The sequence below is a fragment of the Ruegeria sp. CF8 genome (assembly GCF_056537285.1).
Map to the genome: position 1 here is coordinate 510,037 of NZ_JBQFRG010000001.1, position 54,364 is coordinate 564,400.

Genomic DNA, 54,364 nt, shown 5'->3' on the forward strand with positions numbered 1-54,364 from the left:
TTAACGACGCCTTCAGGCAGGCCCGGACCAACGGCCAGCTTGTCCATGTACACGTCCGGTGCATGCAGCATGGAACCGCGTGGACCCATGGCGATCACGGTCAGCGCGTTGGGCATGTCCTTGGCGGTCAGCGTTGTGCCTTCCAGCGGGTCCAATGCGATGTCCACACCGGGGCCGTTTCCGGTGCCGACTTCTTCACCGATATACAGCATCGGCGCTTCGTCGCGTTCACCTTCACCGATCACAACAACACCGGCAATGTCCAACAGGTTCAGCTGTTCCCGCATGGCGTTTACGGCTGCCTGATCGGCGGCTTTCTCATCGCCGCGCCCCACCAGCGAGGCCGAGGCCAGTGCAGCCTGTTCCGCCACCCTTGCCAGCCCCAGAGACAGCAGGCGGTCGTTGAAATCGGTCTTGGCAGCACTCATTGTTCAGTATCCCTTGGTCAGTAAAGCCGTTTCTTCCGGCATAACTTGCGTTTCATGCAGGCCGCAAGATCAAACCTCTTCAATTCGCAACGCAACAGGCTCACCGGCGACCACATCCGTATTGCGGAAACCGTCCAGCGCGACGTTCAGAGCGGCGCGTGTGGTTTTGTGGGTGACGATCAGCACAGGTGCCGTGCTTTCGGCATGGGCATACTGGCGCATCCGGTCGATCGAAACACCAGCGTCGCCCAGAATGGCGGCCACCTTGGCCAGAGCACCCGGTTTGTCCATCAGGCCCAGCCGCAAATAGTATGGCGCAGGCAGACCCGTCACCGCCGGTTTGGCGGCCTCAAGAGATGTGGCAGGGCGGCCGAAGGTCGGGATCTGAAGACCGCGTGCCAGATCGCACACATCCCCCATCACGGCACTGGCTGTCGGGCCCTCACCCGCGCCAGGACCGCGCAAAACAACCTGTTCGACCGAGTCGCCTTCGATCACCACCATATTGGTGCCGCCCTCCAACTGACCTAACGGTGAATCGCTGGGTACGAGGCAAGGTTGCATACGTTGCTCAAGCCCGCGTGCGGTGCGCTGCGCCACGCCCAGCAGTTTGATGCGAAAGCCCATATCTTCGGCCTGATCGATATCGTCCAGGCTGATCTGCTGAATACCTTCAATCTCGATTCCGTCGAAATTCGGCTTGGTGCCAAAGGCGATCGAGGCTAGCAACGCCAGTTTATGCGCCGCGTCGATGCCGCCCACGTCCAGATTGGGGTCGGCTTCCAAATAGCCCAGTTCGGCGCACTCATCGAATAGGGCATTATACCCCTGACGCTGAGATTGCATTCGGGTCAGGATGTAGTTGCAGGTCCCGTTCATCACACCCATCACCCGGGTGATCTCGTTTCCGGCCAGACCCTCGGTGAGGGATTTGATCACCGGGATACCGCCGGCAACTGCGGCTTCAAACCGGATGACACGACCCGCAGCCTCAGCCTTTTCTGCCAACTCCTGACCGTGGATGGCCAGCAATGCTTTGTTGGCAGTGACAACATCCTTGCCACTGGCCAAAGCAGCCTCGACCGAGGCCTTGGCTGGGCCGTTTTCACCGCCCATCAACTCGACGTAAACGTCGATATCGTCGCGTTTCGCCAGCCCGACCGGATCGGTTTCCCAGGCATAGTTCGACAGGTTTACACCGCGATCTTTTTTGGGGTCCCGTGCTGATACGGCCACGATCTCAATCGGGCGGCCCGTGCGGGCTGCTAGCAAGTCTGCGTGACGGCGGACAATCTTTACGACACCGATGCCGACTGTTCCCAAGCCCGCAATTCCAAGCCGCAGTGCCTGTGTCATGTCGTATGTCCCTTTCCGCCGGATTCTAACTGTGTTCGGATGCTTGTCCGATCAGCGCTGCCTTAGCGGGTTCGGGCCAAGGGTGCAATCCGTCACCGGGTGATTGTGGGGGGAATGCCGTGCTTTAGTTGGTTTGCGCGTTTTGCAGAGCTTCTGCCTTTTGTGCCAAAGCCTGGCTGCGTTGCGTCAGGTCTTCTTCGACCGCCGCAGCTTCGCTTACTGGATCAATGGGCGCACCAAGTGTTTCCTGTAGTGGTACAAGCCGCGGGTAAGGGGCTTTTTTAACTGATGCAGGTTCGCTTCCTTCCAACTCAGGAAAATCCGCGCACCCGGCACAAAGAAGAATAAGAGGAAGTAAAGACCGCAGTTTCATTGGGCACGCTTTTGGTTTTTCGAGCCCCTTTGTGATGCACGTTTTGGAGCCTTCGATCAAGCAGGGTTCTATCTGAACAATTGTTCAGATACTGTGAAGGCATGGCACGAACTCAAGGCTCTCACTCTGACATTACCGGCCCCCGCATTCGCAAGGCTGCGCTGAGCCTGTTTGCACGTCACGGTTATGCTGCCGTTTCAATGCGACAGATTGCAAAAGAAGTCGGCGTACAGGCCGGGGCCTTGTACAATTACACGCCAGACAAGCAGAGCCTGCTGTACCGCTTGATGCGGGAACACATGCAAGAACTGCTGTCAGCATTTGGTGATTTGCAGAGTGGCAAGGATGCGCAGGAAGCGCTGCGCCGGTTCGTAGGATTTCACATCCGGTTCCATTTACAACGCCCTGATGAGGTCTTCATTGCCTACATGGAGTTGCGAAACCTCTCGCCTGAGAACTTCGCCGAAATTGAAGACCTTCGCAGACAGTACGAAAACGCGTTGGAAAGCATCCTTCACGCCGGACAGAAGGCCGGGCAGTTTGCAATACCAGACACCAAGATTGCAACGCTTGCTGTGATTGCCATGCTGAACGGTGTGATGACATGGTATCGATCCGGCGGTCGACTGTCGTTGGATGAGGTCGAGCAAATCTATTGGAACATGGTGCACAAAGCGGTGACGGCCTGACAAGGTCAGGCCGCCGTTAAGTTAGTGCGCCGGTCGAATGAACGTCCCGTTTCTGAGTTCCCGAAAGGCTTGTTCCAGCTCGGCCCGTGTGTTCATTACAATTGGACCGTGCCACGCGACCGGCTCATCAATCGGGGCGCCAGAGATCAACAAGAACCGAACGCCTTCTTGGCCCGCCTGAACCGTGATTTCATCTCCGGTGCCAAAACGGACTAGGGTTCTGTCGCCCGACATGTCGCGAATGTTGACCTCTTGCCCCGCGACCTCTTTCTCCAACAGCACACCTGTTGGTTGCGAGGCATCTGCAAAAGCGGCCTGACCCTGAAACACATACGCAAAGGCGCGACGATAGGTGTCGATCCGAAACGTCTTTTTCACACCTGCGGGGATCGAGATGTCCAGGTATTGCGGGTCCGCTGCGATACCATCCACCGGCCCGGTCTTGCCCCAGAAGTCACCGATAATAACCCGCACGGTCGTGCCGTCGTCATCGATGACCTCGGGAATGTCCTTGCTTTGAACATCCTGATAGCGCGGAGCGGTCATTTTCTGGTCCGAGGGCAGGTTGCCCCACAGCTGGAATCCGTGCATCTGTCCCGAGGTGTTTCCGTGGGGCATTTCCTGATGCAGGATACCTGATCCCGCCGTCATCCACTGCACATCGCCAGCGCCCAATGTGCCGGTATTGCCCAATGAATCGGAATGCTCAACTGATCCGGCCAGCACATAAGTGATCGTTTCGATCCCACGATGCGGATGCCAGGGAAACCCGGCCTGATAGTCCTGCGGCCGTTCATTCCGAAAATCGTCGAACAACAGGAAAGGGTCCAACTCGGACGGGTCCTGAAACCCGAATGCACGATGCAGTTTCACACCGGCCCCTTCCATCGTTGGAACGGCTCTGCGCGTTTCTAGTGTAGGTCTGAGAGACATGAGAACCTCCGTTTTGTTTGAGCAGCATGTAAACTCTGCGCTTGTGCAGTCAATTCGCGCGGAAAAACCGAACCTGTGCGAATTTGCAGATCAACCAAACCCCTGTTGTTTCCTGCGCAAAGCAGCTATCCAGAGGATCGAAACAGGAGATTTCCATGCAGGAAGAAGTGCTGGCAACGATTGAGGCATCCTCGCCCAGACGCTGGGCCGGGGTAGGGATGCTGACGACGGTTGGGGCACTGGTAACGTATGTTGCTCTGGCGTCCCCGCCTGAGCCGGTGTGGCAAGCGTTCCTGTTAGCTGTAGGTGGGGCATCGCTGTGGCTGGCGTATCGTGTTTGGCACGCGACACAAGACCGTATCGAGTTGACCCGTTCTGAATTGCGCACGGGATCAGGTCAGATCATTGCGAAAGTCGAAGACATCGAAACTGTTGATCGCGGCGTGTTCGCATTCAAACCGTCAAACGGATTTCTGGTTCGGATGCGTCACAAATCGTCAAACAAATGGGCGCCGGGTCTGTGGTGGCGACTGGGGCGCAGGGTTGGCGTGGGCGGCATGACAGCTGCCGCCGAAGCCAAGTTCATGTCAGAGGCCTTAGTCTTCCTTCTTACAGATGACCGGGGGCTTCTCTAAGTCACATGCAACCTTGCCGGCAAAGCGGGGGCTTGTGAAGATGAAGTTTTCAAATGTAATTCCGGTTGCAAAGTCCCAACCTGGTTTGAACATCGGAATGTATTCGTTCGACGTTTCCACCAAAATAATCGTGTCCTGGTCAGGCATTGGCGGCAGGCGATCTTTGAGTTCGTCGACATTGGTGTCGTCCCAGACCCAACTGTAACCGCGCGTGGTTGACCAACGCACATCGTGTCGGTCTTCAGCTGCTTCGTACCGCAACAGCGAGATTCGTACATCCACTTCGGATCGGTTGTTGATCATCCGTCCCATCAACTCTTGAAGCGAGTCGATATAGATGTCGGTCACTTCTTGCGACTCTCTCGAAATCAGGTCGCTGACGGTATAAGCCGCCTTTTGATTGGAGGCGCTCTGCCGAAACCCTTCAAATGCGGTGAAAGAGAATGTGACCGTCCAAAGCAGAAGAGGGAAGATCATCAGGGCTTCTACTGTCAGAATGCCGCTTTCATCTTCCTTGAAGGCTTGGACGCGTTTTTTCACGTTTCGCATGACAGACATGGCTTTACCGGGGCTCCTGTACGAATGCCGTCGTCGCAGTCAGAGAGTAATGACCGGATTCGTCGGGGACTTCACGCGCAATAACCGAAGTCTTGAACACCGGATCGATGCGCAGGCACGCGCGGAGGATCATCAACTCGTTCGACCCGCCGCTGTCGAACTTGAACTCATGCAGCGGATTAACCTCTTCGGTACTATCGGTGCAGTCAGGTTTTTCAGGAAGATTAATTCCTACAAACGCATTCTGCCTGATCATTTCCAGGCGCAAGTTCGCCTCGCAGTTCTGGATGCCGGAAATATCGCAGATCCGGTTTTTGATGACGTTATGATCCCATTGTGTACCGGTGTTCAGGCGAATGTCCCGCACCACCCTGTCAACGCCTTGTTCCAAAGCGCCGTGTTGCGTGGTGATGACGTTCATTTCCGCCCCAATCCCCAAAAACGCCAGGAAGAAGGGGACGATCATAACAAATTCGATCGTCGCGTTTCCGGTTTCTGATCGCTTAAAGCAGCTAAGCTTTGACTTGGTCTTGCGGATCATTGGGTCAGCCTCAGTTTGCGAATAGAGGACGCAATCGACGCAAACGCCTTTTCCAGGTTCAGCCCGCTTACGTTGTAAACATGGCTATCCGAGCTGGCGCAGGACTTGATGGTGTTCAAGCCAGTGGTAGGGGCCTCGAAAGCGATACCGTAGATGATGACACCCTTGTCTTTGGCTGCGCCGCAAATGCTGGCTGTGCGCGTGTTTTTTGTGGACGAGCCAACCGATTTCCGAAGATTCCAATACCAGTTGTTTTCATGGTTTGACTGCCAGTAGAAGTTGTTCTTGGCGTTCCACCACAGTGAGGCCCGGTTGAACAGTTCTGGATACGAAAGACGAACGGCAGTACCGACTTCTTCATTCGATGCGTTCTCGTTCGGAGGATTCCCGAACGGGTGCTCTGCTGTAACATAGGCTCCGCCGTTTTCTTCGGTATGTTGCATCCAAACCCACCGATCCGGGTCACGACGATAGCGGATGCTATACTCACCCTTACTTCCGTCAGCGCGTTCGAACTCCGGATTGAACCAGACTGCGGTCGTCCCGCTGCGGGCAGACGAATCCAACATGTACTGCGTAGTGTTTTGCCCGTCGGTCATGACGATCACGACTTTCAGAACATCCGAGTCAAAGGATTCTGGGCGGTTGGCGAATTTTGTCGGTACCTTACCCTCATTCGCGAGATCGCCGATCACCGGTTGGAAGGTCGGATCCAACATGCCGACGCCCCATTTCATGCCCACATCAATAGACGTGTTTCCGCTCGCCGTAAGGGCGTCGATGCGATTGTGGAGATATTCAACGTTGTCGGAGACAGGTGTAATCTCACTACCACTGCGCACTGGACAAACAAAATAGGCAGGAGGTTCACCATCGGTTGTGCGACCGTTCACTGTCGCACTGGTGTAGCGCCATGGGTCGAAATGAGCAGTGCGTTGATAAAAGACTGACGGGTCAAGCGTGGCAGAACTAAACTGCCCCGATGTGAAGTTCACACAGTGGGAATAATCGTGTTCCGACGTCACATTGCTGAACTTGCCCAAAATGTCCTGCCCAGCATTTACTTGCGTCGCGTAGGGCACAATTGACATTGAAATCTTGGTCTCGCCCGATTCCTCGAGCATCAGCGTGACAAATTCCTTGGCTGCGCCTCGCAGAACTTCGATCTTCGATTTTCCCGGAGTGGCAGACGATCTTGTCATTGACCCGGACATGTCCAGAACCAGCGAAATCTCGACCGAACCGATCGACTCTTCGGCGGTACTTGCCGCGACAATCCCCAGCTCTGTCACTGTACCGAACCGCAGGAAGCGCGTCGGCACGACCGCCTCTGCCGTCGCGGATACCGTTCTAGAGCCGAATCCTTCGACAACAGTAATCGTCTTTTCAAGATGGCCCAGACCGGCCTTTTGCATGTAGTCTTCCACAACCTGTTGCGGAGGAAGCTTCTGGTCCAGATCTGCGGCAGCCAGAACGGCACGGTCCAGGGTGGATTGCACGTTGGCACGGTCACGTTCATGGGTCATGATGTCCATGGACATGCCGGTGATCGCAAGCATCAGGATCAGGATGAGTAGTGTGAAGATCGTAAAAGTGCCGTCTTCCCTTTCAGCGAACGCGCGCATTTGGGAAGCCTTGCATTTCGGCATTGAGCCGTCGTTCTTAAGCGAGTGTTTAATCATTTGATGACTCCGCACCGCACATAGAATCCGTGCGACATAAAAAGAGATTTGGTATAAATTTAATTTTCAAACATGGCGTGAATTGGGCGAAAAAGGCTTGGTTTTGGCCTTTTTACGCGCAAATCGGCTATAAAACCTGCCGTCCAGACCGATCTGTCAATGAAATGAAAACAATTCGTTAAGGATTGAGCCGGTAACCCGACTCATCCGCTGACGGTGACGCATTTGTTAAGGAAATGATGAAAAAAAGTGCAATGTTTGATTGCAGCCTGACGCAACTGGTGCGACAAAAAGTCATGACGTTACGTCTGGTACCGATACGGAGGATTGTATGACCGGCATCAAAGAACCCAGCTTTCGTGAGAGTGTTGACTTGATGTTCAATAGGGCGGCGTCCCTGATGGACCTGCCGCCGGGGCTGGAGCAAAAGATCCGGGTTTGCAACGCGACCTACACCGTTCGATTTGGTGTGCGGCTCAGGGGGGAAATCCATACATTCACCGGATATCGTTCCGTGCATTCTGAACATATGGAACCCGTCAAAGGCGGTATCCGTTATGCTCTGGCAGTGAACCAGGACGAAGTCGAAGCTCTGGCTGCGCTGATGACTTATAAATGCGCGTTGGTTGAAACGCCGTTTGGCGGGTCTAAAGGCGGGTTGTGCATCGATCCCAGAAAATACGAAGAACATGAGATGGAGCAGATCACCCGGCGCTTTGCCTATGAACTGGCCAAGCGTGACCTGATCAACCCGTCTCAGAACGTTCCGGCCCCCGATATGGGAACGGGTGAGCGTGAAATGGCATGGATGGCTGACCAATATGCGCGGATGAACACCACGGACATCAACGCGCGCGCTTGTGTCACTGGTAAGCCTCTGAACGCGGGCGGCATTGCCGGACGGGTTGAGGCGACGGGACGCGGCATCCAATACGCGCTGCGCGAGTTTTTCCGTCACCCGGAAGACGTGCAGAAAGCTGGCCTGTCTGGCAAGCTGGACGGCAAGCGCGTGGTGGTGCAGGGATTGGGTAATGTGGGGTACCACGCGGCCAAGTTCCTCAGCGAACAGGATGGCTCTATCATCGTTGGCATCATCGAATGGGACGGTGCGCTGTATAATCCCGACGGCATCGACGTTGAAGCGGTCCGGCAGTGGATCGTCAAACATGGCGGGGTCAAGGATTACCCCGATGCGACCCACTCGGCCGAAGGTGGAAGCGTGCTGGAAGCGGAATGTGACATCCTGATTCCGGCGGCCTTGGAAGGTGTCATCAACCTGTCCAATGCCGAGCGGATCAAAGCGCCCTTGATCATAGAAGCCGCAAACGGGCCGGTGACGGCAGGTGCGGATGAAATCCTGCGCAAGAAAGGCACAGTGATTATCCCGGATATGTATGCCAACGCAGGTGGTGTGACCGTTTCTTACTTCGAATGGGTCAAGAACCTCAGTCATATCCGCTTTGGCCGGATGCAGCGGCGACAGGAAGAAGCGCGGCATGAGTTGATCGTGAGCGAATTGGAAAGGCTGGACCGCTATCTGGGTGATGCCTGGACGATGTCGCCTGACTTTAAGACGCAGTACCTGAAAGGGGCTGACGAGTTGGAGTTGGTTCGGTCCGGTCTGGATGACACCATGCGCATTGCTTACCAGTCGATGCGCGAGGTCTGGCACAGCCGCGACGATGTAGAGGACCTGCGCACAGCGGCCTATATCGTGGCCATTGACCGCGTGGCGAAAAGCTACCGCGCCAAAGGGCTCTGACGTCAACAGGTGGGGCAGGCGGGCTGCCCCGCTCTCAAGTTGTTCAGCGGTGGCAGGTGGCAAAAAGGATTATGGCAGCCCGAGATCCAGGCAGGTAAGCTGCGCCGAAAGAAACGAATCCGGGAGAACCCCATGTTGCGTATCGCCATCGTCGCGGCCTTGCTTGCCACCCCTTCACTGGCTCAGGACAGCGCCGAGCAAAGCTGTAAATATCAGGCCGATGTGGTGGCCGCGATCCAGAAGGCCCGGTTGGACAGGGTAAAAGAGCGCGACGTCGCACAGGCGATTGCGGACAGTTCACCGACCTGGCCCGAGAACTATAATGCGGCGATTCCGCTGATTACCCCCTGGGTTTATGAGCAAAAGATGCGCGATGTGCGCAAGAAGGATCTGGGTGCCGCGTGGTTGGAGCTGTGTCTTCAGCAATAATCCACAGTTATGCCAATTCCTTGTGGATAAGCCCGCGCCGTCCCCTTGGCGCGGGTTTTCATTTCTGGCAGGTTTGACCCATGTCTTTGTCCCCCGGATTTCTGGATGAGTTGCGCACCCGGCTAAGCCTGTCTCAGGTCGTCGGGCGCAAAGTCATATGGGATCAGCGCAAGTCCAATCAGGGCAAGGGTGATATGTGGGCCCCATGCCCGTTTCACCACGAAAAGACGGCTTCGTTCCACGTCGATGACCAAAAGGGGTTTTATTACTGCTTCGGCTGTCATGCGAAAGGCGACGCAATCAGCTTTGTAAAAGAGACCGAGAATGTCTCATTCATCGAAGCGGTAGAGATTTTGGCGCGTGAGGCTGGGATGCCTATGCCTGCCCGTGATCCCAAAGCACAGGAAAAGCAGGACCGCCGATCGCAACTGGCTGATGTGATGGAGCAGGCGGTGCAGTTCTTCCGCCTGCAGCTCAAAACAGGGGCGGGTGCGCCTGCGCGCGATTACCTTGCTGGCCGTGGTCTGGATGCACAGGCGTTGGATCGTTGGGAGATCGGCTTTGCCCCGGACGGTTGGCAGGCGCTGTGGGATCATCTGCGCGGCAAGAATGTGGCTGAGGATCAGATCCTTGGGGCGGGGCTGGCCAAGCCGTCGAGTAAGGGTAAGAAGCCTTATGACACGTTCCGCAATCGTATCATGTTCCCCATCCGCGATCCGCGTGGACGATGTATCGCGTTTGGTGGGCGGGCTATGGACCCCAATGATAACGCCAAGTACCTGAATTCGCCCGAAACCGAGCTGTTCGATAAGGGGCGCAGCCTGTACAACCATGGCCCTGCGCGGCAGGCAGCGGGGAAAGGGCAGCCGTTGATCGTGGCCGAAGGATACATGGACGTGATCGCACTGGCCGAGGCCGGATTTGGCGCGTCGGTCGCGCCCTTGGGGACTGCGATCACCGAGCATCAGTTGCAACTGCTCTGGCGCGTTTCCAACGAACCGATCATTGCGCTGGACGGCGACACGGCAGGTCTGCGCGCTGCGATGCGGGCGGTTGATCTGGCTTTGCCGCTGCTCGAAGCGGGTAAATCTCTTCGCTTTGCGCTGATGCCTGAAGGCAAAGATCCCGACGATTTGTTGCGGGCGGAAGGGGCGGGGGCTGTGCAATCAGTGCTGGAAGGCGCCATTCCGATGGTCAAATTGCTGTGGCAGCGTGAGACAGAAGGGAAAGTCTTTGACAGCCCCGAGCGCAAAGCCGCTCTGGACAAATCGCTGCGCGACAAGATCAAACTGATCCGCGACCCTTCGATCCGGTCGCATTATGGGCAAGAGATCAAGGATTTGCGCTGGCAGCTTTTCCGCCCCCAACGCCAACCACAGAACCGACAGTGGCAGCCGCGTGGCAAATGGCAGCCCCCACAGAATGCCACGCCGGGTGCGCGGGCGTCTTTCCTGGCATCGTCCGAGACCGCTGATATCCAACTGCGCGAGGCGGCCATTCTCGCCATCGCAATTCTAAACCCACAGGTCGTTGTCCAGTTCGAGCACCAGCTTGAGGACATGGAATGCCTCAACCCCGAATACGCTGCCCTGCGGGACGCCATTCTGCGTCACGCAATTGATGACCCAGACCACCTGAAAGACCACATTGTCGATTCTTTGGGCCCCCAGCCCCTTGAAAACCTGCTGGCCCTTCGCCATGTCGCAGTGATCCCCTGTGTGTACAAACCGGGCGACGTTGAAAAGGCCGAGATGACACTGGCCGAGGAACTCGCAAAGATCAAAGCGCTCCGGGGGTTGGATGCTGAGATAGCCGAAGCGGCGGAGGAATTGTCTGATCTGGCCGATGAGGCGCTGACATATCGGCTGGCGCAAGCCGCCGAAGAGCGCAACCGTACAAGCCGCAGCCAGAACGAAGACAGGGCCGTATTCGACATTGCCGACAACGGTGCGCGAATCAACCGCGACGAGAAAGACGCGTTCGAGGCAATCATGTCCGGTATCAAATTCGAGCGGAAACGCCGGTAAAGTGGTGTTTTCATAAGGCACTGGAAAAGAAAAACGGGTAAACGGGTGGCCGAATCACTTCTACGCGCTAATGATTCGGTTCAAACGAATCACCCATCCCTGCAGGAGCATTGAATGGCCGCCAAAGACACGACCGAAGATCGCAAATCCGAAGAGCAGGAACAGGAAATCTCGCTGGACATGAGCCAGGCCCAGGTCAAGAAGATGATCGCCGAGGCCCGCGAGAAAGGTTACATCACCTACGACCAGCTCAATCAGGTTCTACCGCCAGATCAGGTCAGCTCGGAGCAAATCGAAGACGTTATGTCGATGCTGTCCGAGATGGGCATCAACATCATCGAAGATGAAGAGGCCGAAGAGGAAGAGAACAAAGGCTCGACCGAACTGACAACCACCGATAGCAACCGTGAAGTTGCATTGGCTGGGGCCGCCACAGAAAAACTGGACCGCACAGACGACCCCGTCCGCATGTATCTGCGCGAGATGGGTTCGGTTGAACTGCTGAGCCGCGAGGGCGAAATTGCTATCGCCAAGCGTATCGAAGCAGGTCGGAATACCATGATCCAAGGGCTGTGCGAAAGCCCTCTGACCTTCCAGGCGATCACCATCTGGCATGACGAACTGCTGTCCGAGGACATTCTTCTGCGCGACGTCATCGATCTTGAGGCCACATTTGGCAATCAGATGGACGAAGACGGCGATGTGGAAGAGCCTGTGGTCGACACATCCGCAGTGCAGGCAGCCAAACCGGCAAAAGATACCGGCCCCGAGCTGGACGCTGACGGCAACCCGCTGAACAATGACGATGACGACGATGATGACGATCAGGCCAACATGTCGCTGGCCGCGATGGAAGCGGCGCTGAAGGATCAGGTCCTGACCACGCTTGAACGCATCTCAACCGATTTCTCGATGTTGTCGGAAATGCAGGATAGCCGGATTTCGGCAACCCTGAACGAAGATGGCTCGTTCAGTGAAAAAGATGAAGAGACCTATCAGAAGTTGCGCGCCGAAATCGTTGAGCTGGTGAACGGTCTTCACCTGCACAACAACCGGATCGAAGCGCTGATCGACCAGCTTTATGGTATCAATCGCCGTGTCATGTCTCTGGACAGCGCGATGGTCAAACTAGCCGATCAGGCCCGCATCAACCGCCGTGAGTTCATCGAAGCTTACCGGGGTCGCGAACTGGATCCGAACTGGTTGTCCGAGATGGCTGAAAAGCCGGGCCGGGGTTGGCAGATGTTCATCGAACGCTCGACGGCCAAGGTCGAAGAACTGCGCAACGATATGGCTCAGGTCGGTCAATATGTCGGCCTCGATATCTCGGAATTCCGCCGCATCGTGCAACAAGTTCAGAAAGGTGAGAAAGAGGCGCGTCAGGCCAAGAAGGAAATGGTCGAGGCCAACCTGCGTCTGGTGATCTCGATTGCCAAAAAGTACACAAACCGTGGCCTGCAATTCCTTGATCTTATTCAGGAAGGTAACATCGGCCTGATGAAGGCGGTGGACAAGTTCGAATACCGCCGCGGTTACAAGTTCTCGACCTATGCGACTTGGTGGATTCGTCAGGCGATCACGCGGTCTATCGCGGATCAGGCCCGCACGATCCGTATTCCGGTTCACATGATCGAAACGATCAACAAGCTGGTTCGGACCGGTCGCCAGATGCTGCACGAAATTGGACGCGAACCGACGCCGGAAGAGCTGGCCGAAAAGCTGCAGATGCCGCTTGAGAAGGTGCGCAAGGTGATGAAGATCGCCAAGGAACCGATCTCGCTCGAAACTCCGATCGGTGACGAGGAAGACAGCCAACTGGGCGATTTCATCGAGGACAAGAATGCCGTACTGCCTCTGGACAGCGCCATTCAGGAAAACCTCAAGGAAACCACCACACGAGTTCTGGCCTCGCTTACCCCGCGTGAGGAGCGGGTTCTGCGGATGCGTTTCGGCATCGGTATGAACACCGACCACACTCTGGAAGAAGTTGGCCAGCAGTTCAGCGTGACCCGCGAGCGTATTCGCCAAATTGAGGCTAAGGCGCTGCGCAAATTGAAGCACCCAAGCCGGTCACGAAAGCTGCGGTCTTTCCTGGATCAGTAAATTCAAAGGCGCCTCACACGAGGCGCCTTTTCGTTTGGCCATCACATTGGCCTGTTCTCTCATCACATTGGCGGGAATTCACACGGAATGAACGCTGCCGTTTTCTATATCGGTCCTGTCCACTCATGGGACGGGGCCGGGGCGAGGCTTTAGGGCTGATGACCCCCGGCCTTACGTTCGAATGGGATGTTCGACACGGGTCTTGAAAGCGCTTGGCGGCTGCCCTGTCCAGCGTTTGAAGGCTGTCGAGAAGGCGGCCTGATCCGCATACCCCAACGAAAACGAAATTTCTGACAAAGACATCCGGTTGTTTAGAAAGGTCTGGGCCAGATCACATCTTAGGTCATCCACGATGTCGCGATAGCTGGTACCTTCCTCCTTCAGGCGTCGGCTGAAGGTTCGCAAGCTCATCCCAAGCTCGGAAGCAATGGCTTCGGCCTGCGGTATGGTGCCGGGCAGAGATTTAGTGATCATCCCTTCGGTTCGCGCGCGGATCGAATGATTTGGTTTTTCGCACTCAGCCAGTAAACGTTCGCCATACTCCAGAAGATGTTCACGCAGTTTGGGGTCATAGGTGGGAACCGGCAGCTCCAACGCTGAAAGGGGCAGCACGATCTCCATTTTCTCCGAGCCAAAGATCACCGGAAAACCAGCTATCTTTTCAAAGCTTTTGGCATGATCGCCGACCTTGTGTTGAAACCGAATTTCAATCGGTTGCAGGTTGATTTGGGTCAGATTGCGCATTCTGGCCAGTGCGGCAAAGACCAGAAATTCGGTACGTCGATGATAGCGTGCATATCCCGCATCTTTCCAATCGGCTTCCAAAGCGGCAAAGTTCCCTGCGACACGAAGACTAAGCGCGATAGCCGGGTCAATAATCCCGTGAAAACGTGAAAGATTCTCCATCACCTGTTTCAGGTCTCTGGAATACTTGCTGATATATGCCGTCACGGTCGAGGCCGAAGTAACCTCAAGCCCGGTGCGGGCTGCAAATGTAATATCTTTGGTGGCGTCACAGGCATACCGAATGAAAAGGGCTTCTTTCTGAATGCTGCATGTCTCAACCGGGGGTGCGATATCTTGCGGCTTCAGTCCGGTTTGGCCCAGAACAGCCCGAGACATGTTGCCATTACCACTGTAGCGGTCCAACGCCTGAACAAAGAAATGAAGACGGCCAACATCCACGTCCATCGCAATAACAATACCTTACGACTACAAAACCATAAGCAGCATATCATAGAATTCTGTGAGGCGATTGCGATTTTCGCAGACCCGCAATCGTCGATGGCAGAATCCCGCAAGGAATTGACCGGGCCTCACATGAACATCACCGCCTGAACGCCCAGATTTGGCGTGTTGCCGGGTTAGCACCTTTATGGGGATGAGGTCAGAGCCTTCGGAGAAATCACCACTCTCTGCTCAGCGCTCCCCGGCACGCTCTCTTTCGCAGATGTCGCATTGTTCCGAGGCTAAAGATTTGCCACCTTTCTGGAAAAGCGGTGTCACGGATACCAAAGACGTGCGAGAAAGTGGCTTAAATTTAGAAGGCTACGGCCCGAACCTGATTGTGTTCGACGGCGAATGCGTCCTGTGTTCGTGGTTCTTCAGGTTCATGCTCAGACATGACAAGTTGCATCGTTTTCAGTTCGCTACTGCCCAATCTCCGCTTGGGCAAAAGCTCTACCAACAGCTGGGTTTGCCGACACGTGACTTTGAAACCAATTTGGTAGTCGTCGATGGGGTGATCTATCAGCATCTGGATGCGTTTGCCGCCGCCATGCGTCAATTGCCGGGAATGTGGAAGATGTTGTCGGTATGCCGCTTCCTGCCCAAATCGCTGAAACTTCCCGCTTATCGCCTGATAGCACGGAACAGGTTTAATCTGTTCGGTAGATCCAGCACATGTCTGATGCCGGGAAACGACGTTAAAGCGCGATTTGCGAGCGATGGCTATTGATGTCAAATGACCCGTTTTTGCAAGCCTTGGGGCCCATCAATAACATGCCCAATGCGGTCCATTGTCTGCACAGCTCGGAAGGTCAGTATTCAGGCCTATGTGACATCGAAAGGGGCACTGGTCGTCTTGCCATGATCGCAACATACCTGGCCGGGTTTCCACCCGGTGGGAATGATGTTCCCGTTTCTGTTGCGATAAATGGGAATGACGAAACCTTTACATGGACCCGCGACTTTGGCGGCCATCGCACCACTTCGCATCTGATATACGACGCATATCGGAACTGTGTTCGAGAAAAATTCGGAGTGATTTCCGTTTGGTTGCGGCCCAGTATACGAAACGATGTGCTGTACATTGAAATTCTTCGTCTGACCGTTTTTGGCATTCCCTTACCCGCCTTTGCATTGCCGCGTTCGAGCACGCGTGAATGGCAGGACGAGCAGGGACGTTTCAGGTTCGACGTTTCGGCCAATGCACCAGGTTTGGGATTGCTGATCCGGTACCGGGGGTGGCTCACGCCGGATCACACAATGCGCGGAGCTGGCTGAATTGATCGTGAGGAGCACTATGCAATTTGAGAAGCTGGACTAACCTATCAGGGACACGCAACCAGGGAAGATTTTACGATGAAAAAGTTTTACGCATTTGCTGCGTTGGCCGCCGTTGCTTTCAGTGCTCCCGTGACGGTGGATGCAGCGCCAAACGGGTATCGCACCGAACCGATCAACGCCACAGATTTTGAAGTTATTCCACGTGGTGATCAACGCACTGAAGGCTACTGGTGCGCCGCAGCCGATTATGCACGCCGGACTTTGGGGTTGGGCTGGCAAGATCGGATTTACGTGTTGCGCGGATACGGGCCCAGTGTCACCACGGGCCGCAGGACGGCGGTTCAGTTTTCGATCAAACAACCTCAGTCTGTCGATGTGCAACCCAGCAGCTTCATTGCATTTGGATTTCAGCCCGGCAACAGCGAGTCTATACAAGGTGCGAACGCACGGTGTAACTATCGGCCATTCTTCAACGACTGACAGACGTACAGGGCCGCCCTAATGCAGACTGAATTCGTAGTACACACCCAAAGACAGGGGCTTTACGAATTCACGTCTGACGTGCGGAACTGGCTTGCTCAGGGGGAGGCGGTCGATGGAGTTCTGACGCTGTTCGTCCGCCACACCTCTTGTTCCCTGCTGATCCAGGAAAATGCTGACCCCGAAGTTCAAACGGACCTGCAAGCTTTTTTCGAGCGACTTGTGCCTCCGTCTGACCATCCGGCCATGTCATATCTGCGTCACACTTATGAAGGGCCGGACGACATGCCTGCGCATATCAAGGCAACACTTATGCCGGTTTCGCTTTCGATCCCTGTTTCAAAGGGGCGAATGGTTCTTGGAACCTGGCAGGGGATTTACTTGTTTGAACACCGCACTGCACCTCATCAAAGACGTGTCGCAGCGCATCTGGCCTGACCCTTTATTTAGCGGTTGAAAATTCCGACTACCCAAACCCTAGCGGCTGCCCTATAGTTGTGGATAAGTAAGCCGCAGCGCTTACAAAAAGAGGCCGAACATGGGACGAGGAGACGGCGGATGCGCTGCCCGTTTTGCGGAAATATCGACACTCAGGTGAAAGATTCACGTCCGGCAGAGGACCACGTGGCAATCCGTCGACGCCGGTTCTGCCCGGCTTGTGGCGGACGGTTCACAACGTACGAGCGTGTGCAACTGCGTGATTTGGTGGTCATTAAAACCAACGGAAAACGAGAGGACTTCGACCGCGACAAGCTGGAGCGTTCGATCCGCATCTCGATGCAGAAACGGCCTGTTGATCCGGAACGGATCGATCAGATGATATCGGGGATCGTGCGTCGGCTGGAAAGCATGGGCGACACCGATATCCCGTCTAACAAGATCGGTGAGATTGTCATGGAAGCTCTGGCGCGGATCGATACCGTCGCCTATGTTCGCTTTGCGAGTGTGTACAAGAATTTCCAGGCGGCCGATGATTTCGAGGAGTTTGTCCACGAACTGCGCCCGCCGCAGCCTCCGACGGACGAGTGACCGAAACTGATAAGCGATTTATGGCGCTGGCCCTGTCTTTAGGGCGGCGCGGTCAAGGGACGTGCTGGCCAAACCCGGCTGTCGGGTGTGTTGTTGTGCGTGAAGGCCGCATTGTCGGGCGTGGCTGGACACAGCCCGGGGGACGTCCTCATGCCGAAACCGAGGCGTTGGCTCAAGCCGGAGCCGCTGCGCGTGGCGCCACCGCCTACGTGACACTAGAGCCCTGTTCCCATCATGGAAAAACACCACCCTGCGCCGAGGCTTTGATCGCAGCAGGCGTATCTCGGGTCGTGGCCGCCGTTGAGGACAGCGATCCACGCGTGGCTGGGCAGGGCTTTGCAATGCTGCGTGACGCGGGAATTGAGGTTGAAACCGGCGTTCTGGCAGAACAGGCAGAACGGGATCTGGAAGGCTTTTTCTTAAAGACCGAACAGGGCAGGCCATTTGTCACCCTTAAACTGGCCAGCAGTTTTGACGGGCGGATTGCAACCTCGACCGGGCACAGTCAATGGATTACCGGGCCACGAGCGCGCCGGGTTGTGCACGCAATGCGGGCGCGTCACGATGCGGTCATGGTCGGGGCAGGAACAGCACGTGCCGATGATCCCTCGCTGACAGTGCGGGATCTGGGTATCGCACATCAGCCTGTGCGCGTGGTGGTGTCGCGCCACATGGACATATCACTGATGGGGCAGTTGGCGCGCACAGCCTCGAAAACGCCGGTCTGGCTCTGCCATGCGCATCATCCCGATGCCGAACGTGCGCGCGCTTGGGAGGGGCTTGGCGCAAAGCTCATCCCGTGCGCCTTGAAAGATCACCATATCGACGCGCTGGATCTGCTACAGCAATTGGGGCAGGCCGGTCTGACAAGTGTCTTTTGCGAAGGCGGAGCAGCACTTGCAGCTTCGCTTCTGGCCGAGGATTTGGTGGATGAACTGGTTGGCTTTACAGCCGGTCTGACAATCGGGGCCGACGGGCTCTCATCCGTCGGAACCTTAGGGGTTGAAACACTTGAAGCAGCACCGCGGTTCGAGCTTATTGAAACACAGAATGTGGGGGGCGATATCCTGCACCGTTGGCGCAAACCTCCTGTGTAGGCCTAGCGCCAAAAATGAGCATGCGTTGCGAACGCACCCTGAAGTTTTGAAAGCAATCGATTGACCGGACCCGTCGCGGCGGCGTTTCCATGCGCAAGACGCTCGACCGCGACTTCGACAGGGCAGGGTTGACCGGTGACGGGATCGAAATAGCGGGGATAGTCGATCAGCGTGGCGTGGACCAAACCCAACAGTGACGGTCTCGCCCCCCGACGGACGGGAACGACCCCAAGGTCTGTGGTCAAGCCCCACCCGGCATAGAAAGGTGCGCCAAGAGTTGTAACCTTTACCCCGCGCATCAAGGCTTCGAACCCCAAAAGCGAGGTCATTGTCCAAACCTCTTGAACTTGGGCCAGCAGTGAGGCGGGATCTGTGTGGGTTACGACAACGTCAGCGAAACCCGTTGCGTCAATCTTGCCTTCACGCAATCCGGCCTCGACGTCGGGATGTGGTTTGTAGATTAGGATGGCGTTTGGGTTAGCGTCCCGAGCAGCTTTCAGCAAATCCATATTGCTGCGCACCGCGCCTGTGCCCAACAGGATCGAAGCATCATCCTCGACCTGTCCGGGAACCATAATGCGGTGCCCTACGGGCAAGATAGGGGCGGGTTGACCCGTGTTGTACTTGCTCAATCCCTCAGCCAATAACCGTTCTATCAGGCGTTCGGCACGCAACTCCTGATCTGGGCGCAGCGTTTCGCGCAGGCTGATCAGGTCCTCCAATCGGCTCGGTTTCGTGGGGTCGTAATAGATGCCGACATCGTCCGTGACCAATGACAGTGGAGGTACAAGTTCCGCCCCCAATCCGCGTGACCTGAGGAACCCGTCTTCAACCCGCACCGCTCCTTCGGTGTTTCTTGCCTGACTGGCCCAAACCATATGTGGGCGATCTGAGTGTTCTGGCTGCGTGGATGTGAATCTCAGCTTTCCGTGCTGTCCAAAAATCTGCTGTAAGTGATTGCGTTTCCACAAACGCATGCCCGAGGCGGTCCAGCCTTTTCGATCCTGCCGCCAAGCGCGGGTTTGTACTTCAAGCGCGTCCAGCACCATCTCCAGATCGCAGATTTTGTCCCGATAGGGATCATACCAAGTGGGGTACAGCAGCATAACTGCAGCGAAGAGTTGCGCGCGGGTCAGGTTGCGCTGGCGGCGCGCCACCGGATTTTCGTCCTGCGTCAGGCCCCAGCCGGCATAGAAAGGTTGACCGAACACGCGCGGTTTATGACCGGCCAGGATGGCTTCGAACCCCAGTTGTGAAGACACGGTGTAAACGGCAACAGCACCTTCCAGCAGGGGCCACGGGCTGATCGGGGCGTTGAACAGCGAGATCCGATCTGAAAGGTCCTGATCGGTGAAATGCCCTTGGCGATGACCCGCCTGCGTTTCCGGATGTGTCTTGATCAGTATGTGTGCGCCAGGGTTTTCTTCTTGCGCGACAAACAGCATTTCGAGGAATCGAGCCCTGTCCGCACCGCTGGCTGTGACCGCAGCGTCTCCAACCGTTTGATCAACAACCAGAACATAACCGGGATCTGGTGGCGCCTCGTCCAGATCAAATGCGGAATACTTGCTGAGGTGCAGTTCCTTGATCCGTTCGATTGCTGCGCGCGCGCGGTTCAGCAGAGCGGTGTTGTCCAGTGGGTCGTTGATCAGAATCTTCTCAAGATCCGACGGGTGTGACGCATCGAAATGCAGGCCCGAGCGATCCAGAAGAAGACCCAGCGGCGGTTCGCCTTCGCGTCCGGGATGCAGTGATCTAAGCAGCGCATCTTCGACACGCAGAACCGGAACTTCGTGCTTTTCGGCGACCCTCAAGCCCCGATGAGCCGTGGGGCTGTTGCCCCAGACACCTACGCAATCTTTGCTTTGGGGGATGCCTAAACGAATATCATAGCCAGCCAGAGACAGTATTCTCTTGAGACGCTTTTGCGTCAAAAACCCGCCGTTATAGACAAACAACCGGGTGCGATTGGCCCCGGTTGCGCTGTCCGTGTCAGGTATCATACATCAGTTGCCAGTCAGAGTGGCAACATTCGCAATTGGCGTCAGGCCACCTGCAATAAGCGAGATCGATTTGCTCCACTGTGCGTAGGGCGCTTCAGTCACGTAGATCGTGTCGTCGTCGCGGACGACGAAGTCGCGCGCGATGAACAGACCGTTGGGCGCGGTCAGGTTCAGCAGGTAAATCATGCGCTGATCACCTTTCAGATCTGCGCGACCGGTCACACTGCGCGCCACGCCTTCGCTTTCCTTTCGCAGAATGAAAATCCCGGTCGGGTCTGAGGATAGCGTCAGCAGGCCGCCCACCTGGGCAAGGGCCTCAAGCGCGGACAGGTCCTGACTCTCAAAGGCCACGCGGGACTGGCCGCCGGTGGCACCGAGGGCGATGTAAGACCTGCTGTCTTCTTCCACGAGGATCCTGTCTCCGCCGCGCAACGCCACATCCAGCTTGGGGTTCCGGTACAAGTCTTCGTACCAGACGGTGCCCTTTTGACCGCCACGGATCAGGGTCACCAGTGCAATGTCAGATGCCACCGAGACGCCACCTGCCTGGGAAAGCATCCCCAGCAAAGACCGGGTCGGTCGCTCAATTGGGTAGATGCCCGGTGCCGCGACCGTACCGGTCAGCGAGACCGTGGACCCGTCGCCAGCAGCGCGTCGTACTTCGACCTGTGGGTCTGGCGTCTGTTCCTGCAGCTTGTTTGTGATCAGAATGCGCAGTTGTTCCGGCGTGTTTCCGGCAGCCCGCAAACGACCTGCATAGGGGACAAAGATGAAGCCCTCGCTATCGACCTGTACCTCGTCCAACGCCGTTGCCGCGCCAGTTTCGCTGGACAGAAGACCATCATCTACGTTTTCCCAGATGGTCAGGCTAAGGACATCGCCGGGGCGCACAGTATCAGCAGTCAAAGTCTGGGCGCTGCTAAAAGACGAGGAAAAGCCGTATTGCGGGATCGAGGATGTGGCACGCGTAACCCGGTCATCGACTTCGATAACAAATGCGTTGCCGCCGTTTTGAACAGCTCCGGCCAGAATTTCAGTTTTGTTCGGTCCGGATTTCGGAAGCTGGCACGCCGCCAGAAGGCCGATTGCGGCCACAAGGGTAGCCCCCCGCATCCAACGCATAGGAGAGATGTTCACTGCCGAATGTCCTCAGTCTTTTTATACTTGGGCGCAGATTAGCTGGTCAGGCGCTCAACTTCCAGTCACAGAGTGGCCGCGCCCATCAACGATTTTTAACTGTGGCGTCCGCGCCGCGTTCTTGTTGAGGATCGACTGATAGGGGTCACTGGCCGTCAGCATCATATCCGCGGCACGCCGCAAAACCTGCCGTCGACCACGTCGTGAATAAAATCCGCCGGGCACCTGACTGGTCTCCAGAAGGAACTGCCGGTAGCATCGGTAAACATCGCTGTCAGGGTTCTTGGGGGCCGCGAAAAAGGCAGCGATAGGTTGCTGCGACACAAATTCCGGCTTCTCGTAAACCGACCGCCCGAATGTTCGTAGCGGAATGCCGCGCCACAGTACCTGTTGACCTGCCGTCGAATTTACAGTGACGGCCGAGTTCGCCTCATCCAGAAGCTTGGCAAGCTTACCGCCGGGGACATAGTGAACTCTGTCCCGGATGCCATTTTTTCTGGCGCTTTCCATCGCGTGACGGCGCAAGGGCTCTCGGTGGTTTTCCAGCGGGTGTTCTTTGATGACCAGCCTGTGATGGGCCGGCGCGCCCTGCGCGAAGCCTTCGATCACGTGATCGAGAAATTCGCACATACCAGAATAGCCGGAGTGTGCCTGGACTGAGCTGTCATGTCCCAACTGTAGCAGGGCAAGGTGATAGGGATAACCACCCCATCTGACCTGAGCTGTTGCAACGCTACGCCGTAGGCGGTGAAAAGGCATCAAAATCAGTCGTTTGAAGTAAAGTCTGAACTCTTGCGATACGGGCAATTCCCTATGTCGGCGGAAGTTTTTGTATCGTCCGTTCCGAAACATTACGAACCAATGATAGAGGGCGCCGTAGAAGATATGCTGCCGCATATCCCCCCAATGTGAGGGCGGTGGAGGCGATTTGCTGTCCGCACCTTCCAAAGCCTGCTGCATTTGTTCGGCATCCAGAGACATGAGCCGAGAGTTCCCGTTTGACCCGTTGCGCTCATAAGTGACCCACCATGGGCGCAGATAGCCTTCTTCGAACACATGAACGATGACGCCACGCGCCTTCGCAATTTGGACTGCCTGAGCGTGAACCGGGCGGGTGTCCCCGTACAGGACGATATCGGTAACGCCTTTGTCTTCGATGATCCGGCAAAGGGTATCAGGCCAATCATCTTGTCTTTCAAGGAATGGTAAAAAACTTGCCCTTTCGAACCAGAACGCCTGATCACCAGCATTGAACCCAACGCGCCAGACCTGAGCCCCTGTGGCGCGCAGCATTTTTCCCAGTGCCGAGAAAAACGGCCCATGTGGTCCCTGAAGAAACAGGAATACGCGATCTCTTGGATCTAACGGCGTATGCTGCATGTGGACTGCTCGTTTGGTTTTATTGTCTAAACTATGCCTGTTTGGGCAAGGCACGGCAAGGCAGGGCTTGCCCGCGCGGTCTGATAGGCTTACCTCGGCGGTGAGAGACACGTACAGCGTAGGGACTGAGGGTTAACGGAATGTTTACAGGGATCGTTACCGACATGGGCACCGTCACCGAATTGGAGCAGAAGGGAGATCTGCGCGCCCGGATCAAAACAGCCTATGATACGTCCGGTATTGATATCGGGGCTTCGATTGCCAGTGATGGTGTGTGCCTGACCGTGATCGCCCTGGGAGATGATTGGTATGATGTTCAGATCAGCGCTGAAACGGTGTCGAAAACCAACCTGGATACGTGGACAATCGGCAAACGCGTCAATCTTGAACGTGCGTTGAAGGTTGGCGATGAGCTCGGCGGTCATATCGTCTCCGGTCACGTGGATGGTGTGGCCGAGGTGGTTGCCGTCGAAGACGAAGGCGACAGCACACGTGTGACCCTGCGCGCGCCAAAAGACTTGGCGCGGTTTATTGCCCCAAAGGGATCGGTGGCGCTGAACGGAACCTCTCTGACGGTCAACGATGTGAGTGACTGCGATTTTGGTATCAACTTCATTCCGCATACCAAAGAGGTGACCACCTGGGGTGACGTTCATGTTGGCGATCGTGTCAACCTTGAGATCGACACGCTGGCCCGCTACGTCGCGCGTTTGGCCGAGATGTCCTGATACGTCGCGTCGCGCCCGACCCGCGCCGTTTGCAGGCTGGTCTTTGGGGCCTGAGTGGTCTATTCCGCCGTGCAAACATGCCATCTGAAAGGCTGCCCCATGAGCTTTGAAACCCCAGGACCGGTCGAGGCCCAGCTGCGCGACGCGATCAGCCCGATCGAAGACATCATCGAAGAAGCGCGTGCCGGCCGGATGTATATCCTCGTCGACCACGAAGATCGTGAGAATGAAGGTGATCTGGTCATTGCCGCTGAATTCGCCGATGCCGAGGCAATCAACTTCATGGCGACCCATGGGCGCGGCCTGATCTGTCTACCGATGACAGCGGAACGCGTGGATGCGCTGGGGCTGCCGATGATGGCCGTCAACAACTCGTCCCGGCACGAGACGGCCTTCACCGTATCGATTGAAGCGCGCGAAGGCGTCAGCACTGGAATTTCCGCTGCTGATCGTGCGCTGACCGTGGCTACCGCGATCAATGAGCAGAACACAATGGCGCATATCGCGACGCCCGGCCATGTCTTCCCATTGCGGGCCAAGCGGGGTGGGGTGCTGGTACGCGCAGGTCATACAGAGGCCGCCGTTGATATCTCGCGTCTGGCAGGGCTGAACCCGTCCGGCGTGATTTGCGAGATCATGAAGCCCGACGGCACTATGGCGCGTCTGCCTGATCTGGTTGAGTTTGCACTAGAGCACAACATGAAGATCGGCACGATTAGCGACCTGATCAGCTATCGTTCGCGCAACGACAATCTGGTGGTGGAAACTTCACGTCAGACTGTCACGTCTGAGTATGGTGGCGAATGGGAAATGCGGATTTTCACCGACCAGACTCACGGTATCGAGCATGTGGTCATGATAAAGGGCGACATCTCCACGCCCGAACCGGTTCTGACCCGCACACACGCGCTGCACGAAGCGCCTGATATTCTGGGCCTCGGGCCGAAGTCTTCGCGCGAGTTGCCCCGTGCGATGGAAAAGATCGCAGAAGAGGGGCGCGGTGCCGTCTGCCTGTTCCGGCAGCCGCGCAACTCACTTTATGCTGTTGACGATGATGGCCCACGAACCATTAAGCAGACCGGCCTAGGCGCGCAGATCCTTTCCAAGATGGGCATTCAGGAACTGGTGCTTCTGACCGACTCGCCGGAAACAGTGTATCTGGGGCTGGACGCGTTTGGCCTGTCCATCGTGGGCACCCGTTCGATCCTGAAGGAAGACTGATTATGGCTGAACAAGACAAACACGGCATTCTGCCGACACCCAGTTTCGACAAACCGGTGAAACTGCTGATTGTGGCGGCCCCGTTCTATCGTGCGATTGCCGACAATCTGATCGCCGGAGCCAAGGCCGAGATCGAAGCAGCCGGTGGCACCTGCGACGTCGTTGAAGTTCCGGGCGCGCTGGAGATTCCCACCGCCATCGCCATGGCCGACCGTCAGTGCAATTTCGACGGCTATGTCGCGCTGGGCTGCGTCATTCGCGGTGAGACCACGCATTATGAGACCGTCTGCAACGACTCGAGCCGCGCCATTCAACTGATGGGTCTGCAGGGCCTCTGCATTGGCAATGGTATCCTGACGGTCGAGAATGACGAACAGGCCGAAGTTCGGGCCGACCCCAAAAAGATGAATAAAGGTGGCGGCGCGGCTGCTGCGGCCTTGCATCTGATCGCACTCAGCCGTAAGTGGGGCTCTTCCAAAAAGGGCGTTGGTTTCAAGCCACCGTCCGAGTCCATCCTTGTGGCGGGCGACAACAACGGACCCACGACAGCATGACCCAGACAGACGCGCCAAAACCGGCCAACCAGAAACGCCTGATGAAATCCGCCGCCCGGCTTTATGCTGTGCAGGCGCTGTTCCAGATGGAGCAATCCGGGCAGACGACCGAACAGGTCGTGACCGAGTTTCTGGATCACCGTTTTGGTGCCGTCTATGAGGGTGAAGAAATGCTGGATGGCGATATCAGCGTCTTCCGATCACTGGTCGACAGCGCGGTGAACTATCAGGCGCCCATCGATCAGATGACAGACCGCGCTCTGGTTGCCAAATGGCCGATTGCGCGCATTGACCCGACATTGCGCGCCCTGTTCCGCGCGGCCGGGGCAGAACTGACCCAAAGCAACACGCCACCCAAAGTGGTCATCACCGAGTTTGTTGACGTGGCGCGCGCTTTCTTCCCCGAAGGCAAAGAGCCCAAATTCGTCAACGCCGTGTTGGACCACATGGCACGCGAGTCTCAACCCGAGGCGTTCTGACGCCTTTACCGTCGCATCCCACGCGCTAGACTTCTGTTATCAGTGCAAGGAGAGATGCGATGCCGAAACTGATCCGTTTGTATATCACGCAAGTCGCTTGGGGTTTTGTCATCTCGGCGGTGTTTGTCGGGGTTCTGTTGGCGCTGAACGTGGCGAATCTGCGCCACCTGATAACGGGTTCGGAAATTGGCCTGATCGCGCTGGTCATGATCTGGTTCATGAACGGTATCGTCTTTGCCGGGGTGCAATTTGCCTACAAGATTATGAGCATGGCCGAAAAGCCCGGTGGTCCACGGCGTGGATCGCCTGTCGTCCACAGCTTCAAGCCTGCACTCGCCAAACAGGAAGCCCGCGCAGAGCGCTGAAATTCAGGGGAAATGTGGCGGGACCACCAAGCAACCGTGCGGTGTGATTCCCGAGGACCTGTATGTACAGGTGGGCGCCAGGTAATCAGGCCAGGACCTGAACAGAGCCAGCCCCCTCGGAATTGCTTAAGGCCACCAGAATGCTACCTGTCACAAGAAGGGTAGAACCCGCCACGCGTCTAAGTAGGGCGTATGACGGGTTCGCACAAGGGGTCAGGCATCAACAGTTTCGTGCAATGCCACGCGCATCTTGTCAAAGTGTTCGTCCCACCCTTTGTCCAAAGACAGGATCAGTCCGAAGGCATCAGCACCCTGCGGCAAGCCTTCGTGCAGCAGATCAAGACGCGTTCCGCCTTCAACAGGCTCCAAAGTCCATTTCACGGTGCTTACAGCATCGCCCATGGGTTTCACAGTGAACGTGTATTCAAGATATTTGGGAGGCTTAGCGACGCGAACTTCGCCCCAGATCAACAAGTCTCCACTGGTGGTTCCAAACATTTCAAGTCTTTGACCTTCGACCAAAGGCCGTTCCGGTTTATGAAACCATTCCGCCAAATGGTCAGGGTCAGTAAGATAAGCCCATACGGTTTCGGGTTCGGCCCTGAGGAATATTGATTTCTTCAATATAGAATCAGTCATTTCGGTTTCCTTTCAACAGCTTCCTTGAGAGAGTTGAGGCGGTCGTCCCAGAACTGATCAAAATAACTGAGCCAATCCAGAACAGGGACCATACCAAGTGGTTCAAGTCGATTAATGCGTTCCCGACCGCGCGCTTCGACCGAGATCAAGCCACCGTCAGACAGAACAGTCAGGTGTTTCTTGACCGCAGCCCGGGTCATGTCGAACCGGTCGGTCAATTGCCCGATTGTCATGTCCTGAATTGCGAGCAGTTGTACGATGTCCCTGCGGGTTGGGTCAGCCAGCGCACGAAACGCGTTTTGAATTTGGTTTTCCATAAGCACCCTCAAATGAGATACCATTTGGTATCATATTAATGCAGTACCAAAAGGTATCATGTCAAGTCTGAAGGGGCGCTTTACTTTTGTTCGCTAATTGTTCACATTTGAGGAATGGTATTGGATTTGCAGCCTGGACAGAAACTGGCGCGGGGTGTCGCGAGACACCTTGCGACGCATGGTTTTGTATCTGTTGAGGAATTTGTCCCGGCACGCGGTTTGCGCGTCGATGTGATGGGGCTGGGCCCCAAGGGTGAGCTTTGGGTAATCGAATGCAAATCCGGCCGAGCCGATTACCAATCGGATTCGAAATGGCAGGGCTATTTGGAGTGGTGCGATCGGTTTTTCTGGGCCGTGGATACTGATTTTCCAGTTGATCTATTGCCCGCGGAAACCGGTTTGATCATCGCCGACGCGTATGACGCGGAAATTGTGCGCATGTCGCCCGAAGATAAATTAGCCCCGGCACGGCGGAAGAAAATGATCCAGAAATTTGCGACAGATGCAGCGCGACGGCTACACGCCTTACGTGATCCGCGACTTTAGCGTCAGCCTTTGACGGCCAGGGCGGCCTGTGCAGCTGCGCGGATCTCATCAGCGATTTCTTCGGCTTCTTCCGGCTCGAAATCCATCGGAATTTCCACACCGTCAGCTTCGATGAACAGGCGCACCATACCCTGATCGGTCGGGCCGATTTGCAAATTTGCCTGAATGTCGCGTTCGGTATTGATGCCCATCTGTGCCTCCGAGACTGAGCATTCCTGCTAGCGTGCGCAGGGTTGAGAATCAAGTCACCTTTGCAGTCAGATAAGACATGGATGATGTCGTACTCAGAACCTTTCAACCCGATGATGCCGCCTGGCTGGTCGAACAGCACGGCAGGCTCTATGCGCGTCACGAAGGGTTTGACGATAGTTTCGCGCCTTTGGTGGCCCGTATCCTTGACGAGTTCATCACATCCCACGATCCCCGCCGCGAAAAGGGGTGGATTGCAGAGCAGGGCGGGCAACGGCTGGGCAGCATTTTTTGTGTAGGTCTGGATCAGCACACGGCAAAACTGCGCTTGTTTTTGCTTGTCCCCGAGGCTCGCGGTCATGGGGTTGGGAAACGGCTACTGGAAGCCTGTACAGGCTTTGCAAGGGACGCGGGATATCAGGAAATGGTTCTGTGGACCCATGAAAGCCACAGGGCGGCATGTGCGCTTTACAAGGCGTTTGGGTGGGAACTGACAGACAGCAAACCGGTGCATTCCTTTGGGGTCGATCTTGTCGAACAAAGCTGGAAATTTCGGCTTTAATCCTCTTGCATTCCCCTGGCGCGTTCGGTACATCGCCCCTCACGAGTGCCGCCTTAGCTCAGTTGGTTAGAGCGCTGGATTGTGGATCCAGAGGTCCCCTGTTCAAGCCAGGGAGGCGGTACCACTTCTCTCAAAACAAGTTTGCTTTTCGCGCAACTGCGCGCATTGCGATATTGGAATGGCTTTAAAAGTTAATGCGATGCGCGCGCTGAAGATCAGCGCGCGAGGTTCAGTTTGAAACGCATCTTGGTCTGTCTGGCAGCCGGAAGATGTCGGTTCAAGCGCTTGTTGATCATGCCAAAACCCCAGACGATCACCAGTGTCAGCAGGATGAAATAGAACGCCAGAATCGGGTAGGGAACGAATGGGTTGAACGTCTTGTCGGCAAAGTAGCTGGCGTAATACAGCGCGTCTCCGCGTTGTTGCCAGGCCGGGAAGGCCGAGAAGAAGACCAGCGTTGTGGCGTGGAACAGAAAGATTGCCTCGTTCGTATAAGCAGGCCATGCAAGGCGCAGCATGGTGGGCCAGACGATCCGGCGGAAGCGAGCCCAACCAGTCATGCCATAAGCATCTGCGGCCTCGATATCGCCTTTGGGAATGGATCTAAGCGCGCCATAGAAAATCTCGCCAGAATAGGCGGCGGTATTCAGGAACAGCACAATCAGTGCGCCCAGCCAAGCCGAGGTGAACGCGTCAAATATGGGGTAGGATTTCTTCAGCGACAGGAAGAAGAAGTAGGCAAAGAAGAACTGGATAAACAAGGGCGAGCCGCGGAACAGGAAGATGAACCATTCCGAAGGCTTGCGCAGCCACTTGTTTGTCGAGGCTTTGCCGACAGCCAGGGCGGTGGCCAGAAAGAATCCGGTCGCAAGCGCCATGATCCCGAAATACACGTTCCAGATCATACCCGAGCCGATCAAAGTAAACTGCTCGCACAATGTGAAATCGTTCTTGGGCAGCAGGCGCTCGCCAATGCCAAGAGAACGGAGGCCATAGTCCTGAATGGTCTGCAAGCAGCTCATGCCGTGGTCTCCTTGCGTAGCAGTTCACCGCCCGAGGTAGCTTGTCCGTGCGACAGCTTGCGCATCAGTTTTTCCAATCCAATCTCGGATACGCGGGTCATACCCAGATAGAAGATGAGCAGGAACAGGAAGTACCACATCCTCCAGTCTCCGTGCGGGTACTGGGTGAATCTGGAGGTCTTGGTGCCACCAAGCTCACGCGCCCAATAGACAATGTCCTCGATCCCCAGCAGGAACAGAAGCGGCGTCGCTTTGATCAATACCATCCACAGGTTCGACAGGCCGGGCAGGGCATAGACCCACATCTGCGGAACAAGGATGCGCCAGAAAGTCTGACGGCGGGTCATGCCATAAGCTTCGGCTGTCTCCAACTGCGCGTGCGGTACAGCACGCATGCCGCCAAACAGAACGTTTGCAGCAAAGGCTCCGAAAACGATTGAGAAAGTGATGATGGCCAGAAAGAACCCATAGGTTTCGTGCACCCATTCCGGCGCAGTGCCCAATGGCAATTTGGCCGACTGACACACGATGAAGTCATTTCCCTGACGGATCGGGTCGGTCCATTCGGGGCACAGGATTTTATGCCGCGTCCATTCGAACGCCTGATCAAGGGCAATGACAAAAAACAGGAAGAAAGCGATGTCAGGGACGCCACGCACAATGGCGATGTACCCTTTACCCAGCCAGCTTAGTGGTGAGAAATGCGAACGGGCTGCCATTGCACCCATAAAGCCAAACGCCAACGCGACAGGCGCGGTCACGGCCAGCAATCCCAATACTTTGAGGAAAGACAGGTAGAAGGACCAGTGGACACCGTTGGTCAGGTAACAGGAAAACCAACGGAATGTTCCGAGCGTGTCTGGATCGGCGCAAAAGGAAAACATATAGCGTCTTTCGAACGTCGTGCCCGTGTTGCTAACAGGCGAGGTTCGGCGCGACAGACGCGCCGAACCGCTTGATATAAATTAGTTGGTAACGACCGAACCGTCAGTGTTGTAGGTCGGAACGCCTTCGCCGAACCACTTGACGATCAGTTCGTTCAGCGAACCGTCTGCTTTCATCGAAGTGATTGCTTCGTCGAACTTGCCACGCAGTTCGCCATCCGATTCACGGATGCCCAGGCCAATACCGCCGCCCAGGGGCACGTCATCGCCTACGAAAACCAGCTCACCGCCCGATTCTTCGACGATCGGCACCAGGAAGTCCTTGTCGGCAAAGACCGCGTCGGCTTCACCGTTACGCACGGCTGCGATGGTTTCTTCCGGGGTTGCGAATTCAACCAAAGTCGCGCCGGATTCGGCAACGTGACCGGCCTGAATGGTTGCGGTTTGCGCGGCAACGATACCGCTGGCAACATCAACGCCTTCCGCCGCACCGACATAGGCCGAAGCTGCAGGCGGGAAGTAGTTCTGGGTAAAATCGATGACCTCGTCACGCTCGTCGGTGATCGACATGCCCGCGATGATGGTGTCGTAGTTGCCCGACACCAGGTTCGGAATGATCGAATCCCAGTCGTTCTTGACCCACTCGCACTCCAGGTTCGCGCGCTTGCACAGCTCGTCGCCGACCTCACGCTCGAAACCGTCGATCTCGCCAGCGTCGTTGATGAAGTTATACGGAGGGTAGGCGCCCTCGGTGCCCATGCGGACGGTGTCGGCCATGGCGATACCGGCAGTCAGCGCCAGTGCTGCGGTGGACAGAATCAGGTTTTTCATTGGTTACTCCCCAGTTTGGTTCTGTATTTGAAGTTAAGCCGCCTGAGTGGCGGAGAGAAAGCCCCGAAGCCGTTCGGATTCGGGTGACGTAAAGATATCTTCGGGCGTGCCTTCTTCCTCGATCAGGCCCTGGTGCAGAAACACCACGTGGCTTGAGATGTCGGCAGCCATTTTCATGTCGTGGGTCACGATGATCATGGTGCGCCCTTCGGCGGCCAGATCCTTAATCACCTTGATGACCTCTTGTTCAAGCTCAGGGTCCAGTGCCGAGGTTGGCTCGTCAAACAGCAGCGCTTCGGGTTCCATACAAAGCCCACGCGCAATGGCGGCACGTTGTTGCTGACCGCCGGACAATTGGGCCGGGTAGACATCGCATTTGTCACCGATGCCAACTTTTTCCAGGTACTTTCGTGCGCTGTCTTCCACTTCGGCCCTGTCACGGCCCAAAACGGTCACGGGGGCCTCCATCACGTTTTGCAGGATGGTCATATGCGCCCAAAGATTGAATTGCTGAAACACCATCGACAGATTGGTGCGAATGCGCATGACTTGCTTGGGGTCCGCCGGACGGCGCGCATGGCCTTCACCAGACCATTTGACAGGTTCACCCTTGAAAAGAATTTCACCCTGCTGACTGTCTTCCAAAAGGTTGCAGCAACGCAGCAGCGTCGATTTTCCGGAACCTGATGAACCGATCAGCGAGACCACGTCGCCCCGATGGGCCGTGATATCCACCCCTTTCAACACCTCGAGATTGCCGAAGCTTTTGTGAAGGTTTTTGATTTCGATGACGGGAGCGGTTTCTGTCACGGGCAGTCCAGTGGTTGGTGGTGTTGGTGCGGTACTAGGACCGAAAAAATAGGTCAATGCAATGCGCAAATGACAGAATCAAGACCTCAAACGCCCAAATTGACCAAATGCATTCGACAATTTGGTCAGCTGTTCGAAAGTAAGGCGTTTGGGGTCGGTGGGTTGGGAACCGACATGTAATCTGACACCGGAATGTCCACCAGGCCCCTCAGGTACAGCTGTTGTCGATCCGTGTCCTCAAGGCCCTCAATGGCAGCGCGTACGGCATGTGCGATTTGCGCAGCGTTTTGCCCTTGTGCTGTTATGTAGGGCAGCGTTGGGGTCGGCGCGGTCCTCGTCACTTCTTGCACGTGGTCATTCAGGTCGGTGTGATCCTGCAGCAAGCGCCATGTCAGCGCATCCAACGCGGCAAAGTCTGCTTTGCCTTCAGCCACAGCTTGCGCCGAGTGCGCATGCCCACCTGTTTCCAATGCAGCCGCAGGTCGAAGATTAGCCTGCGCCAAATGCGTGATTGGGGCCGCCCAACCGGACTGAGACAGGGCCTCGTTATAGGCAAAGGTACCGTTCGCCAGATCAGGCAGATCTCGGGCGTCATCCCGGCGTTTGACAAAAACCGAGTTGTAATGGCCAGCCGGACAACCGGGCAGGCCATAGTTTGGGGTTCCAACCAATTGCACGTGACCATGTAGTCGGGTTCGGTACGGCATCCCGCAGGTCTGAGCCAATATCAGGTTCGGGTCCTGCCAGACCTCCCACATGTCCTGATCTCGGGTCAGGCGATCCGGGCCATAACCCAGATGATTGCGTATCAGATCCCAGAGCCGGTCATTGGCAGCTTGAAGCGCAGGCATGTCGTACATGCCAAGCATTGCAATCACGATTTTGCAGCCCTTTGGCGCGCCAAGGCCGAATCCACGTCGCTTACACCCAACAGGCTGACCACGAGACGCAGCAGAGAGTCTTCTTCGCCAGTGCGATGACCGTCAGCAAGCGCTACGGACCAAAGGGCCTGCACCACGGCCAGCCGGTCCTCATAGGCGACAGCTTCCTTGATGGCACGGGTAAAGCGGACCGTGTCCGGGGCTTCGGCCTCCAAATCCTCGGCCCGCGCGCGCAAAGCAGCGCTTTCGAACGGGGACAAGCCATAGCGTTCCGCCGAAATGCGGTCGATCCGCGCCATCTCGGTATCGGAATAGTCATTGTCGGAACGGGCCAGACGCACCAGCAGGGCCGTCAGGGCAAGGCGGGCGTCGTCTTCGACAAGCGGGTCGGGCTGAGGCTGCGTGAGCCTGGAAAGAAAGTCACTGAACATGGGTTAGATATAGCGAGCGCCTAACTCACATCCAAGCGGCTTTGAACGCGTTCACGTGCGGCCTTACTGTCGTTGAAGCTCAACCCCATGGCGACGCGGGCTTCTTCGACGATTTTCATCTCGCCTTCATCCGTACTGCCATCAGCCAGGACAACTTCCCAAAGTGCATCCAGGGCGGCCAGACGCTCTTTCAAGTCCGTCGTTTCGCGGATCAACTTGCCAAAGGTATCCGTTTCGGGCGCAGCCGCGTGAAGCTTTTCACACGTCGCGCGCACTTTAGCGGCTTCAATCGCGTTATGCTGGTAAAGCCGGGCCAGAATTTTGTCGATCAAACTGATCTCTTCCAGTTTATAATCCCGGTCCGCCTGCGCCACACGCACCATGAGCGCACCCAACGCCAGCTCGGCATCCGGATCGGGCAGGTGCTTATGTTGAGGCGGTCTGAGCGCCTGAAAGAACTTTTTCAACATAAGGTCAGGTTATTCCATATTTTGTGGTCCGCCAAGCGAAGACTACCTGCCATAGACCCGATTGATCACAAGATTGCCGATTGACAGCAGGTCGTTATGAACTTGCACTCATCGTTTGACGCGCTCAACCATAAGGTGAGAGAATTTCCCGCCGAAGACAATGCCCTTTCACCAGCGGCGCTTAGCCCTGGTAGTTCAATGCCGCCTGAGCCTGCTCGGTAAGCCATTTGATCATCTGGCGATAGGGAACAGGCCCATAACTGACTCGAGCCACGCCCAGTTCAGCCAGTTTGGACGTAGCAGGCGTGCCGGGCAGGGCGATAATGTTGACGGGTAAGTTAGTTGCTTCGCACAAAACGCCAATTAAAGCTTCCTCTTTCAGGCCCGGTGCAAAAAAGCCGCTGGCGCCGGCTGATTCATAAGACGCGGCCCGTGCGATGGCATCGTCCAGCATCGCCTCGCTATGGGTCTCCGCAGGAGCTTTGAGAAAGATATCGGTGCGCGCATTGACGTAAGCTGGGATGCCCGCGCTGTCGCAAGCCCTGCGCATAGCTTCGACGCGCTTGGCCTGAACCGCTGCATCATAAAGCCCCGCGCCGCCAATGATCTGATCTTCGAAGTTGAACCCGACCACGCCACATTCCAAAGCGCGTTTCACGTTTTCTGAAATACCCTGCGCGTCTTCGGCATAAGCGCCTTCAAAATCCAGTGTCACCGGCAGATCGACTGCTGCCACAATGCGGCGAGCGTTGTCCAAGGCAGCCTCAAGCGGAACGTTTTGTCCGTCGCTGAACCCCTGAGCCATGGCAACCGGGGCGCTGCCAGTCGCAATCGCCTGCGCACCGGCATCCCGAACCGCACCAGCGCTGCCTGCGTCCCAGATGTTGAAAAGGATGACCGGATCGCCCTTTTTGTGAAGGCTGGTGAAGGTTTTCGCGTTCTGGATCTGGTCGGCCATCGGAACTCTCCTGTTGTAGCGTGACCAACAGTTAACGTTACGATGTCCGACCGAGTAGGTTTTTTTGCTTTGATACGTCACTTTGAGGTGACGGGCCCTGCATCGCTCAATTCCTGTCTGACTGAGCGAAGCGGGTGATTTGCGGCAAGCCGAATGTAAGCAGCCTATGCCTCGTCCGCTGCCCCAGATACGAATTTCGCACTGAAATTGGCTTCGCCCAGACGCTTCAGCAAGCTCAGTTGAGTGTCCAGCCAGTCCTTGTGACCTTCCTCTTCCAACAGAATGCGTTCGAACAGCGTGCGCGAACCGACATCGCCGACTTCGGCTGCCTGCAGCGCGGCTTGGGTATAGAAATCGACAGCTTCGGTTTCGTCTTTCAGATCGGCAGAGAACATCTCTTCCAAAGAACCTGCTGCCGCCGGGCTTTTCTGAAACGAAAGCTCGGGCACGCCACCCAGAAACAGGATGCGTTCAATAAACGCGTCAGAGTGGCCCAACTCTTCCTGCATTTCGCCCCGCATCTTTTCGGCCAGAATATCAAGGCCCCAATCTTCAAGCACATGGGCGTGCAGCTGATACTGATGCGCCGCCGTCAGCTCCATATGTAGTGCTTGTTGAAGGTTGGTGATCGTTGTTGCGTTGCTCATCGGAAATCTCCTGAATCTCTGAACTGTATCCAAGGCGCGAAGCAGAAACTTCGCATCCTCATACAGTTAAGAGGTCAGCCCCCACAAAACAACGTGGGGGTGACAGACCGACACAGCGGCGGATTACACCAGACGCGAGGTGTCTTTTGCAGCGCGCACAAAATCGCGGAACAGCGGGTGCGGGTCGAAAGGCTTGGATTTCAGTTCCGGGTGGTACTGAACGCCGATGAACCACGGATGATCCGACCATTCGACGATTTCGGGCAACCGACCGTCCGGCGACATGCCTGAAAAGTTCAATCCGGCCTTCTCAAGCTGTTCGCGATACTTGATGTCTACCTCATAGCGGTGACGGTGGCGTTCCTCGATCTGTGTGCTGCCATAGACGCCGGCAACTTTGGATCCTTCGGCCAGTACCGCGTTGTACGCGCCCAAGCGCATGGTGCCGCCCTTGTCGTCGCCGACTTTGCGTTCAACTTTGTGGTTGCCCTGTACCCACTCTTTCAGGTGATAAACAACTGGCTCGAAACGTTTTTTCCCAGCCTCGTGGTCGAATTCCTCCGAGCCCGCCTCGGTGATGCCAGCAGCATTCCGTGCCGCTTCGATCACTGCCATCTGCATGCCCAAACAGATGCCCAGGTAGGGGACCTTGTGTTCGCGCGCATATTGAGCAGCCTTGATCTTGCCTTCGGTGCCACGCTCGCCAAATCCGCCAGGCACAAGAATCGCGTGGAAGCCTTCCAGATGCGGGGCCGCGTCTTCTGTGTCGAACACCTCGGCATCGACCCACTCGATTTTCACTTTTACCCGGTTGGCCATACCGCCATGGGTCAGCGCCTCGGCGATCGACTTATACGCATCCTCAAGCTGAGTGTATTTGCCGACGATGGCAACTTTGACCTCGCCTTCGGCATTGTGGATGCGGTCACTGACGTCTTCCCACTTGGCCAAATCCGGTTTCGGGGCAGGGCTGATCTGGAACGCGTCCAGCACCGCCTGATCCAGACCTTCCCGGTGATAGGCCAGCGGTGCATCATAGATGGTGCTCAGGTCCTGCGCTGCAATCACGCTGTCGGGGCGCACGTTACAGAACAGCGCCAGTTTCTCGCGTTCCTTGGTCGGGATCGGGCCTTCGGACCGGCAGACCAGAATATCGGGTGCCAGACCGATCGAGCGCAGCTCTTTCACCGAGTGCTGGGTCGGCTTGGTTTTCAACTCACCCGACGCTTTGATGTAGGGCAGCAATGTGAGGTGCATAAAGATACACTGGCCGCGCGGCTTGTCCTGGCTGAACTGACGGATGGCTTCAAAAAAGGGCAGGCCTTCGATGTCGCCGACGGTGCCGCCGATCTCACAGAGCATGAAATCAACTTCATCCTCGCCGATGGCGATGAAATCCTTGATCTCATTGGTGACGTGCGGGATCACCTGAATGGTTTTTCCCAGGTAATCGCCACGGCGCTCTTTCTCGAGCACATTCGAATAAATCCGTCCCGAACTGACCGAGTCGGTTTTCCGCGCTGCTACGCCGGTGAAACGTTCATAGTGGCCAAGGTCCAGATCGGTTTCGGCCCCATCGTCGGTGACAAAAACCTCGCCGTGTTCAAAAGGCGACATCGTGCCGGGATCGACGTTCAGATAGGGGTCCAGCTTGCGCAGGCGAACGGAATACCCCCGCGCCTGCAGCAGCGATCCCAAAGCCGCCGAAGCCAGTCCTTTGCCCAAGGACGAAACCACACCACCGGTGATGAAAATAAAACGCGCCATAGTTTTTCGGCTGCTCCCGTGAGACGTCAAAATCAGCTGCCCGACGGTTCCGAAAAACCGCTGCATCACGGGACTTCACGTATAAAGGATTCGCGCCAAAAGCGCAAGAGAACCGCAAGATGCTGTTGCAGTCCTCTTTCAGGTTCCTAGGTTTTGTGGATCAGTCCGCTTGCGGGATCAGTGGCGCGTTGTCGCCCTGTGCCGGTGGCAGAAGATCATCTGCCGACGGGATCGCCGGAGTGCTTTCTTCGGTAGAAGCCGGAGCCGGAACGCCCAGACGGTCGATCACCGAGCTGCCCGACGACTTCTGAGCCGCGAGGATGGTCAGTGTAATCGAGGTCACGATAAAGCAGGCCGCCAGAATCCAGGTCAGCTTGCCCAAAGCAGTTGCCGCAGCGCGACCCGTCATGGCACCGCCACCGCCGCCGCCCATACCAAGGCCACCGCCTTCGGACCGCTGCATCAGAACAACGGCAATCAGGCCCAAGGCCAACAGAAGGTGGATGATGAGAACGACGTTTTCCATGGTGGTCCTGTACAGCGTGGCGTGTATCGCGTGGTACTTATGCAAGTTTGTCCGCGGGGGCAAGTCAGGAGTTCACATCACCACATATGATACATCATATCACGGCAACGGGACTGGACAGAACACCAATGCGTGACGCAGGCTGCGCCTTATGCCACATGACGATCACGACCACCCGCACACACTGTTGCCACCGGAACCCGCTTTGCGCGTCAAGGCGCTTGAAACGATTCTGACCCGCAAAGGGCTGATAGATCCGGCGGCACTGGATGAAATTATCGACACCTATCAAAACAAGATCGGTCCGCAGAACGGTGCGCGGGTTGTTGCCAAAGCATGGAACGATCCGGCGTTTAGGGCGGCTTTACTGGAAGATGCCACACCTGTCGTGGCGGATCTTGGCTTTTACGGTCGACAAGGCGAGCACATGGTTGTGGTTGAGAACACACCGGACCAACACAACATGGTCGTCTGCACCTTGTGCAGTTGCTACCCGTGGCCATTGCTGGGTATTCCACCCGGCTGGTACAAGTCTGACGCCTACCGTGCCCGCGCTGTGAGAGAACCACGCAAAGTGCTGGCCGAATTCGGCGTCACTCTGCCCAAGGGCACGTCTGTGCGGGTCTGGGATTCAACTGCCGAGATTCGCTACCTCGTTCTACCCACGCGACCTGAAGGCACAGACGGGATGAGCGAAGACGACCTTGCCGCGCTGGTGACGCGCGACAGCATGATCGGTACCGGCTTTCCCAAGGTGCCCTCATGACCCGCGTTCATGACATGGGAGGCCGTTTCGGAGATGGGCGGATAAACCCCGAGGCAGAGGGTGCGCCAGTCTTTGCTGAAGAATGGCACGCGCGCGCGCTGGCGGTGACACTTGCCGCAGGGTTTCTGGGGCAGTGGAACATAGACGTGTCACGACATGCACGCGAACGGCTTTCTCCAAAAGACTACGCGCGGTTTTCATACTACGAAAAATGGATATCTGGTCTGGCCGACCTGCTGGTTGAAAAAGGTGTTCTTACTTTGGAAGACCTAAATGGTGGTGGAGGGGTTGGGCCACACCCGCTGACCGAGAGAATGCTGAAAGCGGAAGCTGTCTCTGACGCATTGGCCAAAGGTGGGCCTGCTGACAGACCCTCAAACGTCGTGGCGCTGTTCTCTGTTGGGCAAGAGGTTATGACGAGTCGACCTGCCGCAAACCGGCTTGTGGATGGGGGTCATACGCGTTTGCCGATCTACGCATCAGGCGCCAAAGGGCGAATCCTGCGTTTGCATGGGACGCACGTTTTACCCGACGCAAATGCCCATGGTTTGGGCGAAGCGCCCGAGCCGCTATACGCAGTGGCCTTCCCAGCGTCTGAACTGTGGATCAACCCAGAACATCCCAAAGACGAAGTGGTGCTGGATTTGTGGCAAAGCTACCTGGTTCCGGCATGAGCAAATGCTTCACCCATACGGCCCCGGAACCCGTCTTTGCCGAACCCTGGCACGCTCAGGTCTTTGCTGTCACCGTTGCGCTGAATGAGGCTGGACGGTTCGATTGGTCTGACTGGGCGACTCGGTTCTCGAATACACTCAAGCGTCATGGCCTTGCACGGGAGCTGGATGGCGGCGACGATTATTTTCACGCTTGGTTAGAAACACTTGAGGCTATGCTCGCCGAGCAGGGGGCTGCTCTACCGCAGGATGTGAAAGACCTGCATCGGGCATGGGAAGAGGCGTATCTGACGACCCCCCACGGCCACCCGGTGCATCTGCGTTGACCACTGTCAGGGGGCTCTGCCCCCGCCGCCCGTTTCGGGCGACTCCCCAGAGGTATTTCTAGCCAGTTGAAGCAGGGGATCCGTCTTCATCTGGCCCCAAATACCTCCGCCGGAGGCATCGCGCATTAGCGCGATTTCAATCTGCGGCGAAATATCGGTTTCCCTGCGGTTTATGCCCGGCTATATGAGCCGAGTTTGATTACTCAGCACGAAAAGGACCGGATATGGCCAACGTGGTTGTTGTCGGCGCTCAATGGGGCGACGAAGGAAAAGGCAAGATTGTCGACTGGCTCAGCGAACGGGCGGACGTGATCGCGCGTTTTCAGGGCGGGCATAACGCCGGTCATACGCTGGTGATCGATGGTGAAGTTTATAAGTTGCACGCGCTGCCTTCGGGCGTCGTACGGGGCGGCAAGCTGAGCGTGATCGGCAATGGTGTCGTGCTGGACCCATGGCATCTGGTTAAGGAAATCGCGACCATCCAGGCGCAGGGCGTGGAAATAACACCTGAAACCCTGATGATCGCTGAGAACACGCCATTGATCCTGCCGATCCACGGCGAGTTGGACCGCGCGCGGGAAGAAGCCGCCAGCAAGGGGACTAAGATCGGGACCACAGGCCGTGGGATCGGGCCCGCTTATGAAGACAAGGTTGGACGCCGTTCCGTGCGCGTTGCTGATCTGGCGGACGAAGCCACGTTGGAAGCCCGAGTGGACCGCGCGCTGCAGCACCACGACCCGCTGCGCAAAGGTTTGGGGATCGAGCCAGTTGATCGCGACGCGCTGATTGCTCAGTTGAAAGAGATCGCGCACGAGATTTTGCCGTTTGCGGCGCCCGTGTGGAAAGTGCTGAACGAAAAGCGCAAAGCGGGTAAGCGTATCCTGTTCGAAGGTGCGCAAGGCGCGCTGCTGGACATCGACTTTGGCACCTATCCCTTTGTGACGTCCTCGAACGTAATCGCTGGTCAGGCTGCAACGGGTGTTGGTATTGGGCCGGGATCGATCGATTTTGTACTGGGCATTGTCAAAGCTTACACCACTCGTGTGGGTGAAGGCCCATTCCCGACTGAGCTGGAAGACGCAGATGGGCAGCGCTTGGGTGAGCGTGGGCACGAGTTTGGCACGACAACCGGCCGTAAGCGTCGCTGCGGTTGGTTCGATGCCTGCCTGGTGCGCCAGACCTGCGCGACCAGTGGCGTGAACGGTATTTCTTTGACAAAGCTGGACGTTCTGGACGGGTTTGAAACGCTGAAAATCTGCACCGGATATGAGCTGGACGGTGAACGGCTGGACTATCTGCCCACCGCGGCCGATCAACAGGCACGTTGCACCCCCATCTATGAAGAAATGCCGGGGTGGAGCGAATCGACGGAAGGCGCGCGCAGCTGGGCCGATCTGCCGGCCAACGCGATCAAATACGTGCGCCGTGTAGAAGAGCTGATCGAATGCCCAGTGGCGCTTTTGTCCACCAGCCCGGAGCGGGACGACACCATTTTGGTGACAGACCCGTTTGCTGACTGATGGCCGAGGAAAAGAAACCGGGACTGAGCTACAAGGCGCGTCGGCGGTGGTCGCTGGTGATCCTCGTTATTGGCCTGCCGCTTTATATCGTTGCGGTGGTGACAGTTGTGAACTGGTTGGATCGCCCTCCGATCTGGGTTGAGCTTCTGGTCTATGTCGTACTTGGCATTCTTTGGGCTTTGCCGTTCAAGTTCGTTTTTCGCGGCGTTGGCAAAGAGGATCCGGATCAGTCCTGAATCTCTTGAGAAACCTGTGTCTGGTTTGGCCAGCTGAGTACCGCACGTGCAAACGCGCGGTACTCGCTTGTGATTTCTTTGGCCATGCTGAAAGGGGTGGGCCACGGGGTGGTCAGGGTCGCCTCGACCTGGCCTGGTACAAGAGTTAGCTCTGCGTTGTGCTTTGCGGCAAGGCGTCTCATTTTCTGATTGGTCGCAAGGCATAACATATGAACCTCTCTGATCCCTCGGTTTTGAGCGATCGTAATGAGGCGAGACAGCAAAGCGTCTCCAATCCCCTGATCTTGCCAAGCTTTTTCAACCGTAAAGGCTGCTTCGGCGACATGGTATTTGTGGTCAGGTATCAGACGCAATTCTCCTACTCCGCGCAAACAAGAATCCGGGAAAGCTCCGAAAACAAATGCTGCATCAGCAAACATATTGGATAGGTAATCTTGCACCCCCTGTGGCTGAACGGGTGTGCCAAAGCGTGAAAACAATACCTCCTCATCCAGGCTGTTGAAATGGCTTGAAATTAAGGCGTGGTCATGTCTTCGAAGTCGGCGAATTATGATGTCTTGCATAGCACTGCCTCAGTCTGAAACGGATATCATGACGAGAGTTTTACCGTGAAACTGTACCATAATTCTGCGTCGCAGCATAAGCTGTTTTGACGCGCTTCCTGAATAGCTGCGCACCATGCTCTGTTTAGTTTGCAAAAAAAAGGGCCGGGATTTACCCGGCCCTGCTTGTCTATCTTCACGTCAGTTAGCCCACTGCGCGTTCATCATCCGGGCGAAAGCCGATCAGATTAGAGGCGGCAAAACGGCCACCACCGGCTTTCTCGATTTTGCCGTCGCGCAGCAATTGACCAAATGAACGCAGGCTTTCTTCACGATTGAACTCATCCTGCTTCAAAGAGCGGACTTTGTTCATCAGTTGTGGGCGCGAGAACTGTTCCTGACCTTCAATAAAGGACAGATAAGCTGCTGCCGCTTCCAGAAGGTCAGGCAGCGATTGAGCGCCCTGGTCCTGTGCGAACTGGGCAAAGCCGCCTTCTTCCGAACCGCTTTCTTCCACATCAGTGGTGACGCGGCGGGGCATCACGGGGCCGGTCGGTTCGCTCTGATCGTCAACGCGCTGCTCAGCTACCAGTTTCAGCGGGGCCGGAGCATCTGCTTCGGGGCGCGCACTGGTCACCTTCACTTCGGGGCGGCGGGGGCTGACCACAGATTCCAAATCGCCACGATATTCGTCAGCCTTTGAGGATGCAGTATCTGCGTCATCCAACTCTGCCTCGGTCGCAGCGACCGCTGTACGCAGGTGCGAATAGGCTTCTCGCGCATCGCTGCTGGACGGATCATCCATATGCTCACCGGTTTTGGCCATCAAACGCAGCACATCCTGATCTGGATCGGCGTCATCAGCCAGCTTTTGGCTTGAGCGCTCAGAGAACTCTGACTCGATCTCGGAAATCTCGCTCAGCAGGTTTTCTTCATCTTCAGCCGTCAACAAGCCATGGGTTTGATCGTCCTGTGAGTCTTCGGATGCTTCTTCCGAAGTCTCGATCACCACGTCCTCTACATTCAGGATGTTTGGAACGTCCTCTTCTTCGGTTTCGTCTTCTGCATCATCTTCCAAATCCGCAAACAGCGGTTCGGCGGGAAGTTGCTGCATTTCGGGGATGTCTTCGAGGCTGTCAACCTGCACGTGCTCGGGGGTCATGGACACTTGCAGGTTGTCAGCTTCAACAGTTGGGGCTTCTGCTTCGACAGCTTCGACTTCGTCTGTTTCTTCAGTCTCTTGTGCCTCTGTCGTTACATCGACGATCAAGTCATCTGTATCTTCGGACTCGAACTCTTCACCAATAGGTGCCTGTGGTTCTTCGGCTGTTGGAGCAGCCGGCTCTTCAAAGTCTTCCGCGCTCAGCGCGCCGGCCTCAAAAGCAGCGGCGACTGCGTCCACCTGAGGTTTGGAACCAGCCAACAAAGATGTGTCTTCATCTTCAGAGTAAGCTGCGGGAGGGACGTCAGAATGCGAAACCACGGCGCGAATACGCTGCAGCTTGGCCGCGATGCTGTCAGCCGCCGGAGGAGGAGTGTCTCCGACTGGTTTCGCCTCGGCAAACTCGGTCGGGGCCGGATTTTGTTGTTCCTGAATGGGGGTGTGCGCCATGGACGTGGCGGCGGTGTGCGAGACCGGTTCTTGATACGTGGCTTCGGGTGTTTGTGTGGCGCGCAGCAGCAGTCCGGATTCGCTCTGGCTGGCTTCTACCCGCTGCGATGCATCGCGCCGGGCAATGCGGGTCAGCATTTCAGCATCAGGTTGAGGGGGCTCTGAGCCGAAATAGCGGTCATCCGCTGCGAGGTCACGAAAATACTCGGCGATGGCTTTCATCGTCTCAAAGGAATCGTCAAATCCTTCCAAAGTGCAGGAGAAGGTTCCATAAGAAACGGTCAATACCTTGTTATTCTGTACCATCAGACGCACGTCCTTTACAAACTACGAGAGCCAGCTTACCCGGAATCGGGAGCACACACTGGCTCGGAACTTTTCGCATGAACCTATCATTTTGTGGTCTTAATGTGTCCAAATCCGGGAAAAATGGCCAATCTTGTGAAAAATGAGCCAATTGTACGCTCAACGGATCCAATTGGACTGTTTGGAGGGGGATTTGTCGGTGCAGAAGACCTGAATCTGGTGCTGAAGCGCGTCAAATCTGTTGTTGCCGCTGACGGTGGTGCGGCAATTCTTACAGAATCAGGGCATATCCCGGATGCTGTCATAGGTGATTTCGATTCGCTGGACGCGGTGACGAAAGCGAAAATACCACCCGAGCGTCTATTTTCGGTCCGCGAACAGGACAGCACTGACTTCGACAAAGCCCTGCGTAGTGTGCAGACCCCATTGGTTCTAGGGGTGGGGTTTCTGGGTGGGCGGCTGGATCATCAACTGGCTGTTTTGAATACTTTGGTCAGGCGGCAGGATCAGGCGTGCATTCTATTGGGCGAGCATGAGGTGGTCTTTCACGCGCCGCCGCGCATTCACCTGCCCGTTGATCCTGGAGATGTTGTTTCGCTATTTCCATTATGCCGGGTCACAGGACGCAGCACCGGGCTGGAATGGCCAATCGAAGGGTTGGAGTTTGAGCCAAACGGTCAGGTGGGCACATCCAACCGAGCACTGGCCGAGGTTGAGTTGCTGATGGATGGGCCGGGGCTTTTGGTTATGATCCCGCGTTCCGCGCTGGATCGGCTTATGCAGGTGTTTCTGTTGGGGCAGACCGGGCGCTGGCCCGCTCGCGCAAAATGACATAGAGGCCCGCGGCGATTGTTATCAAAATGCCAATCGCGGCTAGTCCGTCCGGCAAGTCGCTGAATATCACCCAGCCGATCAGGGTTGCGACGGGAATTTCCAGATATTGCATGGGGGCCAACGTGGCCGAAGGTGCATAGCGCAACGACCAGGTCATCAGCAGATGGGCGACCGTGCCCAATACTCCGATCGCCAGCAAAAGCCAGTTCATATCGGTGGCAGGCAGCGTTGCAGAGATCTCCCATACGTCAAGGAGCGTTCCAATCACCAGAACCGGCGTTAACACCAAAGTGGCAAGAACGCCCGACACCGCCTGCAATGACACAGGGTCCGTCTCTTTCGCGATCTGCCGCGTGACCAACATGAACAGGGCAAAGACAACTGCAACGATCAGGGGCAATAGTGCCGGAGCACCGACCTCGGCAAAGCTGGGTTGGATAACCAAAAGTGTGCCGATAAATCCGACGATGCAGGCTATCAGACGGCGGGCACCAACTTCTTCGCCCAGCACGTATTTACCCAACAACAGCATGATGAACGGCATGACAAAAGCGATTGCGATAGCATCCGCCAGTGGCAGGAACTGAAGGGCGCTGAACATCGCTGTGATACCAATGATATGCAAAAATGTGCGGATCACGGTCAGGCGCAGGATGCGCCCGCGCATGCGCCATGGTCGTCCGGTTAAGGCAATCAGCGGAATCAGGATCAAGGCTTGTACAGCAAAGCGGACTGTAACCAGCAATCCCAACGGGGTCGTCTCGCCCAACAACTTGGCCATTGAATCGCCCAATGGCGCAAGCACGCAGAAACCAAGCATCAAAACAATGCCAAAGACGGGACGATCCTGAGTCATGCCTGCGACGCTAGCCGTTTCGCGAAAGAGTGGAAAGGTCCGACGTCAGGCTTTCGGTAGAGGCTGAACCTTAGTGTAGTCTGGCCCGACACAGGTGGGCAAACCGTCATCAAGGCGCAGCCAGCTCAGCTTTTCTTCGTGCGAAACATGAAGCGTTGGTTGCAACGCCTCTGGGGACTCTAACGTCGCGACATAAAGATGCAGAACATCTGACATCTTGGCCGAACGGAACGAGATCGGTGTGCCGCAATGCGGGCAAAAGCTGCGCTCAACTCCGGGTGAAGAATTGAAGCGCTTAGGTTCTTCCCCGATCCAGCGCCACTGCCCGTCGCGAACCGCGAAATAGGTGGTCATCGGAGCTGCGCATTGGCGACGGCAACTGTCGCAATGACACGTCACACAAGACAGAGCAGGAGAGTCGACTTCGTATTTGATTTTGCCGCACAGGCAATGACCACGCATGCCGACCCCCGTCTGTTGTTGCGATCAGCAGTTTGGCACGTTCACTGCCAACCCGCCCAGCGAAGTTTCTTTGTACCTCTCGTGCATATCAAGCCCGGTTTGCCGCATGGTTTCAATTGCCGAATCCAAAGGCACAAAATGCTGACCATCACCTCGCAGCGCGAGCGACGCTGCAGAGACTGCCTTGATGGCGCCCAACCCGTTACGCTCGATGCAGGGTACCTGAACCAGCCCCGCAACCGGATCGCAGGTCATGCCCAGATGATGCTCCAGTGCAATCTCGGCCGCGTTTTCCACCTGCTCTGGTGTGCCGCCCATTACAGCACACAGCCCGGCTGCAGCCATCGCCGAGGCGCTGCCCACTTCGGCCTGACATCCGGCTTCAGCGCCCGAAATCGAAGCATTGAACTTGACCAGCCCGCCAATGGCAGCTGCGGTCAGCAGGAAATCTTCGATATGACTTTCCGAGGCACCGGGAACGTGGTCGAGGTAGTAACGCAGCACGGCAGGCAAGACGCCTGCAGCGCCATTGGTGGGGGCGGTGACAACCTGCCCACCGGCTGCGTTTTCTTCGTTCACGGCCATGGCGTAAACGCTCATCCAGTCATTGATTGTGTGTGGCGCGGTCAGGTTCATCCCACGCTCGGCCATCAGAGCGTCAAAGATGCCCTTGGCGCGGCGACGTACGCTCAGGCCTCCGGGCAGAATACCTTCAGTCCTCAGGCCGCGTTCAATGCAGTCGTTCATCACCTGCCAGAGCCGGGCCGAACCTTTTGCAAAACTGTCCGCACATCCCCGTGCGATTTCGTTTTCGCGTTTCATTTGTGCGATGGATTTGCCGCTTGAATTCGCCATTTCAAGCATTTCAGCAGCTGATTTGAACGGATAGGGAACCGGATCACCTTCTTCGGTGGCTTTGCCTTCGGCCAGTTCCTCTTCGGTCAGAACGAAACCACCACCGATGGAATAGAACACCTGCCGAAGGATCACGTCGCCCTGCGCGTCAGTTGCCATCAGGATCATCCCGTTGGCATGGCCGGGCAGGTTGTTGTCGTAGTCAAAGACCAGATCGGTTTTCGGGTCGAACGTCAGCGTCGGCAGACCTTCGGGCGACACGGTATGCGTATCGGCAATGGCAGCAAGTGCAGCCTCGGCTTTGTCATTGTCATACGTGTCGGGCACAAACCCGGCCAGGCCCAGAATGGTTGCCCGGTCGGTCGCGTGGCCGACACCGGTAAACGCCAGCGAGCCGTGCAATGACCCCCTGAGGCCCGAAAACTCAAACGGCGACGCGCGCATCATGTCCAGAAAGCGCGCGGCAGCTACCATGGGGCCCATGGTGTGAGAAGAGGACGGGCCGATGCCCACTTTGAACATATCGAAGACAGAGAGGAACATATCAGATAGCTGAGCCTTCTGGAGGGTTGGCGTGAACAGGGGATGTGAACGGGGTGGCCCCAAGACCTTCTGCGGCTATGGCCGAACGGGTCGCGGGGCGTGTTTCAAGGTGCGCCAGCATTGTTTGCAGACAAGGTGTATCGGCCAGCTGGTACCAACTGCGGTCTGCCTGAGCTGGGTAGAGCGCCATCCAGCGCATCATGCACGCAACGTAATAAGTCAGCACAGATGGTTGGTCAGCGCAGAACCAGCCCGGCGCGCGTTTTGCTACAGTATCCAGCAGTTGCAGGTGGTGCCTAAGACGCGGGCGAATGCCAGTCCGCAATGTGTCGGCCTGTGACGGGTCTATGTATTTCTCAGCGTAAAAGAGGATACGCAGGTCCGCGTGCAACGTATTGGACGCAAAAAACAACCACTTCAGAAAATCCGCACGCGCAGGGTCACCTGCCGCAGGTGCAAGCTGGTCGTGACGCTCGGACAGCCAAAGCAAGATCGCCGCGGTTTCAAAGATCGGCCCTTGGGGTGTTTCCAGAACCGGGATCAACCCGTTGGGGTTCAAGGCACGGTATGCGGCACTGTCCTGTTCGTTGCGGCGGCGATCCACCAGAACGGTTTCATAGGGCTCGCCCATCTCCTCCAGCGCCAGGCGGATCACCAGCGAGGCATTGTCGGGGGCATAGTGCAGGCGGTACGGCGTCAACATGGCGGCAACTTATAGCGCTAAGATGAACTTGTAAGACATGATTGCGACGTTTCCGATAGGAAACGCGTAGTCCTGGGCCATCTTTGGGTTCGTCGCACCGCGAATTGGGGTCGCAGTTACGCCGCTCATTCCCTATAACTCGGGCAAGCCAATTTAGGACAGCTGCCATGACCGGAGATCTTTCGCCTATCGACACTGCGAAATACGTGGCTGCGCGCCGCGCGGCCGAGATGGTCGAGGACGGAATGCGCGTTGGCCTGGGCACAGGTTCCACGGCCGCATGGCTGGTCAGACGCCTGGGCGAGAGGGTTCAGCAGGACGGCTTGCGGATCAAGGGTGTGCCAACGTCAACGCGTACCGCGCAACTTGCCCGAGAGGTCGGGATTGAAGTGATTTCGTTGGATCAGGCCGGATGGCTGGACCTGACAATCGACGGAGCAGACGAGTTTGACAGCGACTTGAACCTGATAAAAGGCGGCGGTGGCGCGCATTTGCAGGAAAAGATCGTAGCGACTGCCAGCGACCAGATGATCGTCATCGCTGATTCCGGGAAAGAGGTTGAAACGCTGGGCGCTTTCCCTTTGCCGGTCGAAGTGGTTCCTTTTGGGTGGCAAACCACACGCACCCTGATCGAAGAGGCGCTGGATACGATGGATGTTCTCGGGACGACATCAGTGCTGCGTATGAACGGCGAGGCCCCGTTTGTAACGGATGAGGGAAACCATATTCTGGACCTTCATCTGCAACGCATCGGCAATCCGCGCCAGATGGCGTTGATCCTCAATCAGGTGCCGGGCGTCGTCGAAAACGGCTTGTTCATCGATATCTGTGACAAAGTCGTGATTGGGCACGGCGACGGTCGTGTCGAATTGAGGGATATAAATGCAGGGACCATCCAACTGGATCAGTTGCTTGGGGGCACTCGTGACAACCTGTTTTCCGATGTTTCGGACTGACATTGATGCCCTTATCCCCGACAAGCGTCAGTGAATGTTCGAAATTTCAGTGCCCGGGGGTTGGCACCGGGGTTTTTGCGCCCAGATATCCAGAGAATTTTTGCAAGTTGAACGAAGGAAACCGGCATGAGCTTTGACTATGATCTTTTTGTCATCGGCGGAGGCTCGGGCGGGGTCCGCGCAGCGCGCGTGGCAGCGGGTGAGACCGGAGCCAAAGTCGCACTTGCTGAAGAAGACCGCTATGGCGGGACCTGTGTGATCCGGGGCTGTGTGCCCAAGAAGCTGATGGTTTTTGCCAGCGAGTATTCGGGAATGGTCGGCGATGCGCAAGCCTATGGCTGGGACATTCAGCCCGGTGCCTTCAACTGGAACACCTTTCACGACAAGCTGGTTACGGAATTGGATCGGCTGGAAGGGATCTATCGTAACATCCTGAAAAACAACGGTGTTGAAAGCTTTGATCAGCGCGCACGTCTGGTGGACGCGCATACGGTCGAGTTGGCCGATGGTACCCGCAAAACCGCCAAGCACATCCTGATCGCAACCGGAGGCCGCCCGGTCGTGCCCAATTTCCCTGGATCAGAGCTGGCGATCACGTCGAACGAGATTTTCCACTTGGACAAGCTGCCCAACAGCATCCTGATAGTCGGAGGTGGCTATATCGCCAGCGAATTCGCCGGGATCATGAACGGGCTGGGCGTCAAGACCACGCAATTCTATCGCGGCGCGCAAATCCTGCGCGGCTTCGATGAAGAGGCGCGGGGGTTGATCTGTGAAGAGATGCGTCAAAACGGCATCGATGTGCGTTTGGGCACCAATGTGCTGGAGATGACCAAAGACGGAGACCAGATCCGTGTGAAAGCGACCGATGGTACCGAAGACCGCTTTGACGTGGTCATGTACGCCACCGGTCGTACCCCGAATGCAGATAATTTGGGGTTGGAAGACTTGGGCGTTGAGCGCGGTCGCAAAGGTGAAATCGTTGTAAATGAATATAGCCAGACCGCCGTGCCCTCGATCCACGCCATTGGCGACGTTACGGACCGGGTGAACCTGACGCCAGTAGCGATCCGCGAAGGCATGGCTTTTGTCGAAACCGTGTTCAAAGGGAATCCGACCCCTGTGGATCATGAACTGATCCCAACCGCGATCTTTACGCAGCCGGAATTTGGCACAGTTGGCCTCAGCGAAGAACAAGCAGCCGCCCAAGAACCGATCGAAGTCTATGCCACTTCGTTCAAGCCGATGCAAAAGTCATTCGCTGGCGGAACGCAGCGGGTTTTGATGAAGCTGTTGGTCAGCCAGGCCACGCGAAAGGTACTGGGGTGCCACATTGTTGCCCCTGGTGCGGGTGAGATGATCCAGCTTGCAGGTATTGCCGTAAAGATGGGCGCGACCAAAGAAGATTTTGACCGTACTGTCGCCGTGCATCCGGTGATGGCCGAAGAACTGGTGACAATGCGGCAACCTGTGCGCACGGCTTGATTTGCAACCGCGCGCACACAAGTTACAAAGGACGCCGTGATCACACGGTCAAACACAAGGGAACATATACATATGGCGGGCAACAGCGGTGGCCCCTGGGGGGGCGGAGGCTCTTCCGGTGGTGGAGGAAATCGGGGAAATAACGGGGACGGGCGCAAGCCACCCGAAGGCGATGGCCCGCAGATCCCCGAGATCGATGAGCTGATGAAAAAAGGCCAAGAACAGCTGCGCGTCCTGATGGGCGGTCGCGGCGGCGGTGGCCGTGGCAGCAATGGCCAGGGTTCAGGCGGTGGCGGCCCGATCTTTACCAAGGGCACCGTTATTATTGGTGGCTTGGTGGCTGTTGGCCTGTGGGCGGCGGCGAGTTTCTACACGGTTAAGCCGGAAGAACAGTCAGTTGAGCTGTTTCTGGGTGAGTTTTCAGCCGTTGGAAACCCAGGTCTGAACTTTGCGCCTTGGCCAGTAGTGACTGCTGAAGTTATTCCGGTCACCCGTGAACAAACCGAAGATATGGGCGGGACACGCGGCAGCGACGATGGTCTGATGCTGACCGGCGACGAAAACGTGGTCGACATCGACTATCAGGTCGTTTGGAACATCAACGACCCAGCCAAGTTCCTGTTCAACCTGCGCGATCCGCGTCAGACGATCCGCGCCGTGTCGGAATCGGCGATGCGTGAGATCATCGCGCAAAGCGAGCTGGCACCGATCCTGAACCGGGACCGTGGTGTCATTGCTGAACGTCTGCAGGAACTTATCCAATCTACCATGGACAGCTACGATTCGGGTGTGAACATCATCCGTGTGAACTTTGACAAGGCTGACCCGCCGCAGGACGTGATTGCCGCATTCCGCGACGTTCAGGCCGCTGCGCAGGAACGTGACCGTCTGCAAAATGTGGCCGACGCCTATGCAAACCGCGTGTTGGCGGAAGCCCGTGGTGAAGCCGCGCAGGTACTGGAAGAGGCCGAAGCGTATCGCGCCCAGCAGATCAACAGTGCACAGGGTGAGGCCAGCCGCTTCAGCGCGGTTCTGGAAGAATACTCCAAAGCGCCGGATGTGACCCGGAAGCGTCTGTACCTGGAGCGGATGGAGCAGGTTCTGGGTGATGTCGACAAGATCATCCTGGACGAGAACTCGACCGGTCAGGGGCAGGGCGTCGTACCCTATCTGCCGCTGAACGAACTGCGTCGCAACCAACCTGCGGAGAGCAACTGATGCGTAAGTCGCCTATTATCGTTATCGTCATTGCCATTCTGGGCGTAGTTGGTCTGTCCTCGATCTTTATCGTAGATGAGCGCGAACGCGCGTTGGTGCTGCAATTCGGCCGCGTTGTGGCTGTGAAGGAAGAGCCGGGTTTGGCTTTCAAGATTCCTCTGATCCAGGAAGTGGTTCGCTACGACGACCGTATCCTTTCCATCGACGTTCAACCGCTTGAGGTAACACCTCTGGATGACCGTCGTCTGGTGGTCGATGCGTTCGCACGTTACCGGATTTCTGATCTGGAACAGTTCCGTCAGGCTGTTGGTGTTGGTGGCGTTCCTGTCGCCGAAGACCGTCTGGACCGTATCCTGCGCGCGGAAACGCGGGAAGTTCTGGGTTCGGTGTCCTCGCGTGACATCCTCAGTTCAGACCGTGCGGCTTTGATGCTGCGCATCCGTAACAGCGCGATAGCCGAAGCGCGCGCGCTGGGTGTCAACGTGATCGACGTACGTCTGAAAGCGACGGACCTGCCGCAGGCCAACCTTGAGGCCACTTTCGACCGGATGAAGGCTGAACGGGAACGTGAGGCGACCGACGAACGCGCCCGAGGGAACGAGGCCGCGCAGCGTGTGCGCGCGCAAGCCGACCGGACCGTGGTTGAACTGGTGTCGGACGCCAACCGCGAAGCCGAGATCATTCGCGGTGAGGCTGACGCCGAGCGTAACGCAATCTTCGCCGAAGCCTTTGGCAAAGACCCGGAGTTTTTCGAATTCTACCGCTCTCTGTCTGCCTATGAGCGGGCGCTACAGGGTGGCAACAGCTCGATGGTACTGAGCCCGGATTCCGAGTTCTTCAACTACCTGAAATCACCCACAGGGCAGGCGACCCAGTAATGGGTATGATCCTTCTGGCCTTTGGGCTGGTGCTGATTGTCGAGGGGCTGGCCTATGCGCTGGCCCCTTCGCTTATTGAACGTATGCTCGAAGCACTACGTTCAGTGCCAGAACAGGCGCGCCGATTAATGGGGCTGCTTTGTGTCATAAGCGGGTTGATCCTGCTTTGGGGGGCGCATCAGCTGGGTTTTTGAGGGTATGCCTTCACTTGGCAGTGAATTCCCCGCGATCCTGAGTTGCTCGTCCGATCAAACTGACTACATTGGTCGATAAGCAAAACTGTTTTTTTGCGGTCTGGGGAAGACTGTCGACAAGGAGAGCTCAAGTGCAGGCGAAAGCGCGCAGTGTGTCCGTCCGGTGGGACGAAAGGGTTGAGTGGATGCGGGTGATGTGGCTGGCTTTTGCCGGAATGCTGCTTTTGCTGGCGCAAACGGTTGCCGTGCAGGCCCGGGGTGAAAGTCTTGCGCCGCTGGCGGAAAAGATCAGCCCGGCCGTGGTGAACATTACAACAAGCACTCTGATCGAAAGTCAGACAGGTCCGCAGGGGATTGTCCCCGAAGGATCTCCGTTCGAGGATTTCTTTCGCGAATTTCAGGACCGAAACGGGGATGATGACGACGCGCCACGCCGCAGCAACGCTTTGGGCTCGGGCTTTGTGATCTCGGAAGACGGATTCATCGTCACCAATAATCACGTCATTGCCGAAGCCGATGAAATCCTTGTGGAATTCTTCCCAGGTGACGGTCAGCCCAAGCAAGAGCTGGTAGCAAAAGTCATCGGCACGGATGAGAAGACCGACATCGCATTGCTCAAGGTCGAAGCGTCGGGGCCGCTGAAATACGTGACATTCGGCGACAGTGACGTCGCGCGCGTGGGCGATTGGGTTATTGCCATGGGCAACCCGCTGGGGCAGGGCTTTTCGGTTTCAGCCGGGATCGTATCAGCTCGTAACCGAGAGCTGAGTGGATCTTACGACGATTACATTCAGACCGATGCGGCGATCAACCGAGGTAACTCAGGTGGTCCGTTGTTCAACATGGATGGCGAGGTGATCGGCGTGAACACGGCAATCCTTTCTCCAAACGGTGGATCAATCGGGATTGGATTTTCGATGGCGTCCAACGTTGTGGTCAAAGTTGTCGACCAATTGCGTGAATTTGGGGAAACGCGCCGTGGGTGGCTTGGCGTGCGTATTCAGGACGTGACGCCGGACATGGCCGAAGCAATGGGCCTTGAAAAGCCCGGCGGCGCCCTGATCAGCGATGTCCCGGAAGGTCCGGCAAAAGAAGCAGGTTTGAAGGCGGGTGATGTGATCACCAGTTTTGACGGTGTCGAAGTAGAAGACACCCGCGGTCTGGTGCGTCAGGTCGGTGAAACAGAAGTCGGAAAATCTGTGCGTGTCATCGTGCATCGGGACGGCGGAACTCAGACCGTGCTGGTCACATTGGGTCGTCGCGAAGATGCAGAGCGTGCCGACAACGGCGAAGAGGAACCTGAAGAGGCGCCGGTCGACGAGAACGCGGATATTCTTGGTCTGACGATTTCGCCCTTGACCGACACGCTGCGCGAGGATCTGGGCCTGGACGCAGACGCCGAAGGTCTGGTGATTTCTGAC

At 56.6% G+C, this 54,364-nt stretch carries 62 protein-coding genes and 1 tRNA gene (2 of these 63 running past the window's edge); 32 read left to right on the top strand and 31 right to left on the bottom strand.

From position 1 onward, the window contains the following. The 3 genes from glpX to ACR0EV_RS02505 form a co-directional block, all read right to left on the bottom strand. Window positions 1–428: the 5' portion of a class II fructose-bisphosphatase gene (glpX, locus tag ACR0EV_RS02495; RefSeq protein ID WP_171089207.1), read on the bottom strand. Its footprint begins 556 nt before the window's first position; 428 of the gene's 984 nt are visible here — the first part of the coding sequence; its start codon is at window positions 426–428; its stop codon lies off the left edge, out of view. A 69-nt stretch (window positions 429–497) separates the two neighbouring features. Then, the gene (locus ACR0EV_RS02500) at window positions 498–1,784 is read right to left on the bottom strand and encodes a homoserine dehydrogenase (RefSeq protein WP_480798647.1); all 1,287 of its coding nucleotides are present in this window, start codon (window positions 1,782–1,784) and stop codon (window positions 498–500) included. 124 nt (window positions 1,785–1,908) lie between these two features. Next, window positions 1,909–2,094: a hypothetical protein gene (locus ACR0EV_RS02505; protein ID WP_480798648.1), complete on the bottom strand. Its 186-nt coding sequence runs from the start codon at window positions 2,092–2,094 to the stop codon at window positions 1,909–1,911. Window positions 2,095–2,258: 164 nt separating this feature from the next. Here ACR0EV_RS02505 and ACR0EV_RS02510 point away from each other — a divergent pair, with 164 nt between their 5' ends. Then, window positions 2,259–2,846, top strand: coding sequence for a TetR/AcrR family transcriptional regulator (locus ACR0EV_RS02510; RefSeq protein ID WP_480798649.1), 588 nt, complete (start codon window positions 2,259–2,261; stop codon window positions 2,844–2,846). A gap of 21 nt (window positions 2,847–2,867) precedes the next feature. Here ACR0EV_RS02510 and ACR0EV_RS02515 read toward each other — a convergent pair whose 3' ends face one another. Next, window positions 2,868–3,779, bottom strand: a complete 912-nt coding sequence (locus ACR0EV_RS02515; protein WP_480798650.1) for a pirin family protein — start codon at window positions 3,777–3,779, stop codon at window positions 2,868–2,870. A 155-nt stretch (window positions 3,780–3,934) separates the two neighbouring features. Between ACR0EV_RS02515 and ACR0EV_RS02520 the strand changes: the two genes are divergently transcribed. Next, window positions 3,935–4,414, top strand: a complete 480-nt coding sequence (locus ACR0EV_RS02520) for a hypothetical protein (RefSeq protein ID WP_480798651.1) — start codon at window positions 3,935–3,937, stop codon at window positions 4,412–4,414. Here ACR0EV_RS02520 and ACR0EV_RS02525 read toward each other — a convergent pair. From ACR0EV_RS02525 to ACR0EV_RS02535, 3 genes are read right to left on the bottom strand one after another with little or no spacing between them, the layout of a single operon-like run. Next, window positions 4,376–4,972 (bottom strand): TadE/TadG family type IV pilus assembly protein, encoded by a 597-nt coding sequence (locus ACR0EV_RS02525; protein ID WP_480798652.1) that lies wholly within the window; start codon window positions 4,970–4,972, stop codon window positions 4,376–4,378. The two genes, ACR0EV_RS02520 and ACR0EV_RS02525, sit on opposite strands and share 39 nt — an antisense overlap. 4 nt (window positions 4,973–4,976) lie before the next feature. Beyond that, window positions 4,977–5,513 carry a TadE/TadG family type IV pilus assembly protein gene (locus ACR0EV_RS02530; protein ID WP_480798653.1) on the bottom strand — a complete coding sequence of 179 codons (537 nt, stop codon included), beginning with the start codon at window positions 5,511–5,513 and terminating at the stop codon, window positions 4,977–4,979. Beyond that, complete coding sequence (locus tag ACR0EV_RS02535) at window positions 5,510–7,138, bottom strand: pilus assembly protein TadG-related protein (protein ID WP_480798654.1); 1,629 nt, start codon at window positions 7,136–7,138, stop codon at window positions 5,510–5,512. The genes ACR0EV_RS02530 and ACR0EV_RS02535 overlap by 4 nt, the downstream gene beginning before the upstream one ends. 388 nt (window positions 7,139–7,526) lie before the next feature. On the opposite strand from ACR0EV_RS02535, the gene ACR0EV_RS02540 reads away from it, so the two are divergent. The 4 genes from ACR0EV_RS02540 to rpoD all read left to right on the top strand — a co-directional run bounded on the left by ACR0EV_RS02540 (window position 7,527) and on the right by rpoD (window position 13,516). Next, a complete protein-coding gene (locus tag ACR0EV_RS02540) occupies window positions 7,527–8,957 on the top strand; it encodes a Glu/Leu/Phe/Val family dehydrogenase (RefSeq protein ID WP_171089223.1) in 1,431 nt (476 codons plus the stop codon). Between the two features lie 132 nt (window positions 8,958–9,089). Next, window positions 9,090–9,386 carry a hypothetical protein gene (locus ACR0EV_RS02545; protein WP_171089225.1) on the top strand — a complete coding sequence of 99 codons (297 nt, stop codon included), beginning with the start codon at window positions 9,090–9,092 and terminating at the stop codon, window positions 9,384–9,386. A gap of 80 nt (window positions 9,387–9,466) precedes the next feature. After that, a complete protein-coding gene (gene dnaG, locus ACR0EV_RS02550) occupies window positions 9,467–11,413 on the top strand; it encodes a DNA primase (protein WP_480798655.1) in 1,947 nt (648 codons plus the stop codon). 114 nt (window positions 11,414–11,527) lie between these two features. Next, window positions 11,528–13,516 carry an RNA polymerase sigma factor RpoD gene (gene rpoD / locus ACR0EV_RS02555; protein ID WP_480798656.1) on the top strand — a complete coding sequence of 663 codons (1,989 nt, stop codon included), beginning with the start codon at window positions 11,528–11,530 and terminating at the stop codon, window positions 13,514–13,516. Window positions 13,517–13,687: 171 nt separating this feature from the next. On the opposite strand, the gene ACR0EV_RS02560 is transcribed toward rpoD, so the two are convergent. Then, window positions 13,688–14,707: a helix-turn-helix domain-containing protein gene (locus tag ACR0EV_RS02560; protein WP_480798657.1), complete on the bottom strand. Its 1,020-nt coding sequence runs from the start codon at window positions 14,705–14,707 to the stop codon at window positions 13,688–13,690. A 286-nt stretch (window positions 14,708–14,993) separates the two neighbouring features. Here ACR0EV_RS02560 and ACR0EV_RS02565 point away from each other — a divergent pair, with 286 nt between their 5' ends. From ACR0EV_RS02565 to ribD, 6 genes are all read left to right on the top strand, one after another. Beyond that, complete coding sequence (locus tag ACR0EV_RS02565) at window positions 14,994–15,473, top strand: thiol-disulfide oxidoreductase DCC family protein (RefSeq protein WP_480798658.1); 480 nt, start codon at window positions 14,994–14,996, stop codon at window positions 15,471–15,473. 44 nt (window positions 15,474–15,517) lie between these two features. After that, window positions 15,518–16,021, top strand: a complete 504-nt coding sequence (locus tag ACR0EV_RS02570) for a DUF4166 domain-containing protein (protein ID WP_480799002.1) — start codon at window positions 15,518–15,520, stop codon at window positions 16,019–16,021. A 78-nt stretch (window positions 16,022–16,099) separates the two neighbouring features. Further along, complete coding sequence (locus tag ACR0EV_RS02575) at window positions 16,100–16,504, top strand: hypothetical protein (protein WP_480798659.1); 405 nt, start codon at window positions 16,100–16,102, stop codon at window positions 16,502–16,504. A gap of 21 nt (window positions 16,505–16,525) precedes the next feature. Further along, window positions 16,526–16,942 (top strand): secondary thiamine-phosphate synthase enzyme YjbQ, encoded by a 417-nt coding sequence (locus tag ACR0EV_RS02580; RefSeq protein ID WP_480798660.1) that lies wholly within the window; start codon window positions 16,526–16,528, stop codon window positions 16,940–16,942. 120 nt (window positions 16,943–17,062) lie between these two features. Beyond that, a complete protein-coding gene (gene nrdR, locus ACR0EV_RS02585) occupies window positions 17,063–17,533 on the top strand; it encodes a transcriptional regulator NrdR (protein WP_050602693.1) in 471 nt (156 codons plus the stop codon). Then, entirely contained in the window at window positions 17,530–18,630 is a 1,101-nt protein-coding gene (gene ribD, locus ACR0EV_RS02590; protein ID WP_480798661.1) for a bifunctional diaminohydroxyphosphoribosylaminopyrimidine deaminase/5-amino-6-(5-phosphoribosylamino)uracil reductase RibD, read from the top strand. Before nrdR ends, ribD begins: the two co-directional genes overlap by 4 nt. A gap of 2 nt (window positions 18,631–18,632) precedes the next feature. Here the strand turns inward: ribD and ACR0EV_RS02595 are convergent, their stop codons facing one another. From ACR0EV_RS02595 to ACR0EV_RS02605, 3 genes are all read right to left on the bottom strand, one after another. Then, entirely contained in the window at window positions 18,633–20,633 is a 2,001-nt protein-coding gene (locus tag ACR0EV_RS02595; RefSeq protein WP_480798662.1) for a capsular polysaccharide biosynthesis protein, read from the bottom strand. Window positions 20,634–20,636: 3 nt separating this feature from the next. Continuing rightward, the gene (locus tag ACR0EV_RS02600; RefSeq protein WP_480799003.1) at window positions 20,637–21,755 is read right to left on the bottom strand and encodes a polysaccharide biosynthesis/export family protein; all 1,119 of its coding nucleotides are present in this window, start codon (window positions 21,753–21,755) and stop codon (window positions 20,637–20,639) included. 69 nt (window positions 21,756–21,824) lie between these two features. Then, window positions 21,825–23,150 (bottom strand): capsule biosynthesis protein, encoded by a 1,326-nt coding sequence (locus tag ACR0EV_RS02605; protein WP_480798663.1) that lies wholly within the window; start codon window positions 23,148–23,150, stop codon window positions 21,825–21,827. Window positions 23,151–23,290: 140 nt separating this feature from the next. Between ACR0EV_RS02605 and ACR0EV_RS02610 the strand changes: the two genes are divergently transcribed. The 5 genes from ACR0EV_RS02610 (at window position 23,291) to ACR0EV_RS02630 (ending at window position 26,497) form a co-directional block, all read left to right on the top strand. Continuing rightward, window positions 23,291–23,878 (top strand): riboflavin synthase, encoded by a 588-nt coding sequence (locus ACR0EV_RS02610; protein WP_480798664.1) that lies wholly within the window; start codon window positions 23,291–23,293, stop codon window positions 23,876–23,878. Window positions 23,879–23,977: 99 nt separating this feature from the next. Continuing rightward, a complete protein-coding gene (gene ribB / locus ACR0EV_RS02615) occupies window positions 23,978–25,099 on the top strand; it encodes a 3,4-dihydroxy-2-butanone-4-phosphate synthase (protein WP_480798665.1) in 1,122 nt (373 codons plus the stop codon). 2 nt (window positions 25,100–25,101) lie between these two features. Then, on the top strand, window positions 25,102–25,653 hold the full coding sequence (locus tag ACR0EV_RS02620) for a 6,7-dimethyl-8-ribityllumazine synthase (protein ID WP_480798666.1): 552 nt from the start codon (window positions 25,102–25,104) through the stop codon (window positions 25,651–25,653). Next, the gene (nusB, locus tag ACR0EV_RS02625; protein WP_480798667.1) at window positions 25,650–26,132 is read left to right on the top strand and encodes a transcription antitermination factor NusB; all 483 of its coding nucleotides are present in this window, start codon (window positions 25,650–25,652) and stop codon (window positions 26,130–26,132) included. The genes ACR0EV_RS02620 and nusB overlap by 4 nt, the downstream gene beginning before the upstream one ends. Window positions 26,133–26,191: 59 nt before the next feature. Continuing rightward, complete coding sequence (locus tag ACR0EV_RS02630) at window positions 26,192–26,497, top strand: hypothetical protein (protein WP_171089256.1); 306 nt, start codon at window positions 26,192–26,194, stop codon at window positions 26,495–26,497. A 213-nt stretch (window positions 26,498–26,710) separates the two neighbouring features. On the opposite strand, the gene ACR0EV_RS02635 is transcribed toward ACR0EV_RS02630, so the two are convergent. Beyond that, window positions 26,711–27,136, bottom strand: a complete 426-nt coding sequence (locus tag ACR0EV_RS02635; RefSeq protein ID WP_480798668.1) for an SRPBCC family protein — start codon at window positions 27,134–27,136, stop codon at window positions 26,711–26,713. Then, on the bottom strand, window positions 27,133–27,453 hold the full coding sequence (locus ACR0EV_RS02640; protein ID WP_480798669.1) for an ArsR/SmtB family transcription factor: 321 nt from the start codon (window positions 27,451–27,453) through the stop codon (window positions 27,133–27,135). Before ACR0EV_RS02640 ends, ACR0EV_RS02635 begins: the two co-directional genes overlap by 4 nt. Window positions 27,454–27,567: 114 nt before the next feature. Between ACR0EV_RS02640 and ACR0EV_RS02645 the strand changes: the two genes are divergently transcribed. Further along, window positions 27,568–27,999: an MmcB family DNA repair protein gene (locus ACR0EV_RS02645; RefSeq protein WP_480798670.1), complete on the top strand. Its 432-nt coding sequence runs from the start codon at window positions 27,568–27,570 to the stop codon at window positions 27,997–27,999. A 2-nt stretch (window positions 28,000–28,001) separates the two neighbouring features. On the opposite strand, the gene ACR0EV_RS02650 is transcribed toward ACR0EV_RS02645, so the two are convergent. Beyond that, window positions 28,002–28,190, bottom strand: coding sequence for a DUF6324 family protein (locus ACR0EV_RS02650; RefSeq protein WP_480798671.1), 189 nt, complete (start codon window positions 28,188–28,190; stop codon window positions 28,002–28,004). Between the two features lie 77 nt (window positions 28,191–28,267). Between ACR0EV_RS02650 and ACR0EV_RS02655 the strand changes: the two genes are divergently transcribed. Together ACR0EV_RS02655 and ACR0EV_RS02660 are read left to right on the top strand one after the other, a co-directional pair. Then, window positions 28,268–28,750, top strand: coding sequence for an N-acetyltransferase family protein (locus ACR0EV_RS02655; RefSeq protein WP_480798672.1), 483 nt, complete (start codon window positions 28,268–28,270; stop codon window positions 28,748–28,750). A 47-nt stretch (window positions 28,751–28,797) separates the two neighbouring features. Then, a tRNA-His gene (locus ACR0EV_RS02660) sits at window positions 28,798–28,874 on the top strand. 91 nt (window positions 28,875–28,965) lie between these two features. Here the strand turns inward: ACR0EV_RS02660 and ACR0EV_RS02665 are convergent. The 11 genes from ACR0EV_RS02665 to secG form a co-directional block, all read right to left on the bottom strand. Next, complete coding sequence (locus tag ACR0EV_RS02665; protein ID WP_480798673.1) at window positions 28,966–29,772, bottom strand: ABC transporter permease; 807 nt, start codon at window positions 29,770–29,772, stop codon at window positions 28,966–28,968. Next, window positions 29,769–30,656 carry an ABC transporter permease gene (locus tag ACR0EV_RS02670; protein WP_480798674.1) on the bottom strand — a complete coding sequence of 296 codons (888 nt, stop codon included), beginning with the start codon at window positions 30,654–30,656 and terminating at the stop codon, window positions 29,769–29,771. Before ACR0EV_RS02670 ends, ACR0EV_RS02665 begins: the two co-directional genes overlap by 4 nt. Window positions 30,657–30,737: 81 nt before the next feature. Next, window positions 30,738–31,487, bottom strand: coding sequence for a transporter substrate-binding domain-containing protein (locus ACR0EV_RS02675; RefSeq protein WP_480798675.1), 750 nt, complete (start codon window positions 31,485–31,487; stop codon window positions 30,738–30,740). Between the two features lie 33 nt (window positions 31,488–31,520). After that, on the bottom strand, window positions 31,521–32,297 hold the full coding sequence (locus ACR0EV_RS02680; RefSeq protein WP_171174816.1) for an ATP-binding cassette domain-containing protein: 777 nt from the start codon (window positions 32,295–32,297) through the stop codon (window positions 31,521–31,523). Between the two features lie 125 nt (window positions 32,298–32,422). Next, window positions 32,423–33,175 (bottom strand): phosphate/phosphite/phosphonate ABC transporter substrate-binding protein, encoded by a 753-nt coding sequence (locus tag ACR0EV_RS02685; protein WP_480798676.1) that lies wholly within the window; start codon window positions 33,173–33,175, stop codon window positions 32,423–32,425. After that, window positions 33,172–33,609 (bottom strand): tellurite resistance TerB family protein, encoded by a 438-nt coding sequence (locus tag ACR0EV_RS02690; RefSeq protein WP_480798677.1) that lies wholly within the window; start codon window positions 33,607–33,609, stop codon window positions 33,172–33,174. Before ACR0EV_RS02690 ends, ACR0EV_RS02685 begins: the two co-directional genes overlap by 4 nt. 20 nt (window positions 33,610–33,629) lie before the next feature. Continuing rightward, complete coding sequence (locus ACR0EV_RS02695) at window positions 33,630–34,079, bottom strand: tellurite resistance TerB family protein (RefSeq protein ID WP_171089280.1); 450 nt, start codon at window positions 34,077–34,079, stop codon at window positions 33,630–33,632. A 181-nt stretch (window positions 34,080–34,260) separates the two neighbouring features. Continuing rightward, a complete protein-coding gene (locus tag ACR0EV_RS02700; protein ID WP_480798678.1) occupies window positions 34,261–35,037 on the bottom strand; it encodes an isocitrate lyase/PEP mutase family protein in 777 nt (258 codons plus the stop codon). Window positions 35,038–35,201: 164 nt separating this feature from the next. Next, complete coding sequence (locus ACR0EV_RS02705; protein ID WP_171089284.1) at window positions 35,202–35,684, bottom strand: bacterioferritin; 483 nt, start codon at window positions 35,682–35,684, stop codon at window positions 35,202–35,204. Between the two features lie 123 nt (window positions 35,685–35,807). Beyond that, a complete protein-coding gene (locus tag ACR0EV_RS02710; RefSeq protein WP_171089286.1) occupies window positions 35,808–37,451 on the bottom strand; it encodes a CTP synthase in 1,644 nt (547 codons plus the stop codon). Window positions 37,452–37,611: 160 nt separating this feature from the next. Next, complete coding sequence (gene secG, locus ACR0EV_RS02715) at window positions 37,612–37,977, bottom strand: preprotein translocase subunit SecG (protein WP_171174800.1); 366 nt, start codon at window positions 37,975–37,977, stop codon at window positions 37,612–37,614. Between the two features lie 151 nt (window positions 37,978–38,128). Here secG and nthA point away from each other — a divergent pair, with 151 nt between their 5' ends. The 5 genes from nthA (at window position 38,129) to ACR0EV_RS02740 (ending at window position 41,499) form a co-directional block, all read left to right on the top strand. Then, window positions 38,129–38,743: a nitrile hydratase subunit alpha gene (gene nthA, locus ACR0EV_RS02720; protein ID WP_480798679.1), complete on the top strand. Its 615-nt coding sequence runs from the start codon at window positions 38,129–38,131 to the stop codon at window positions 38,741–38,743. Continuing rightward, window positions 38,740–39,417, top strand: a complete 678-nt coding sequence (nthB, locus tag ACR0EV_RS02725; protein WP_480798680.1) for a nitrile hydratase subunit beta — start codon at window positions 38,740–38,742, stop codon at window positions 39,415–39,417. Before nthA ends, nthB begins: the two co-directional genes overlap by 4 nt. Then, window positions 39,414–39,743, top strand: a complete 330-nt coding sequence (locus tag ACR0EV_RS02730; protein WP_480798681.1) for a nitrile hydratase accessory protein — start codon at window positions 39,414–39,416, stop codon at window positions 39,741–39,743. Before nthB ends, ACR0EV_RS02730 begins: the two co-directional genes overlap by 4 nt. 224 nt (window positions 39,744–39,967) lie before the next feature. After that, the gene (locus tag ACR0EV_RS02735) at window positions 39,968–41,263 is read left to right on the top strand and encodes an adenylosuccinate synthase (protein ID WP_480798682.1); all 1,296 of its coding nucleotides are present in this window, start codon (window positions 39,968–39,970) and stop codon (window positions 41,261–41,263) included. Further along, window positions 41,263–41,499 carry a DUF2842 domain-containing protein gene (locus ACR0EV_RS02740; RefSeq protein WP_480798683.1) on the top strand — a complete coding sequence of 79 codons (237 nt, stop codon included), beginning with the start codon at window positions 41,263–41,265 and terminating at the stop codon, window positions 41,497–41,499. Before ACR0EV_RS02735 ends, ACR0EV_RS02740 begins: the two co-directional genes overlap by 1 nt. On the opposite strand, the gene ACR0EV_RS02745 is transcribed toward ACR0EV_RS02740, so the two are convergent. After that, window positions 41,490–42,062, bottom strand: coding sequence for an N-acetyltransferase family protein (locus ACR0EV_RS02745; RefSeq protein ID WP_480798684.1), 573 nt, complete (start codon window positions 42,060–42,062; stop codon window positions 41,490–41,492). The two genes, ACR0EV_RS02740 and ACR0EV_RS02745, sit on opposite strands and share 10 nt — an antisense overlap. 184 nt (window positions 42,063–42,246) lie before the next feature. Next, window positions 42,247–43,959, bottom strand: coding sequence for a hypothetical protein (locus ACR0EV_RS02750; protein WP_480798685.1), 1,713 nt, complete (start codon window positions 43,957–43,959; stop codon window positions 42,247–42,249). Window positions 43,960–44,094: 135 nt separating this feature from the next. Here ACR0EV_RS02750 and ACR0EV_RS02755 point away from each other — a divergent pair, with 135 nt between their 5' ends. Beyond that, window positions 44,095–44,790, top strand: coding sequence for a thiamine diphosphokinase (locus tag ACR0EV_RS02755; protein ID WP_480798686.1), 696 nt, complete (start codon window positions 44,095–44,097; stop codon window positions 44,788–44,790). Here ACR0EV_RS02755 and ACR0EV_RS02760 read toward each other — a convergent pair. The 4 genes from ACR0EV_RS02760 to ACR0EV_RS02775 are packed head-to-tail and all read right to left on the bottom strand — an operon-like array spanning window position 44,735 to window position 48,212. Next, window positions 44,735–45,649, bottom strand: a complete 915-nt coding sequence (locus ACR0EV_RS02760) for a DMT family transporter (RefSeq protein ID WP_480798687.1) — start codon at window positions 45,647–45,649, stop codon at window positions 44,735–44,737. The genes ACR0EV_RS02755 and ACR0EV_RS02760 overlap by 56 nt on opposite strands. A gap of 45 nt (window positions 45,650–45,694) precedes the next feature. Next, complete coding sequence (locus tag ACR0EV_RS02765) at window positions 45,695–46,111, bottom strand: GFA family protein (protein WP_480798688.1); 417 nt, start codon at window positions 46,109–46,111, stop codon at window positions 45,695–45,697. Window positions 46,112–46,135: 24 nt separating this feature from the next. Then, a complete protein-coding gene (locus ACR0EV_RS02770) occupies window positions 46,136–47,509 on the bottom strand; it encodes an L-serine ammonia-lyase (protein ID WP_480798689.1) in 1,374 nt (457 codons plus the stop codon). Between the two features lies 1 nt (window position 47,510). Continuing rightward, window positions 47,511–48,212, bottom strand: a complete 702-nt coding sequence (locus tag ACR0EV_RS02775; RefSeq protein WP_480798690.1) for a glutathione S-transferase family protein — start codon at window positions 48,210–48,212, stop codon at window positions 47,511–47,513. A 167-nt stretch (window positions 48,213–48,379) separates the two neighbouring features. Between ACR0EV_RS02775 and rpiA the strand changes: the two genes are divergently transcribed. The 6 genes from rpiA to ACR0EV_RS02805 all read left to right on the top strand — a co-directional run. Next, on the top strand, window positions 48,380–49,168 hold the full coding sequence (gene rpiA / locus ACR0EV_RS02780) for a ribose-5-phosphate isomerase RpiA (protein ID WP_480798691.1): 789 nt from the start codon (window positions 48,380–48,382) through the stop codon (window positions 49,166–49,168). Window positions 49,169–49,294: 126 nt separating this feature from the next. After that, the gene (gene gor / locus ACR0EV_RS02785; protein ID WP_480798692.1) at window positions 49,295–50,653 is read left to right on the top strand and encodes a glutathione-disulfide reductase; all 1,359 of its coding nucleotides are present in this window, start codon (window positions 49,295–49,297) and stop codon (window positions 50,651–50,653) included. A gap of 72 nt (window positions 50,654–50,725) precedes the next feature. Beyond that, window positions 50,726–51,871, top strand: a complete 1,146-nt coding sequence (gene hflK, locus ACR0EV_RS02790) for an FtsH protease activity modulator HflK (RefSeq protein WP_480798693.1) — start codon at window positions 50,726–50,728, stop codon at window positions 51,869–51,871. Continuing rightward, on the top strand, window positions 51,871–52,749 hold the full coding sequence (hflC, locus tag ACR0EV_RS02795; protein ID WP_480798694.1) for a protease modulator HflC: 879 nt from the start codon (window positions 51,871–51,873) through the stop codon (window positions 52,747–52,749). Before hflK ends, hflC begins: the two co-directional genes overlap by 1 nt. Beyond that, window positions 52,749–52,943 carry a DUF2065 domain-containing protein gene (locus tag ACR0EV_RS02800; protein ID WP_480798695.1) on the top strand — a complete coding sequence of 65 codons (195 nt, stop codon included), beginning with the start codon at window positions 52,749–52,751 and terminating at the stop codon, window positions 52,941–52,943. Before hflC ends, ACR0EV_RS02800 begins: the two co-directional genes overlap by 1 nt. A gap of 185 nt (window positions 52,944–53,128) precedes the next feature. Beyond that, window positions 53,129–54,364, top strand: the 5' portion of a protein-coding gene (locus ACR0EV_RS02805; RefSeq protein WP_480799004.1) for a Do family serine endopeptidase. 201 nt of this gene lie beyond the right edge of the window; the window shows 1,236 of its 1,437 coding nt (coding positions 1–1,236); the start codon lies at window positions 53,129–53,131; its stop codon lies beyond the right edge, outside the window.

Excerpts from the sequence above, each read along its gene's own strand:
- ACR0EV_RS02800 (WP_480798695.1), top strand. The coding sequence starts at position 52,749 with ATGGGTATGATCCTTCTGGCCTTTGGGCTGGTGCTGATTGTCGAGGGG.
- ACR0EV_RS02760 (WP_480798687.1), bottom strand. The coding sequence starts at position 45,649 with ATGACTCAGGATCGTCCCGTCTTTGGCATTGTTTTGATGCTTGGTTTC.
- ACR0EV_RS02740 (WP_480798683.1), top strand. The coding sequence starts at position 41,263 with ATGGCCGAGGAAAAGAAACCGGGACTGAGCTACAAGGCGCGTCGGCGG.
- ACR0EV_RS02710 (WP_171089286.1), bottom strand. The coding sequence starts at position 37,451 with ATGGCGCGTTTTATTTTCATCACCGGTGGTGTGGTTTCGTCCTTGGGC.
- ACR0EV_RS02730 (WP_480798681.1), top strand. The coding sequence starts at position 39,414 with ATGAGCAAATGCTTCACCCATACGGCCCCGGAACCCGTCTTTGCCGAA.
- ACR0EV_RS02520 (WP_480798651.1), top strand. The coding sequence starts at position 3,935 with ATGCAGGAAGAAGTGCTGGCAACGATTGAGGCATCCTCGCCCAGACGC.
- ACR0EV_RS02745 (WP_480798684.1), bottom strand. The coding sequence starts at position 42,062 with ATGCAAGACATCATAATTCGCCGACTTCGAAGACATGACCACGCCTTA.
- hflK (WP_480798693.1), top strand. The coding sequence starts at position 50,726 with ATGGCGGGCAACAGCGGTGGCCCCTGGGGGGGCGGAGGCTCTTCCGGT.
- nrdR (WP_050602693.1), top strand. The coding sequence starts at position 17,063 with ATGCGCTGCCCGTTTTGCGGAAATATCGACACTCAGGTGAAAGATTCA.
- nthA (WP_480798679.1), top strand. The coding sequence starts at position 38,129 with ATGCCACATGACGATCACGACCACCCGCACACACTGTTGCCACCGGAA.
- ACR0EV_RS02500 (WP_480798647.1), bottom strand. The coding sequence starts at position 1,784 with ATGACACAGGCACTGCGGCTTGGAATTGCGGGCTTGGGAACAGTCGGC.
- ribB (WP_480798665.1), top strand. The coding sequence starts at position 23,978 with ATGAGCTTTGAAACCCCAGGACCGGTCGAGGCCCAGCTGCGCGACGCG.
- ACR0EV_RS02600 (WP_480799003.1), bottom strand. The coding sequence starts at position 21,755 with ATGCGTTGGATGCGGGGGGCTACCCTTGTGGCCGCAATCGGCCTTCTG.
- ACR0EV_RS02610 (WP_480798664.1), top strand. The coding sequence starts at position 23,291 with ATGTTTACAGGGATCGTTACCGACATGGGCACCGTCACCGAATTGGAG.
- rpoD (WP_480798656.1), top strand. The coding sequence starts at position 11,528 with ATGGCCGCCAAAGACACGACCGAAGATCGCAAATCCGAAGAGCAGGAA.
- ACR0EV_RS02620 (WP_480798666.1), top strand. The coding sequence starts at position 25,102 with ATGGCTGAACAAGACAAACACGGCATTCTGCCGACACCCAGTTTCGAC.
- ACR0EV_RS02570 (WP_480799002.1), top strand. The coding sequence starts at position 15,518 with ATGCCCAATGCGGTCCATTGTCTGCACAGCTCGGAAGGTCAGTATTCA.
- ACR0EV_RS02510 (WP_480798649.1), top strand. The coding sequence starts at position 2,259 with ATGGCACGAACTCAAGGCTCTCACTCTGACATTACCGGCCCCCGCATT.
- ACR0EV_RS02650 (WP_480798671.1), bottom strand. The coding sequence starts at position 28,190 with ATGGGCATCAATACCGAACGCGACATTCAGGCAAATTTGCAAATCGGC.
- rpiA (WP_480798691.1), top strand. The coding sequence starts at position 48,380 with ATGACCGGAGATCTTTCGCCTATCGACACTGCGAAATACGTGGCTGCG.
- ACR0EV_RS02635 (WP_480798668.1), bottom strand. The coding sequence starts at position 27,136 with ATGACTGATTCTATATTGAAGAAATCAATATTCCTCAGGGCCGAACCC.
- ACR0EV_RS02765 (WP_480798688.1), bottom strand. The coding sequence starts at position 46,111 with ATGCGTGGTCATTGCCTGTGCGGCAAAATCAAATACGAAGTCGACTCT.
- ACR0EV_RS02535 (WP_480798654.1), bottom strand. The coding sequence starts at position 7,138 with ATGCGCGCGTTCGCTGAAAGGGAAGACGGCACTTTTACGATCTTCACA.
- ACR0EV_RS02540 (WP_171089223.1), top strand. The coding sequence starts at position 7,527 with ATGACCGGCATCAAAGAACCCAGCTTTCGTGAGAGTGTTGACTTGATG.
- ACR0EV_RS02775 (WP_480798690.1), bottom strand. The coding sequence starts at position 48,212 with ATGTTGACGCCGTACCGCCTGCACTATGCCCCCGACAATGCCTCGCTG.
- ACR0EV_RS02670 (WP_480798674.1), bottom strand. The coding sequence starts at position 30,656 with ATGTTTTCCTTTTGCGCCGATCCAGACACGCTCGGAACATTCCGTTGG.
- ACR0EV_RS02655 (WP_480798672.1), top strand. The coding sequence starts at position 28,268 with ATGGATGATGTCGTACTCAGAACCTTTCAACCCGATGATGCCGCCTGG.
- secG (WP_171174800.1), bottom strand. The coding sequence starts at position 37,977 with ATGGAAAACGTCGTTCTCATCATCCACCTTCTGTTGGCCTTGGGCCTG.
- ACR0EV_RS02595 (WP_480798662.1), bottom strand. The coding sequence starts at position 20,633 with ATGATACCTGACACGGACAGCGCAACCGGGGCCAATCGCACCCGGTTG.
- ACR0EV_RS02560 (WP_480798657.1), bottom strand. The coding sequence starts at position 14,707 with ATGGACGTGGATGTTGGCCGTCTTCATTTCTTTGTTCAGGCGTTGGAC.
- ACR0EV_RS02700 (WP_480798678.1), bottom strand. The coding sequence starts at position 35,037 with ATGGCCGACCAGATCCAGAACGCGAAAACCTTCACCAGCCTTCACAAA.
- ACR0EV_RS02545 (WP_171089225.1), top strand. The coding sequence starts at position 9,090 with ATGTTGCGTATCGCCATCGTCGCGGCCTTGCTTGCCACCCCTTCACTG.
- ACR0EV_RS02525 (WP_480798652.1), bottom strand. The coding sequence starts at position 4,972 with ATGTCTGTCATGCGAAACGTGAAAAAACGCGTCCAAGCCTTCAAGGAA.
- ACR0EV_RS02580 (WP_480798660.1), top strand. The coding sequence starts at position 16,526 with ATGCAGACTGAATTCGTAGTACACACCCAAAGACAGGGGCTTTACGAA.
- hflC (WP_480798694.1), top strand. The coding sequence starts at position 51,871 with ATGCGTAAGTCGCCTATTATCGTTATCGTCATTGCCATTCTGGGCGTA.
- nusB (WP_480798667.1), top strand. The coding sequence starts at position 25,650 with ATGACCCAGACAGACGCGCCAAAACCGGCCAACCAGAAACGCCTGATG.
- ACR0EV_RS02695 (WP_171089280.1), bottom strand. The coding sequence starts at position 34,079 with ATGTTGAAAAAGTTCTTTCAGGCGCTCAGACCGCCTCAACATAAGCAC.
- ACR0EV_RS02515 (WP_480798650.1), bottom strand. The coding sequence starts at position 3,779 with ATGTCTCTCAGACCTACACTAGAAACGCGCAGAGCCGTTCCAACGATG.
- ACR0EV_RS02690 (WP_480798677.1), bottom strand. The coding sequence starts at position 33,609 with ATGTTCAGTGACTTTCTTTCCAGGCTCACGCAGCCTCAGCCCGACCCG.
- gor (WP_480798692.1), top strand. The coding sequence starts at position 49,295 with ATGAGCTTTGACTATGATCTTTTTGTCATCGGCGGAGGCTCGGGCGGG.
- ACR0EV_RS02750 (WP_480798685.1), bottom strand. The coding sequence starts at position 43,959 with ATGGTACAGAATAACAAGGTATTGACCGTTTCTTATGGAACCTTCTCC.
- ACR0EV_RS02575 (WP_480798659.1), top strand. The coding sequence starts at position 16,100 with ATGAAAAAGTTTTACGCATTTGCTGCGTTGGCCGCCGTTGCTTTCAGT.
- ACR0EV_RS02605 (WP_480798663.1), bottom strand. The coding sequence starts at position 23,150 with ATGCAGCATACGCCGTTAGATCCAAGAGATCGCGTATTCCTGTTTCTT.
- ACR0EV_RS02530 (WP_480798653.1), bottom strand. The coding sequence starts at position 5,513 with ATGATCCGCAAGACCAAGTCAAAGCTTAGCTGCTTTAAGCGATCAGAA.
- ACR0EV_RS02705 (WP_171089284.1), bottom strand. The coding sequence starts at position 35,684 with ATGAGCAACGCAACAACGATCACCAACCTTCAACAAGCACTACATATG.
- ACR0EV_RS02630 (WP_171089256.1), top strand. The coding sequence starts at position 26,192 with ATGCCGAAACTGATCCGTTTGTATATCACGCAAGTCGCTTGGGGTTTT.
- ACR0EV_RS02735 (WP_480798682.1), top strand. The coding sequence starts at position 39,968 with ATGGCCAACGTGGTTGTTGTCGGCGCTCAATGGGGCGACGAAGGAAAA.
- dnaG (WP_480798655.1), top strand. The coding sequence starts at position 9,467 with ATGTCTTTGTCCCCCGGATTTCTGGATGAGTTGCGCACCCGGCTAAGC.
- ACR0EV_RS02640 (WP_480798669.1), bottom strand. The coding sequence starts at position 27,453 with ATGGAAAACCAAATTCAAAACGCGTTTCGTGCGCTGGCTGACCCAACC.
- ACR0EV_RS02665 (WP_480798673.1), bottom strand. The coding sequence starts at position 29,772 with ATGAGCTGCTTGCAGACCATTCAGGACTATGGCCTCCGTTCTCTTGGC.
- ACR0EV_RS02770 (WP_480798689.1), bottom strand. The coding sequence starts at position 47,509 with ATGTTCCTCTCTGTCTTCGATATGTTCAAAGTGGGCATCGGCCCGTCC.
- ACR0EV_RS02645 (WP_480798670.1), top strand. The coding sequence starts at position 27,568 with ATGGTATTGGATTTGCAGCCTGGACAGAAACTGGCGCGGGGTGTCGCG.
- nthB (WP_480798680.1), top strand. The coding sequence starts at position 38,740 with ATGACCCGCGTTCATGACATGGGAGGCCGTTTCGGAGATGGGCGGATA.
- ACR0EV_RS02675 (WP_480798675.1), bottom strand. The coding sequence starts at position 31,487 with ATGAAAAACCTGATTCTGTCCACCGCAGCACTGGCGCTGACTGCCGGT.